Genomic DNA, 57,671 nt, shown 5'->3' with positions numbered 1-57,671 from the left:
ATGCATCCATACCGAGTGCTTTCAAACGTTTTTCCATGTTAGATTGCTCTGACCAAAGCTCGTTCATTTCAGCGGTCACGCTAGGATCTGGGTCAATCAGCAATGGAATGTCGCTGTAGATGATGCCTGTTAGATCTTCGTATGTCGCGCCGCCACTGTTGCTACGCGAACTAGAGAAGATTTGTGGTGCTTTCGCATCAGGGTTAATCGCTACTTCGATAAACGGCTTGATCAAAGTCAGCTCAGTGCTTCTAGCTACGATATAAACCGCATCAACATCACGACGGCTACGTGGCTGTGTTTCAAGCTTAATTCGCATTAATGATTGCATCTGGGCGATACGCTGCTTGCTCTCTTGCAGGCCAAATACTTCATTGATGTCTTTTTGAAGTTGGCGCTTGTCACCAAAGTAACTTGCTGCGACTTTGTTAGAGCTGTACTTTCGCCATTCTTTGTTGAAAGCCTCAGTTACACGCTCTCCAAAGCTGCCTTTTGGTGCAAGAATAAGAGGGAAGTTGTAGCCTTCGCTGAACAAGTGTTTTGCAGCTTGTGCGGCTTCTTGTTCCGGTGATAATGCCAAGTAGCAAATATTGCTATCTGGTTGCACATCCTCGGGGATATTTAGCGCAAGGGCTGGAATGGTAGGGCCATTTGCTGAGCCATCCATGGTTGTGTGCAACAACTCCACGTTCTCTTTTTCTAGAGGGCCAACAACAAAATCGATGTTTTTATTGATCAAGCGTTGTTTAATTTGGTCAGCGTTATACGCATTGGTGTCAATCACCGTAAGTGTTGCACTAGGATCTCGATTACGATCATTCATCATCGCAAACACAAAACCATCACGAATTAATTGCGCTTGTGGCGAGAACTTACCCGTCAGCGGCAGCAATAAAGCAGTATTGTTTGGCTTCACGATATCAAGAGAGAGAATGTTTTGAATCTCTTCTGGTGTATAGATAGCAGCAGGGTGCGAAGGGTTTTCGCTTAACCAGCGCTCTAGCGTATTTTTAAGTTGGGACAGGTTGCCCGATAGCGTTTTTGCATAAACAGCTAGCTGAAGCCAGCCGTCTAGAACATCCTCATTCGGCTCTGTTTCTAATGAGGTGAGTTCATATTCTGAGTAGCTGCCAAAGTTCATCCAAATACGGCTAGAGATTTCCCTCTGCTCTGCTGACGAGGCGTATTGACCAAATGCAACCAGCTGGCGGTTTGCTTCAAACGCTTGGTTAAGGCCTTGATAAGCGTCGGCACGCATCAAGTAATAGTCTTTCCATTGCTCGTTTGGCAATTTCCACCAAGGTTTAAAGTTTAACAATTGCAGCAACTGCGAGTAATTACCTTGCTTTTGCTGTATGGTCGCACGCGCCAGTTGCCACTCCGCTTGCTGAACTTCGGTCAACTGTTGTCGAGCCAGACGTTTGATCAACAGTTCTGCTTGATCAAACTGGTTCGCTTGAATAGCGGCTTTGGTTGCCATGATCAACCAGTCATTTCGTAAACTGCCTTCCGTGCTATCAGCTTGGATCATATAGTTCTGAACAGACTGAGTAGGCTCAAGTGTTACATCAACGCCATCAGGCTGTCTTGGACCTGAAGAACAGGCGGCGAGCGTAATTGCTAGTGCAACAGGAGTAAGTATGCGTGGTACACTGAGTCTCTTATGGTTAATCATTGCCGTGAGTTCTCTATAATTTTGTACAAAATTGTCTCTATATTAATCGTTGAAGTGATGGTAAACAAATGACAGATAAAAATAAGTTGCCGAATGAGGGGCCAACTCTCTATATCGTACCGACTCCAATCGGAAATTTAGCGGATATCACCCAACGTGCTATCGAAATTCTGTCGACGGTGGACATCATTGCTGCTGAGGATACTCGACATACGGGTAAATTACTGTCTCACTTCAATATTCAAACCAAAACTTTTGCTCTGCATGATCATAATGAGCAGCAAAAAGCACAGGTTTTGGTAGAAAAGCTGCTTTCCGGTCAGTCTATCGCGTTAGTTTCTGACGCTGGTACGCCACTTATCAGCGACCCAGGATACCATTTGGTGACAAAATGTCGTCAAGCGGGCGTTAGAGTTGTGCCGCTTCCTGGTGCTTGCGCGGTCATTACGGCGTTAAGTGCATCAGGCTTGCCATCCGATCGCTTTAGCTTCGAAGGCTTTTTACCACCGAAAAGCAAAGGCCGTAAGGATAAATTCCTAGAGATTGCTTCGGTAGAGCGTACGTGTATTTTTTACGAGTCACCGCACCGTATTTTGGATTCTCTACAAGACATGTTAGACGTTCTTGGCCCAGATAGAGAAGTCGTGTTGGCGAGAGAACTAACGAAAACCTTTGAAACCATTCAAGGTATGCCATTAGGTGAGTTAATTGAGTGGGTGAAAGGTGACGATAACCAACAGCGTGGCGAAATGGTATTGTTGGTACATGGTCATCGCGAAACCGCGGACGACTCATTGCCAGATGATGCTTTACGCACGTTAGGGATTTTGACCAAAGAGCTGCCTTTGAAAAAAGCAGCTGCTTTGGTGGCAGAAATACATAACTTGAAGAAGAATGCGTTATATAAATGGGGCTTAGAAAACTTAGACTAAGTGCTGCTAGCGATATAAATGGTCAATGAGGGCTGATGTTTAGGCATCGGCCTTTTTATTATCTATTTTTGGCGCTTTGACTAAAAAGTCATCACTTAGTGCATTCATTTCATCATATCTGTGATCTCACTAGACTCTGAGTAGATAACTCTATACAATCCGGCCTCGGAGTTGACTGGGTAGTCGCTGCTTTACTGATGTCCTTCGGGAGACTGACGTTGAAGTCCTTTGGGAGACTGACGTTGACGTCCTTCGGGAGACTGGTAAAGGGGAGGAAAGTCCGGGCTCCATAGAGCAGGGTGCCAGGTAACGCCTGGGAGGCGCAAGCCTACGACAAGTGCAGCAGAGAGAAGACCGCCGATGGCCCTAGGGCACAGGTAAGGGTGAAAGGGTGCGGTAAGAGCGCACCGGACGACTAGCAATAGTTCGTTGCAGGGTAAACTCCACCCGGAGCAAGACCAAATAGGCCTCCACATTGCGTTGCTCGCGTAAGGAGGCGGGTAGGTTGCTTGAGCCAGTGAGCGATTGCTGGCCTAGACGAATGGCTACCGCCGCGCAAGCGGAACAGAACCCGGCTTATGTGTCGACTCCAACTATTCGAGACCCATCACTACTTTTTGTAGTGATGGGTTTTTTGCATTTTATTGACGCAAACCCTGTCATTACCAATAAACTTGGCGTTAAATCACGTCTGACTTTAGACTTGAGGTGGCGATGATGTGGGAAATCAGTACACTATGGTAGGTTGATCTTTTGCTATAAATATTCAGCATGAGAGAGCAACATATCTTAAAATCGCTTCAAGATCATTCAACGAGAAAGCTATGACCGAAACCTTCCAACATATTTCCGTGTTATTAAATGAATCCATTGATGGCCTAGCTATCAAACCAGACGGTATCTATATCGATGGAACATTTGGCCGTGGCGGTCACAGCCGGACTATTCTATCTAAACTCGGAGAAAACGGCCGACTGTACAGCATCGATCGTGACCCTCAAGCGATAGCTGAAGCAGGCAAAATCAATGATCCTCGCTTCACCATCATTCATGGTCCATTTTCTGGTATTGCTGAGTATGCTGAAGAGTATGACTTGGTTGGCAAAGTTGATGGCGTTCTGCTGGATTTAGGTGTTTCTTCTCCGCAGTTAGACGACGCAGAGCGTGGCTTTAGCTTTATGAAAGACGGCCCGCTAGATATGCGTATGGACCCAACATCAGGTATTCCCGTATCTCAATGGCTAATGGAAGCTGACTTAGATGATATTACTTGGGTGATTCGTGAGTTTGGTGAAGACAAACACGCGCGCCGTATTGCCAAAGCGATTGTTGCCTACCGTGAAGACGAAGAAAATGAACCGCTGGTACGTACTGGCCAGCTCGCGAAGCTGATCTCAGATGCTGCCCCCAAAAGCTTTAAAGAGAAAAAACACCCTGCGACTCGTGCGTTCCAGGCATTTCGTATTTACATCAACAGTGAGTTAGAAGAAATTGATACGGCACTAAAAGGCGCGGCAAGTATTCTGGCTCCTGAAGGTCGTTTATCTGTCATTAGTTTCCACTCTCTGGAAGACCGTATGGTCAAACGTTTTATCCGTAAAGAGAGCAAAGGACCTGAAGTGCCACACGGCATTCCAATGACTGAAGAGCAAATTCGTGCTCTTGGTAGTGCGAATATGAAAGCGGTGAGCAAAGCGATTAAGCCAAGCAAACAAGAAATTGAAATGAACCCTCGTTCGCGCAGCTCTGTGCTAAGAATTGCAGAAAAGCTTTAATTATTATGACGAAACCCACTCCTAACCTTGCTAAGTTGATTGCAACGGATCTTATCACCGTTGGTCGCTGGCCATTACTGTTGTTGCTATTGATCGTGGCATCGGCAATGGGAGTGGTATTTGCTACCCACCATGCGCGTCAAGCGATCACCGAAAAAGATCACACTTTGGTTGAACGAGAGCGTTTAGATAGCGAATGGCGCAACCTGATGTTGGAAGAAACGGCCCTCGCGGAACACAGTCGTGTTCAAGACCTTGCCAAAAAAGAACTTGAAATGAAACGACCTGATGGCGATAAAGAAGTGGTTGTCACGCTCAAATGATTAGAAAGAAAACCAACACGAAACCAAGCAACAAGCGTAAACCTGTCGCGAAAGAAAAAAACGCTTCGGGGGATACGAAAACCGAGAAAAAAGCAGTGAAAGTGGCGGTTGAAGAATCCTTTCTGATTCGTTGGCGCTTCCATCTATTACTGTTTTTTGTCTTTTGTGCATTTGCACTTTTGGTGGCGCGCGTAGCCTATATTCAAATCATTGAACCGGATAACCTGATTAAACAAGGTGACCTACGCTCGGTTCGTGTGAAATCCATTCCTTCTGCACGCGGTATTATTTCGGACCGAAATGGTGAGCCGCTCGCTGTCAGTGTGCCTGTTGAGGCCGTTTGGGCGGATCCCGCGACGATATTTAAAGAAAATGCCTTAAGCCAGACCAAGAGTTGGTATGCATTAGCGGATGTTCTTGGTGTTGACCGACAAGGGTTGATAGACAAGATCAAGCACAATGAAAAGCGCCGCTTTATTTACTTGCAGCGCCAAGTGAGTCCAGCCATGGCGAACTATATTCGTGAGCTAAAGCTGCCTGGTGTGGGTCTTAAGTCAGAATCTCGTCGTTACTATCCTGCCGGTGAGGTTAGTGCTCACTTAGTTGGGGTGACGGGGATTGATGGGCATGGTCTAGAGGGTGTTGAGCGTAGCTACGATGAGTGGCTTACTGGCGCCGCAGGTAAGAAAACCATTCGTAAAGACCGTTATGGCCGCGTCGTAGAAAACATTGCGTGGCAAGACAAGCAAGAAGGTAAGTCACTCCAGTTGACAATCGACCAGCGCCTACAGGCGATTGCTTATCGTGCGATTAAACAAGCCGTTGCGGACCATCGCGCCACGTCAGGCTCCGTTGTTATGTTGGACGTGAAAACCGGCGCCGTATTGGCCATGGTGAATGCGCCTTCCTACAACCCAAACAATCGTAGCGACTGGCAAAGCTATAAAATGCGTAACCGAGTGATCACGGACTCGATGGAGCCAGGCTCCACCATTAAGCCTTTCGTTATTTTAGCCGCCTTAGAAAATGGGGTAGCCGATAAAGATACCATCGTAGATACCGGTAATGGTGTACTTCGTTTAGGTGGTAGCCGAGTAAGAGATGTATCCCGCGTGGGTAAAGCGAGCTTGACCACGATCCTCAAAAAATCGAGTAACATCGGTGTGACGAAGCTGGCAATGCAAATGCCAGTAGAGGCGCTGCTCGGTCTGTACAGCTCTGTGGGCTTTGGTGAGCTTTCTGGTCTGAACCTCGTTGGGGAAGTGACTGGTATCTTCCCGACACGAACACGATGGTCTCCTATTGAACGTGCCACGATTGCGTTTGGTTATGGTCTATCGATAACGCCAATCCAGTTAGCGCATGCCTATGCGACGCTTGGAAATCTCGGCAAATACGAGCCAATCCATATTATCGAAAGCAATGATCATGACATGTCGCGCCAAGTAGTGAGTGCAAAGTACGCACGCCAGGTCTTGGACATGCTGGAAACCGTAACCCAAAAAGGAGGCTCAGCTCGTCGAGCGGCAGTTCCTGGTTATCGAGTGGGAGCCAAAACAGGTACCTCACGTAAAGCGTCTGCAGGTGGATACAGCGATGAGTACATCACTTATACGGCAGGGCTTGCTCCGGTTAGCGATCCGCGAATTGCATTGGTTGTGATCGTAAACGAGCCTCAAGGTGATGATTACTATGGTGGTTCGGTAGCGTCTCCTGTCTTCTCTGAAATCATGAAAGGCGCGCTACAAATACTCAATGTTGCACCAGACGAAAACAAATTCCAGCAGTAAGCTGAGTGGCTTACTGAGCAAACAAAATTAAGAAAACCTGAGCCAAAGCTCGGAGAACAAATATGACTAAAGCCATCAGTATGGACGTGCTGCTTTCCCCTTGGGTGGATTGCCCCAGCTTATCGTCCGTTCTTGTTTCTGAATTGGAGCTCGACAGCCGAAGAGTTCAGCCTGGAACCACGTTTGTTGCGGTGATTGGCCATGTTGTGGATGGGCGTAATTTCATTGCTTCTGCCATTGAGCAAGGCGCCAATGCGGTTCTAGCGCAAGCCTGTGAGGTAAAAGCACACGGCACGGTGGAAATCATCGATGACGTTCCCGTTATTTACCTCGATACGTTGGATCAACGTTTATCTGCAATCGCTGGAAAGCTCTATGCTTACCCAGATATGGATTTGATTGGTGTCACCGGCACCAACGGCAAAACCACCATTACTCAGCTAATTGCACAATGGCTAGAGCTACTTGGCCACAAAGCGGCAGTGATGGGCACGACGGGAAATGGTTTTCTCGACAATTTACAGCAAGCCGCGAATACAACAGGGAATGCTGTAGAAATTCAGAAAACGCTCTCCTCTCTCGCAAATCAACACGCCACATACACCGCGCTAGAAGTCTCTTCTCATGGCTTAACGCAAGGCCGTGTCAAGGCGTTGTCGTTTGCGGCGGGTGTGTTTACTAATCTAAGTCGTGATCACCTAGATTATCATGGCACGATGGAAGAGTACGCCAATGCAAAGCTGGAGTTGTTTACGCAACATCAATGTGAACGTGCCATTATCAATGTCGATGATGAGGTCGGTCATGCATGGGCGACGCAGTTAAGCAATGCGATTGCGGTGTCACTCAAACCGAACACTGAGTTTGAAAGCGCAATTTGGGCGACAGATGTCCGTTACGCGGAGTCGGGGATTACTATCCAATTCGATGGTAAATTTGGCTCAGGTCAATTGCACGCGCCACTGATTGGTGAGTTTAACGCAACCAACTTAATGCTCGCTTTTGCGACCTTATTAAGCTTGGGTAAGGATAAACAAGCGTTACTCGAAACCGCAGGTCAGTTACAACCTGTACTCGGCCGAATGGAGTTATTCCAGACAGAGGACCGTGCCAAAGTCGTGGTCGATTATGCCCATACTCCTGATGCACTAGAAAAAGCGCTGCAAGCTTTACGAGTTCACTGTGAGGGGCAGCTGTGGGCTATTTTTGGTTGCGGAGGCGATCGCGATGCAGGTAAGCGCCCAATGATGGCGGAAATTGCAGAGCGTCTAGGCGACAGAGTGGTGTTGACTGACGATAACCCACGCAGTGAAGATCCGGTTCAAATTGTAAAAGACATGTTATCCGGGCTGTCAAAACCTGCCGAAGCGATTGTGCAGCATGATCGTTTCAAAGCACTGTCTTATGCGGTTGAGAATGCTTCGCCAAAAGACATCATCTTGTTAGCGGGTAAGGGCCACGAAGATTATCAAATTCGGAATGGCGAAACGATTCATTACTCCGACCGTGAGTCTGCTATGCAGCTTTTAGGATTGTCCTTATGATCAAAGTAACGTTATCTCAAATTGCCAACATCACTCGCGGTGAGCTATTCGGCGATGATCTACTTATCGACGCGGTTTCTACTGATACACGAGCGATTGACAACGGTGCTTTATTTGTTGCGCTGGTGGGTGAGCGCTTTGATGCGCATAACTTTTGCCAACAAGCGGTGGATGCAGGCGCAGGTGCTTTACTCGTACAAAAACATCTAGATGTGAATGTGCCACAAGTCGTGGTGTCGGACACCAAAATGGCACTGGGTGAGTTAGCCTCTTGGGTGCATCAAACTTGCCAAACACCTACCGTTGCCATCACAGGCAGTTGTGGTAAAACGACCGTCAAAGAAATGGTCGCGAGCATTCTGCAATTGAAAGGCAAAGTGCTGTTTACTGCAGGTAACTTCAATAATGATATTGGTGTTCCGTTGACGTTATTGCGCTCACAGCAGGATGACGACTATGCCGTGATTGAGCTTGGTGCTAATCATATCGGTGAAATTGCTTACACAACGCAGTTAGTAAAACCAGATATCGCGTTAGTGAATAATGTAGCCGCTGCGCACCTTGAAGGCTTTGGTTCTATTGATGGCGTGAAACAAGCCAAAGGTGAAATTTACCAAGGTCTTGCTGCAGGTAGTATTGCGATTGTCAATTTAGACAGCAGTGGCGAAACAAAGTGGGAAAGCGTGCTGGCGGATAAGGAAGTTATCACCTTCTCACAAAGTAATTCTGCGGCTGATTACTATGCATCAAATATCGTGATGAATGCCGCGGGAGAGGCCAGCTTTAACCTACATATCGCAGCAAGCTCACAAGAAATTGAACTGTCTCTGGGTATTATAGGTCAACACAACGTGGCGAATGCAATCGCAGCTTCTATTATTGCGTTACAAATGGGCGCCACATTAGAAGAGGTTCGCGCTGGCCTTAAACATTTAAACAAAGTGAAAGGTCGCGTCGAGGTTGAAGCGCTGAGCGAAAAAATCAAATTGATTGATGACAGCTACAACGCAAGCGTGCCAGCCATGAAAGCGGCGGTTGACTTATTGGCTGCTTTCCCAGGTCAGCGCTGGCTGATTTTAGGTAATATGGCGGAATTGGGCGAGGAAAGTCTTGCACTTCATCGTCAAGTCGGGGAATATGCTGCCCCACAAAAATTTGAACATGTTCTCACATATGGTGCAGACGCCAAGGTGATCAGTGAGCTTTGCCAAGGCATTCATTTTGAGACGCACCAAGAGATGATTGAATACATCAAGCAGCATCTAGACCAAGCCGTTCCTGAAAACCATACGATTTTGGTGAAAGGAGCGAACGGTGCACGTATGTTTGAAGTCGCTGCTGCTTTGAAGGAGTATTATTAATGATTATTTGGCTTGCCGAGCTGCTACAGCCATACCTGTCTTTTTTCCGATTGTTTGAATACTTGTCTTTTCGAGCAATTCTAAGCGTATTAACCGCTCTGGGTCTGTCATTATGGATGGGACCAATCATGATCAAGCGTTTGCAAATGCTGCAAATTGGTCAGGTAGTACGTAACGAAGGTCCTGAATCTCACTTTAGTAAGCGTGGTACTCCAACTATGGGCGGTATCATGATCTTAGCGGCCATCTCAATCACAATCTTGCTTTGGACTGACTTATCCAACCCATATGTATGGGCGGTATTGACGGTCTTGCTTGGCTACGGTGCAGTCGGATTTGTTGATGATTATCGTAAAGTGGTGCGCAAAAATACCGATGGTTTGATCGCGCGTTGGAAGTACTTCTGGCAATCGTTGATCGCGTTTGTCGTGGCTTTTGCATTGTACGCTTACGGTAAAGACACTGCAGCCACTCAGCTCGTGGTGCCATTCTTTAAAGACATCATGCCGCAACTTGGTTTGATGTACATTATCCTGACTTACTTTGTGATTGTCGGTACGAGTAACGCGGTTAACCTGACCGATGGTCTAGACGGTTTGGCAATCATGCCAACGGTTCTTGTTGCTGCAGGCTTCGCGGTTATTGCATGGGCGACGGGTAACGTTAACTTCTCTGAATACCTTCATATTCCATACCTACCACATGCTTCTGAGTTGGTTGTCGTATGTACAGCAATCGTCGGTGCAGGCCTTGGTTTCTTGTGGTTTAACACGTACCCAGCACAAGTGTTCATGGGTGATGTCGGCTCACTAGCGCTTGGCGGCGCGTTAGGCACTATTGCTGTTCTCGTTCGTCAAGAGTTGGTGTTGGTGATCATGGGCGGTGTGTTTGTGATGGAAACGCTGTCGGTAATTCTACAGGTGGGTTCATACAAACTGCGTGGTCAGCGGATCTTCCGTATGGCACCTATTCACCACCACTACGAATTGAAAGGTTGGCCAGAACCTCGCGTAATCGTGCGTTTCTGGATTATTTCTATGGTTCTTGTTCTGATTGGTCTTGCGACATTGAAAGTGCGTTAATCGCACTTTCCAAGAACAAGATTTACAGTGTGATCAAATATGGAACGTTGGCAAAACATACATAGTGTTGTCGTCGTAGGGCTCGGTATTACCGGGCTCTCTGTCGTTAAACACCTAAGAAAAAATCAGCCACAGCTTGTGGTCAAAGTCATTGATACTCGCGTAAACCCTCCGGGTGCAGAGCGTTTGCCGGAAGATGTTCAACTGCATAGTGGTGGTTGGAATACAGACTGGCTTTCTGACGCTGATCTTATCGTGACCAACCCTGGTATTGCGCTAGCGACACCAGAGATCCAAGCCGTATTAGCAAAAGGCACGACAGTAGTTGGTGATATTGAGTTATTCGCCTGGGCGGTGCAGAAACCAGTGATTGCGATTACGGGCTCAAACGGTAAGAGCACAGTCACCGACCTCACAGGTGTGATGGTTAAGGCTGCAGGTTTGGATGTGGGCGTTGGTGGTAACATTGGTGTTCCTGCACTGGATTTGTTAGAACAAGACGCAGACCTGTATGTGCTTGAACTTTCGAGCTTCCAGTTAGAAACGACGTCAAGCTTAAAGCTCAAAGCCGCTGCGTTTCTGAATCTTTCTGAAGATCATATGGACCGTTATCAAGGCATGTCTGACTATCGACAAGCTAAGTTGCGTATTTTTGACCACGCTGCTCTTGCGGTAGTGAACCGTGATGATCAAGAAACCTTCCCAGATGCAGAGATGCCATTGGTGACATTTGGCAGCGACAATCAGGACTTTGGTCTCGAGGTGGATGGCAACCGTACTTGGCTGCTCGATCACGGTCAACGAGTCGTCGCAAGTGATGAGCTTAAGTTGGTTGGTAAACACAACTTATCCAATGCATTGGTCGTTTTAGCGCTCTTAAAGGCTGCGGGCGTTGATTATCACAACGCATTGAATGCACTTAAAAATTACACGGGACTGACACACCGATGCCAGGTGGTTGCGGATAATCAAGGCGTAAAATGGGTGAATGATTCTAAAGCAACTAATATTGCGAGCACTATGGCTGCGCTATCTGGTTTGGAGTCGACAGGTAAGCTCTACTTACTCGTTGGTGGTGTTGGCAAAGGTGCTGACTTCTCGCCATTAAAACCGATCTTCGCGACGCTTAACTTGCAACTGTGCTGCTTTGGCGCTGATGGCGATGACTTTATGCCACTGCATGAATCTGCAATACGTTTCGACACCATGGAAGATGTGATTCAACAAGTATCTTCGCAGTTAAAACCAGGTGATATGGTGATGCTGTCTCCTGCATGTGCTAGCTTTGATCAATTCGACAACTTTATGGCAAGAGGTGATGCTTTCGCTGCTCTTGCTCAGAAATATGCATAATTAAAGGTTACACACTTCGTGGGTTTAGGTAACGTTAAACGCAGTATTGGTAATTGGCTCAAGCATCCAGCCCCAGAGGCGATGTTTGATCGTCAGTTAGTGTGGATTGCACTGGGTTTGATGTTGACTGGTTTGGTCATGGTAACCTCTGCATCATTTCCAATCAGCTCTCGATTAACGGAACAGCCGTTCCACTTTATGTTTCGTCATGCGACGTTTCTCGTGCTGGCGTTAGGAACCTCCGCTGTTATTTTGCAAGTGCCTTTGCAAGAGTGGTTTAAGAAGAGCCATTACTTACTTTGGGCTTCTTTCGCACTGCTGATCATCGTGCTCTTGGCGGGTAAGTCGGTCAATGGTGCGTCTCGTTGGATACCTCTTGGGCTGTTTAACCTTCAGCCAGCAGAGGTCGCGAAGCTATCGCTGTTTATCTTCATGTCTGGTTACTTAGTTCGAAAACAAGACGAAGTACGACAAACCTTCTTTGGTGGCTTTATGAAGCCAATCATGGTGTTTGCTTTCTTCGCAGTATTACTGCTTGGTCAGCCAGACTTGGGTACGGTCGTCGTGATGCTAGTAACACTGTTTGGCATGCTGTTTATCGCAGGCGCAAAACTGACTCAGTTTCTCGCGTTGATGGTGGCAGGTATCGGCGCTGTGGTAGGTTTGATTTTAGTCGAACCATACCGTATGCGACGAGTAACCTCCTTCCTTGACCCGTGGGAAGACCCATTTGGCAGTGGCTATCAGTTGACTCAGTCTTTGATGGCGTTTGGTCGTGGTGAATGGTTCGGTCAAGGTCTCGGTAATTCAATTCAAAAACTGGAATATCTACCGGAAGCGCATACCGACTTTGTGTTTGCCGTACTTGCTGAAGAGCTCGGTTTTGTTGGCGTTGTGTTGGTCTTAATGTTGATTTTTAGCTTAGTGCTAAAAGCGGTTTACATCGGCAAGCGTGCATTTGAAGAAGGCGAAATGTTCGGCGGTTATCTGGCTTTCGGTATCGGTATTTGGTTTGCGTTCCAGACCTTGGTGAACGTTGGTGCTGCAGCTGGTATCGTACCAACCAAAGGTTTAACACTTCCGCTAATCAGTTATGGTGGTTCCAGTCTGATTATTATGTCCGTCGCAGTGTCCATATTGCTGCGTATCGATTACGAATGCCGCTTGAAACGCGAGCAACAACAATCAGAACAACAAACTAATGAAACAAAATAAACGTTTGATGGTGATGGCTGGTGGTACTGGCGGTCACGTATTCCCAGGGTTAGCTGTAGCAAAACAGCTGCAAGAGCAAGGCTGGGAGATCCGTTGGTTAGGCACGGCGGATCGAATGGAAGCGGATTTGGTGCCAAAACATGGCATTGAAATCGATTTTATCAAAGTGAAAGGGTTACGAGGTCAAGGCGTAAAGCGTCTGCTTGCAGCTCCATTTCAAATTATTAATGCCATCATGCAAGCTCGGGCGCACATGAAGCATTGGAAGCCCGATGCCGTGTTAGGTATGGGTGGTTATGTGAGTGGTCCCGGTGGTATTGCGGCTTGGTTGAGCGGTATTCCTGTTGTTCTGCACGAACAAAACGCGGTTGCGGGTTTGACAAACCAATGGCTATCAAAAATTGCTAAGAAAGTCTTTCAGGCCTTTCCTGGCGCGTTCCCTGCTGCTGAGGTAGTTGGTAACCCTGTGCGTGAAGACCTAACAAGATTAGAAGCACCTGCAGAGCGAATGCAAGATCGCCAAGGCCCAATTCGTATTTTGGTGATGGGCGGTAGCCAAGGTGCACGCATTCTTAACCAAACTGTGCCAGAAGTGATGGCAAAGCTGGGCGGTGATTACTGTATTCGTCATCAAGCTGGCAAAGGTTCCGCCGAAGAAGTGAACGCCGCATACCAAGCTAATGGTGTGGTAAATGCAGAAGTCACAGAGTTCATTGACGACGTAGCAGAGGCTTATGCATGGGCTGATCTTTTAGTTTGTCGTTCAGGGGCGTTAACCGTTTCTGAAGTATCAGCGGCAGGCGTAGGGGCTATCTTTGTTCCTTTTATGCATAAAGATCGCCAACAAGCACTGAATGCCGATCATCTAGTAGAATGCGGCGCAGCGAAAATGATTGAACAACCAGATTTAACCGTTGAGTCTTTGACTCAGCAGATCCAACAATTGGATCGCCAAGCTTTACTTACGATGGCTGAGCAAGCGCGTGGCGCTGCTAAATTGAATGCCGACCGAGTTGTCGCACAAGCCATTGTCGCTTTGACCGAAAAGCGTTAACGAATTATTGAGAATAGAATTGATGACAATCCAACATACACAAGACTTAGCTCAGATTCGCGCCATGGTGCCAGAGATGCGCCGCGTGAAATCCATCCACTTCATCGGTATTGGTGGTGCGGGCATGAGCGGCATTGCAGAAGTGCTGTTGAATGAAGGCTATCAAATCACGGGTTCTGACCTATCAGAAAACCCTGTGACAGAGCGTTTAGTATCAAAAGGTGCGACGGTATTTATCGGGCACCAAGCTAGCAATGTTGAAAAAGCCAGTGTGGTTGTGGTTTCAACCGCTATCAACGAAGAAAACCCAGAAGTGATAGCTGCACGGGAGTTACGTATCCCTATTGTACGTCGTGCTGAGATGCTCGCTGAGTTGATGCGCTTCCGTCATGGTATTGCCGTTGCGGGCACGCACGGTAAAACGACGACGACGGCACTCGTGACACAAATTTATTCTGAAGCAGGTCTTGATCCAACGTTTGTAAACGGCGGCTTGGTGAAAAGCGCAGGTACAAATGCTCGTTTAGGCTCGAGTCGTATTCTAATTGCTGAGGCGGATGAGAGCGACGCGTCATTCCTGCACCTGCAACCAATGGTAAGTATCGTCACCAATATTGAAGCCGATCATATGGATACTTATGGTGGTGACTTTGAAACGTTAAAGCAAACCTTCATTGATTTTCTACACAATCTACCGTTCTACGGCCAAGCTATTGTTTGTATTGATGATCCTGTGGTTCGAGAGTTAATCCCACGTATTAGTCGTCAAGTGATTACTTACGGTTTCTCCGAAGATGCTGACGTACGCATTGAAAACTATCGTCAAGAAGGTCAGCAAGGCAAATTTACGGTAGTACGTAAAGGGCGTGCCAACCTAGATATCACTCTGAACATTCCAGGTCGTCACAATGCACTTAATGCGTCGGCTGCGATTGCAGTGGCTACTGAAGATGACATTGAAGACGATGCAATTCTAAAAGCAATGGCCGGTACGCAAGGCACGGGACGACGTTTTGATCACCTTGGCGAGTTTGATACTGGTAATGGTCATGCCATGTTAGTGGATGATTACGGACACCACCCAACAGAAGTTGATGTGACCATTAATGCTGCGCGAAGCGGTTGGCAAGATAAACGTCTCGTTATGATTTTCCAACCACACCGTTATAGCCGTACTCGTGATCTGTACGATGACTTTGCGAATGTGCTAGAGCAAGTTGATGTATTAATCATGTTGGATGTATATGCCGCAGGTGAAAAGCCAATTGCAGGAGCTGATGGACGTTCATTGTGTCGCACAATTCGCAGCCGAGGTAAGGTAGATCCGATTTTTGTTCCAGAAATCGAGCAATTACCTTCAGTTTTAGCTAACGTTATACAAGACGGCGACCTAATCTTAACGCAAGGCGCGGGTGATGTTGGTAAAGTGGCGAAACAACTGGCAGGTCTTGAATTAAATATAAACAAGATGCTTGGTTAACACAGATTGTTGGCGCGAAGGACAGATAAAGACTCAGATCTCGATTTTGCGTCAATATCATTGTGATTTATTGCTATCAGTGTTTGATAGTTTACAAGAGCTCAGTATAATCCCAAGGTTAAAGTCAAGACTTTTACCTCTGCGTAATTATGTGGGTAAAAAGTACACGACAAAAGTCAGGAAACGAAGACGTTGTTGAATATTGCACTGAATGACGAGCGACCAAACACGGATAATAACCGTGGTCGCCAAGAGAAAATCTTGGGTGCGTTATTTTTCGTTGTGGTTGTGACCTTAATTAGTTCTGTTTTGTACTCGGCGATCAGTTGGATGTGGGATGACCAAAGGTTACCTCTCTCCAAAATAGTACTTCAGGGAAAACTGGAGTATGTCCAAGCTGACGATGTGCAGGCTGCATTTAGTCGAATAGATCACATCGGTACATTTATGTCTCAGGATATTGATGTATTACAGCAAAGTGTCGAAGCTCTGCCATGGGTGGCACATGCCGCAATCCGAAAGCAGTGGCCGGATACAGTAAAAGTTTTTTTGACAGAGCATCAACCTGAAGCCATTTGGAATGGCAACGAACTGTTAGATAAAAACGGGTTTGTTTTTGATGGCGATGTGGCTCTGTTACAAGAAGAAAAAGTGAAACTGTACGGACCCAAAGACAGCGGACCAGAAGTCTTACAGACTTACCGTGATTTGAGTCCTAAGTTTCAGCAATTGGGTTTAGCGATATCGTCTCTGGTATTAAACGAGCGACGAGCTTGGCAAATCATCCTTGATAACGGTATTCGATTAGAGCTCGGTAAAGAGTCTCTTCTTGAGCGTATAGAGCGATTTTTTAAGCTCTATAACAAGCTTGGCAGTGACACGCAAAGAATCAGTTATATCGATCTTAGGTACGATACAGGAGCCGCAGTTGGTTGGTTTCCTGAACAAGAGTTAGAAGAGAGTACAGATGACTAAGGCCGCTGATGACAACATTATTGTTGGTCTTGATATAGGCACTGCAACCGTATCGGCTCTAGTGGGTGAGGTTCTACCAGACGGTCAAATTAATATTATTGGCGCAGGTAGTAGCCCTTCACGTGGCATGGATAAAGGTGGCGTGAATGACTTGGAGTCGGTTGTAAAATCAGTACAACGTGCAATTGATCAAGCTGAATTGATGGCCGAGTGCCAAATCAGCCGAGTCTTCATTTCGTTGTCTGGTAAGCATATCGCAAGCCGAATTGAAAAAGGTATGGGCACGATTTCAGATGAAGAAGTGTCTCAAGAAGACATGGATCGCGCTATCCATACCGCAAAATCGATTAAAATCGGTGATGAACAGCGAATCCTTCATGTGATTCCGCAAGAGTTCACCATTGATTACCAAGAGGGAATCAAAAATCCGCTTGGTTTATCTGGGGTAAGAATGGAAGTAAGTGTCCACCTTATCTCATGCCATAATGACATGGCACGCAATATTATTAAGGCGGTAGAACGATGCGGCCTTAAAGTAGAGCAACTCGTATTTTCTGGGCTTGCTGCAAGTAATGCAGTAATCACCGAGGATGAAAGAGAGCTTGGAGTTTGTGTGGTGGATATTGGCGCCGGCACGATGGATGTGGCCATCTGGACTGGCGGTGCGTTACGTCACACAGAAGTATTTTCGTACGCAGGAAATGCTGTAACCAGCGATATTGCTTTTGCTTTTGGTACGCCAGTGAGCGATGCTGAAGAAATAAAAGTCAAATATGGCTGTGCTTTGAGTGAACTGGTCAGTAAGGATGACACGGTTAATGTACCAAGCGTAGGTGGGCGACCATCACGTAGTCTGCAACGTCAAACGTTGTCAGAAGTGATTGAGCCACGCTACTCTGAGCTTATGGGACTGGTTAACCAAACTATTGACTCTGTACAAGCGAAATTGCGCGAAGAGGGTATAAAGCACCATCTAGCTGCGGGAGTTGTACTCACCGGCGGTGCTGCGCAAATGGACGGAGTGATAGAATGTGCGGAACGCGTATTCCGCAATCAAGTAAGGGTCGGCAAACCGCTCGAAGTCAGCGGATTAACTGACTATGTAAAAGAGCCGTACCATTCTACGGCAGTTGGATTACTTCATTACGCAAGAGACATGCAGTCTAGCGACGATAGCGATTATAATGAACCTAAACGCTCATCTGTTACTGGCTTTTTCGATAAATTGCGTAACTGGATACAAAAAGAGTTTTAACCTGAGTTGCAGGATAAACGGAGACAACACATGTTTGAACCGATGATGGAAATGTCTGACGATGCAGTAATCAAGGTCGTTGGGGTTGGTGGCGGCGGTGGTAACGCCGTTGAACACATGGTGCGTGAATCCATCGAAGGTGTGGAATTCATCAGCGTCAACACTGATGCGCAAGCACTTCGTAAGACAAGCGTTGGCAATGTTATTCAGATCGGTGGCGATATCACCAAAGGTCTGGGTGCAGGTGCTAATCCACAGGTTGGCCGTGACGCAGCTCTCGAAGACAGAGATAGAATTAAAGATTCCCTAACTGGCGCCGATATGGTGTTTATCGCAGCTGGTATGGGTGGCGGTACAGGTACTGGTGCAGCACCTGTTATTGCTGAAGTAGCTAAAGAGCTTGGCATTCTAACTGTCGCGGTAGTGACAAAACCGTTCAGCTTTGAAGGCAAAAAGCGTTTGGCGTTCGCTGAGCAAGGTATCGATGAGCTGTCTAAGCACGTTGACTCTTTGATTACGATTCCAAACGAAAAGCTGCTTAAAGTACTTGGCCGTGGTGTCACGCTACTAGAAGCTTTTGCAAGTGCGAACGACGTTCTTAAGAACGCAGTTCAAGGCATTGCAGAGCTAATTACTCGCCCTGGCATGATCAACGTCGACTTTGCGGACGTAAGAACAGTAATGTCTGAAATGGGTCACGCGATGATGGGCAGCGGTATTGCTAAAGGCGAAGATCGTGCTGAAGAAGCGGCTGAAATGGCAATTTCTAGCCCACTTCTGGAAGACATCGATCTAGCGGGCGCTCGTGGTGTTCTTGTCAATATTACTGCAGGTCTGGATATGCGTCTTGACGAGTTTGAGACGGTTGGTAATACAGTGAAAGCATTTGCTTCTGACAATGCAACTGTTGTTATCGGTACTTCTCTAGACCCAGATATGACGGACGAAATCCGCGTAACAGTTGTAGCGACAGGTATTGGCAATGAGAAAAAACCAGATATCACGCTAGTTGCGGGTGGTAAAGCGAAAGTGGCTCCGACGCCGCAGGCTCAACCACAACAGCAAGCGGCGGCAACGCAAGCTGAAGAGAAACCGGCACAAACCTTGCAAAATAATCAAGTGCAAGAGAAGCCACAGGTAACTCCTCAGCCTACAAATACAGTTTCTTCTTCTCCAGCATCGTCGAGCCAAAGCTCTGCGGCTCCGAAGCAAGAGAAGGAAAGTGGTTATTTAGATATCCCGGCATTTTTGCGTCGTCAGGCTGATTAATCTTTAATCCATAAATTTGACATGGCTCAAAATTATGGTAGCATTCACGGTCGACGTTACAGACGGCCGTGTTTTGTAGCAAATTTTTGAGAGGCAAGCAGATGATCAGACAACGTACTCTGAAAGAAATAGTGAAAACAACTGGTGTGGGCCTCCACTCTGGTCGTAAAGTCACGCTTACTCTGCGCCCGGCTGCTGCAAATACAGGTATCATTTACCGTCGTACAGATGTAAACCCACCTGTAGATTTTCCAGCTGATCCAGCTTCTGTTCGTGACACCATGCTATGTACTGCTTTGGTAAACGACGAAGGTGTGCGTATTTCAACTGTAGAGCACTTGAATGCGGCACTTGCTGGTATGGGCATCGACAACATTGTTGTCGAAGTAGACGCACCTGAAATTCCAATTATGGATGGTAGTGCTAGCCCATTTGTATACTTGCTACAACAAGCAGGTATCGAAACGCAAAATGCGCCAAAACGTTTCATCCGTATTAAAAAGCCAGTTCGTTTTGAAGATGGCGATAAATGGGCAGAGTTTGTACCATTTAACGGCTTCCGCATGGACTTCGAAATTGAATTTAATCACCCTGCTATTGAGTCAGACGAACAGCGATTGCTGTTTGATTTCTCTTCAAAAGGCTTCGTTCGTGAAATTTCTCGTGCACGTACGTTTGGCTTTATGCGTGATATCGAATATCTACAATCTCAAAACCTAGTATTGGGTGGTAGTTTCGACAATGCTATCGTATTGGATGATTACCGTATTCTTAACGAAGAAGGTCTACGCTTTGAAAATGAGTTTGTGACTCACAAAGTGTTGGATGCGATTGGTGATCTTTACATGTGTGGTCACCCAATCATCGGTGAATTTCGCGCATTTAAATCGGGTCACGGTTTGAACAACCAACTTCTGCGAGCTGTTCTTGCTGATCAGGAAGCGTGGGAGTGGACTACATTCGAAGAAGAAGTCGGCTCACCAGTAGCATTCGCTGAACCAAATATGGTGCTTGCGTAAATACTCGGCATTAAAATTAATAAAAAACCAGGCTTATGCCTGGTTTTTTGCTATTTAGCTTTAATCTTGGGCTTATTAATAGCATTCGAGCTTTCAGCATATTGAAATAACGGTTACTTACGGTCTTTCTTTTCTGCCATATCGGCCAATCGCTTTAAACGCTCTTGAATTTTAGGCGGTGCCATGTCGGCAATCGTCATCAATGACTTTGCTGCAGATTCTGTTAATGGTGGACGTTTAGGTCTGTCGTCTTGTTCGAAACGATTTCTGTATAATGATGGATTGATCCTCACTTCAACGCTCATCAGTTTGGCAAAGCCTTGAGTACGAAGTTTATTTAGGATCATGAGGCGATCGTAATCGATCTTCATTTTGATCGCGGCACTAGAAACATCGATCAATAGGTGGCCGTTACGAACATTCGCCACCCGGCAATGATCGGCCGTCCCTGTGGGTAAGATCTCTTGCAAAGCTTGGTTAAGCTGTAAGATTTCTCCAGCATGTTCTTGAATCTGCTTGAACTGTGATTCAGCAATAACATCTTCAGTCGAGGTTGGACGGTGATCACGCATAGGTAAAATCTAATTTTGTTGAGATATCAGCTATTCTAGAGCAGCTTTCTATCAAGGTATAGTTTACATTAACGTCTTTCGCTTCAGTTTTACAATGTAGCAAGGTAAAAAGCAAAGTCAGCTTTGAATAAATTACACATATTGTGGTATGCAATATCGTCTAATCAGTCACCACTTTAAGTAAAAACTTCAGAGTGCTTCAAACAAATACGTCTATTTATGGTTGTATCGATGAAAAATCCTTACACTAAGCCACATTGTTTCGAAACTTAGCCTTGAAATATGGATGTTTGAACTCAATATCTTTGATAAATGATTTATCTCAGTATTCTTAGTTCCAAACTGGCAGAGACTGAAGGCATTATGAGTAGATCGGGAACGGTCTGATTAAAGAGAGATTCACGAAAAATGATAACTAAGCTACTGACAAAAGTGATTGGCAGTCGCAACGACCGAACACTGCGCCGCCTTAGAAAAATTGTAAAAGAAATTAATAACTACGAGCCAACATTCGAAGCTCTAAGTGATGAAGAGTTAAAAGCAAAGACGGTTGAGTTCCGTGAGCGCCTAGAGAAAGGTGAAACTCTTGATAAACTACTTCCTGAAGCTTTTGCTACGGTTCGTGAAGCATCTAAGCGTGTCTACGGCATGCGTCACTTCGACGTTCAGCTTATCGGTGGTATGGTTCTAAATGCGGGTCAAATTGCGGAGATGCGTACAGGTGAAGGTAAAACGCTGACTGCAACGCTTCCAGCTTACTTAAATGCTCTTGCTGGTAAAGGCGTTCACATCGTAACAGTGAACGATTATCTAGCTAAACGTGATGCTGAGACGAACCGCCCTCTATTTGAATTTTTAGGTATGACCGTTGGCGTAAACGTGCCAAACATGCCTCCTCAAGAGAAAAAAGAAGCGTACCAAGCTGACATTCTATACGGAACCAACAATGAATTTGGTTTTGACTACCTTCGTGACAATATGGCTTTCCGTAGCGAAGACCGTGTACAGCGTGATCGCTTCTTTGCTGTTGTCGATGAGGTGGACTCAATCCTAATTGATGAAGCTCGTACTCCTTTGATCATTTCTGGTCCTGCTGAAGATAGCTCTGAGCTATACACTCGAATCAACCTTTTGATCCCGCATCTGAAAAAGCAAGATAAAGAAGACTCTGAAGAATACCGTGGTGATGGTCACTACACTGTTGATGAAAAATCAAAGCAAGTATACCTAACAGAAACAGGTCAAGAATACGTTGAAGAACTGTTGGTGAAAAACGGTCTGATGGAGGAAGGTGATACACTTTACTCTCCGGCTAACATCAGCATGTTGCATCACGTGAATGCTGCTTTGCGTGCTCATGTGTTATTCGAGCGTAACGTTGATTACATTGTTACTGATGAAGGTGAAGTGGTCATCGTTGATGAACACACTGGTCGTACAATGCCAGGTCGTCGTTGGTCTGAAGGTCTTCATCAAGCAGTAGAAGCGAAAGAAGGCGTTAAGATCCAAAACGAAAACCAAACTTTGGCTTCTATTACCTTCCAGAACTACTTCCGTTTATACGAAAAACTGTCAGGTATGACAGGTACAGCGGATACTGAAGCGTTCGAATTCCAGTCTATCTATGGTTTGGAAACGGTGGTTATCCCAACCAACAAGCCGATGATTCGTAACGATATGCCAGATGTGGTTTACCGTACTGAAGCAGAGAAGTTTGCGGCAATCATTGAAGATATTAAAGAGCGTGTTGCCAAAGGGCAGCCAACGCTTGTTGGTACTGTGTCGATTGAAAAGTCAGAACTTCTTTCTAACGCATTGAAGAAGGCTAAGATCAAACACAACGTATTGAACGCGAAATTCCATGAGAAAGAAGCGGAAATTGTTGCTGAAGCGGGCATGCCTGGTGCGGTAACTATCGCGACCAACATGGCCGGTCGTGGTACGGACATTGTGCTTGGCGGTAGCTGGCAATCAAAAGTTGAAGCTTTAGAGAACCCAACTCAAGAGCAAATCGATGCGATTAAAGCAGAGTGGAAAGTGGTGCATGACCAAGTGCTAGAAGCTGGTGGTCTACATATCATCGGTACTGAGCGCCACGAATCTCGCCGTATTGATAACCAGCTACGTGGTCGTTCCGGTCGTCAAGGTGATGCGGGTTCATCGCGCTTCTACCTATCTATGGAAGACTCTTTGCTACGTATTTTCACTTCTGATCGTATGGCGAGCCTTATTCAAAGTGGTATGGAAGAAGGTGAAGCTATTGAATCGAAAATGCTTTCTCGCTCAATTGAAAAAGCACAGCGCAAAGTGGAAGGTCGGAACTTTGATATCCGTAAGCAGCTGCTTGAATACGATGATGTAGCGAACGATCAACGTAAGGTTGTCTACGAACTGCGTGACGAGTTAATGAACGTTGAAGACATCAGCGGCATGATCGAGCAAAACCGTGAAGATGTGCTAACAGCGGTTATTGATGAGTACATTCCACCACAGTCACTAGAAGATATGTGGGATGTTGAAGGTCTACAAGAGCGCTTGAAAGCGGACTTCGATCTTGATGCGCCAGTGAAGCAATGGCTTGAAGAAGACGACAAGCTTTACGAAGAAGCATTACGTGAAAAGATCATCAACCTAGCCGTTGAAGTGTACAAAGAGAAAGAGGAAGTGGTGGGTGCACAAGTGCTTCGCAACTTCGAAAAATCGGTCATGCTTCAGACTCTGGATACGCTTTGGAAAGAGCATTTGGCTGCGATGGATCACTTGCGTCAAGGTATCCATTTACGCGGTTACGCACAGAAGAACCCAAAACAAGAATACAAACGTGAGTCGTTTGAACTGTTTGAGGGTCTACTAGAAGCGCTGAAAACAGACGTTATTACTGTTCTATCTCGTGTTCGCGTTCAGCAACAAGAAGAAGTTGAACGTATGGAAGAACAGCGTCGTGCGCAAGCTGAAGAAGCCGCTCGTCGTGCACAAGCGCAACACGCTGCAGCACAAAATCCGCTTTCTGAAGGCGAAGAATCTGAAGAAGGTTCAAATCAACCAATGGTACGTGATGAACGTAAAGTCGGTCGCAATGAACCTTGCCCTTGTGGCAGTGGCAAGAAGTACAAACAGTGCCACGGCAAAATCGACTAATCTGTTAGTCGGATTATTTTTCAAAGAGTCGCTTAGGCGACTCTTTTTTTAAATAAATTCTTTGGCTATCAAATTCCATAAGTTTGATAGGTCAGAAAGTTTTTGAGATGTAGAAGCTCGTTGTCACAATAGTAAAGTACAACGGTCTTGAGAGTTAGGAATCCCCATGAAAAGAATTCACATAGTCGCGGCAATTATTTTTAACCAAGACAAATCAAAGATCTTTATTACAAAGCGTCCTGATGATAAGCACAAAGGCGGGTTTTGGGAGTTTCCGGGTGGCAAAGTCGAGCCGGGAGAAAGTATTGAGCTTGCTATTACAAGAGAACTCGAAGAAGAAGTGGGAATTGAAGTTATTGAGCAAGCCCCTTTTGAACACTTGGAATACGACTATCCAGACAAATCACTCAAGTTTGATTTTATTACAGTATCTCAATTCAGTAATGAGCCTTACGGTCGAGAAGGTCAAGAAGGATGCTGGGTTGAGATCAGCGAATTGGGCGACTACACCTTTCCTGAAGCGAACGTACCTATCTTGGAGCGTGTTGTAAAAGAGTTTGCTTAAGCTCGATGAACTTGCTTGTGGTAACCATAGTATGTTGTTAGTTTAAACAGATTAAGCAAAACGAGAGAGCGAGAGCAAACCTCGTTATCTAGAGAAGGAGAGAAAGCGCAATGGTTCGTATTGCAATCGCAGGAGCAGCTGGCCGAATGGGCCGTAATTTGGTTAAAGCTTCACACCTTAATCCTGAAGCGACAGTGAGCGCGGGATCAGAACGACCTGAGTCTTCACTTGTCGGCGTCGATATCGGTGAACTTTGTGGTGAAGGTAAATTCGATGTGCTCTTAACAGATGATCTTGCTAAAGACGTCGATAATTTTGATGTAATCATCGATTTCACCGCTCCAGTAAGCACATTAGCGAATCTCGAGTTGTGTAAGAAATACGGCAAGAGCATAGTGATTGGGACGACTGGCTTCAGCGATGCAGAGCGTGATCTTATTGATGAAGCAGCCAAGCAAGTGCCTGTTGTGATGGCACCAAATTATTCTGTAGGCGTAAACCTTGTCTTTAAGCTTCTTGAGAAAGCGGCCAAAGTGATGGGGGATTACTGTGATATCGAGATTGTTGAAGCACACCATCGCCATAAAGTTGATGCCCCCTCTGGTACCGCTATCGGAATGGGAGAAGCTATTGCTGGTGCGATGGGTAATAAGCTGAATGATGTAGCTGTCTATGCCCGAGAAGGCATTACTGGTGAACGAACAAAAGATGAGATCGGCTTTGCTACGATTCGCGCTGGCGATATCGTCGGTGAGCATACAGCTATGTTTGCTGATATCGGGGAACGAGTGGAAATAACGCACAAAGCGACTGATCGCATGACGTTTGCTAATGGGGCCGTAAAGGCTGCCGTTTGGTTGAGTGCTAAACCTGCGGGCTTTTATACCATGACAGATGTTTTGGGATTGAATGAACTCTAAATACATAATTATTCGCCGGCGCTAGCCGGCTTTTTTATATCTATAGAATTATTTGTAAATAAAATGATTCTGATAGAGAAGATTTTAGCACTTACTTTTGTTGTGTTTTTGTCTGTTTTGGTTTTGTTTTTAGGTGTAACCGTTAAAAGTGTTCCTGTTTTTGTCTTAGCGAACGTTTGCGTTAAAAACTCATAATTTTTTGTGATCCCTAAAAAGTTCAAATTTGTAAAATTCATTAAACCTCTATCCCTCCCTATGTAATAGCATTCAAAAGTTGTCTTTTTGAGCCTTACTGATTCGAAATGACCTTACTCGCTAGAAATTGATAATTTATTTTTGATTGTAGGTTGACAGGTTTCCAGTCCAACTTTAGAATACCGCCAATTTGTCTGAAATACCTATTTATGTAGATTTTATAGGTAAAGGAAGGCATGTTTGCAGTTTGATTTATTTTTTTTGCATTTTTATTCTGGAGGTTGTCTTGGGTAAATTAGCACTGTTAGTCCTAGAAGATGGGACAGTGTTCCACGGAGTGTCCATAGGGGCAGATGGTATTTCCGTTGGTGAAGTCGTTTTTAATACCTCGATGACGGGGTATCAAGAAATCCTCACTGATCCTTCCTATTCTCAGCAAATCGTCACCCTTACTTATCCTCACATTGGCAATACCGGAACCACTTCCGAAGATGAAGAATCCTCTTCCATTCATGCACAAGGCCTTGTGATTCGCGATCTTCCTCTTATCGCTTCTAACTTCCGTAATGAACAATCCCTCTCTGATTACCTTAAGTCTCAAAATATCGTTGGCATCGCTGATATTGATACGCGAAAGCTCACTCGTATCTTGCGTGAAAAAGGTGCTCAAAACGGTTGTATTTTTGCGGGTAATAACCTAGATGAAGCTTTGGCTCTAGCGAAAGCAAAAGAATTCCCAGGCTTAAAAGGAATGGACCTTGCAAAAGAAGTTACAACGAAAGAAGCGTATCAATGGAAACAAGGTTCGTGGACGCTTGAAGGTGGACTTCCAGAGGCGAAAGATGACAGCGAGCTGCCATACCACGTCGTTGCTTACGACTTCGGCGCAAAACGCAACATCCTACGAATGTTGGTTGACCGCGGTTGCCGCTTAACGGTTGTTCCTGCTGAAACGTCAGCGGAAGAAGTGCTTGCGATGAACCCGGACGGTGTTTTCCTATCAAATGGCCCTGGTGATCCAGAACCATGTACTTACGCGATTGAAGCGACAAAAGTATTCCTAGAAAAAGGCTTACCTATCTTCGGTATCTGTTTAGGTCACCAAATCCTTGCGTTAGCGTCAGGTGCACAAACCGTGAAAATGAAGTTTGGTCACCATGGTGCAAACCACCCAGTAAAAGATTTAGAGCGTAACGTTGTTATGATCACTTCGCAAAACCACGGCTTTGCGGCAGATGAAGCAACGTTACCGGAAAACTTACGTGCTACTCACGTATCGTTATTTGATGGCTCTTTGCAAGGTATTCACCGCACAGACAAGCCAGCATTTAGCTTCCAAGGTCACCCAGAAGCGAGCCCAGGTCCACATGACGCGGCACCGCTATTTGACCACTTTATCGAACTAATCAAAAAACACAGCGCTTAATTCGGAGTAGTAGATAATGCCAAAACGTACTGACATTCAAAGTATTCTAATTCTTGGTGCTGGTCCGATTGTTATCGGTCAGGCATGTGAGTTTGACTACTCTGGCGCACAAGCCTGTAAAGCACTTCGTGAAGAAGGCTACCGAGTTATTCTGGTTAACTCGAACCCAGCAACCATCATGACTGACCCAGAGATGGCTGATGCGACTTACATCGAGCCAATCCAATGGGAAGTGGTACGCAAGATCATTGAAAAAGAGCGTCCAGATGCAGTTTTGCCAACCATGGGTGGCCAGACTGCACTTAACTGTGCGTTAGATTTAGAGAAGCACGGCGTTCTCGCAGAGTTTGGCGTAGAGATGATTGGTGCAACGGCTGATGCAATCGACAAAGCGGAAGACCGTTCTCGTTTTGATAAAGCGATGAAGTCTATCGGCCTTGAGTGTCCTCGCGCAGATACAGCGAAGAGCATGGAAGAAGCTTACAAAGTTTTAGATATGGTTGGCTTCCCTTGTATCATCCGTCCATCGTTCACCATGGGCGGCACTGGTGGTGGTATCGCGTACAACAAAGAAGAGTTCGAAGAAATCTGTCGTCGCGGTCTGGACTTATCTCCGACCAACGAACTTCTTATCGATGAGTCACTAATCGGTTGGAAAGAGTACGAAATGGAAGTCGTTCGTGACAAAGCGGACAACTGTATCATCGTATGTTCAATCGAAAACTTTGATCCAATGGGCATCCACACGGGTGACTCAATCACAGTAGCACCAGCACAGACACTGACCGACAAAGAATACCAGCTAATGCGTAATGCATCGCTAGCCGTTCTACGTGAAATTGGTGTTGAAACAGGTGGTTCAAACGTACAGTTTGGTATCAACCCGAAAGATGGCCGTATGGTTATCATCGAGATGAACCCACGTGTATCTCGTTCTTCTGCGTTAGCGTCAAAAGCGACAGGTTTCCCAATCGCTAAGATTGCCGCGAAACTGGCTGTTGGCTTTACTCTGGATGAACTACAAAACGACATCACCGGCGGTGCAACACCAGCATCATTCGAACCAACTATCGACTACGTCGTAACTAAGATTCCTCGCTTTAACTTCGAGAAATTTGCTGGCGCAAACGACCGTCTGACTACTCAGATGAAATCGGTTGGTGAGGTAATGGCAATTGGTCGTAACCAACAAGAATCTCTTCACAAAGCACTTCGTGGTCTAGAAGTTGGCGCAACTGGTTTTGACGAGATGGTCGATTTAGAAGCACCAGATGCACTGACTAAGATTCGTCACGAACTTAAAGAAGCAGGCGCTGAGCGTATCTGGTACATCGCCGATGCATTCCGAGCTGGCATGTCAGTTGACGGCGTGTTCAACTTGACTCAAATTGACCGTTGGTTCCTGGTTCAAATCGAAGAAATCGTAAAACTCGAAGAGCAAGTCAAGGCGGGCGGCTACGCAGGTTTGACCAAAGAAGTGCTTCGCCAGATGAAACGTAAAGGCTTCTCTGATGCGCGCTTGTCTAAACTGCTAGGTGTCGCTGAAAGTGAAATTCGCCGTGCTCGTGAGCAGTTTGATATTCACCCGGTTTACAAACGTGTGGATACGTGTGCGGCTGAGTTTTCTTCTGACACGGCTTACATGTACTCATCTTACGATGAAGAGTGTGAAGCAAACCCAACAGACAAAGACAAGATCATGGTTCTTGGTGGCGGTCCAAACCGTATCGGCCAAGGTATTGAATTCGATTACTGTTGTGTACACGCATCACTTGCGCTGCGTGAAGACGGTTACGAAACCATTATGGTTAACTGTAACCCAGAAACGGTATCTACTGACTACGATACGTCTGATCGCCTGTACTTCGAACCAGTAACTCTGGAAGATGTACTGTCTATCGCTCGCGTTGAAAAACCAAAAGGTGTGATTGTTCAGTACGGTGGTCAAACGCCACTTAAACTGGCTCGTGCTCTAGAAGCGGCTGGTGTTCCAATCATTGGTACTAGCCCAGATGCTATCGACCGTGCGGAAGACCGTGAACGCTTCCAGGCAGCTGTTGACCGTCTAGGTCTACTTCAGCCAGAAAACGCGACAGTAACAACGATGGAACAGGCGGTTGAAAAATCGAAAGAAATTGGCTTCCCATTAGTTGTTCGTCCATCTTATGTACTCGGTGGTCGTGCGATGGAAATCGTATACGACGAGCAAGACCTGCGTCGCTACTTCAACGAAGCAGTAAGCGTATCGAACGAGTCTCCAGTTCTTCTAGACCGTTTCTTGGATGATGCAACCGAAGTTGATATTGATGCTATCTGTGACGGTGAACGCGTCGTTATCGGCGGTATCATGGAACACATCGAACAAGCGGGTGTTCACTCTGGTGACTCTGCATGTTCACTGCCTGCATACACGCTAAGTCAGGAAATTCAAGACAAGATGCGTGAGCAAGTTGAGAAGTTGGCGTTCGAACTCGGTGTACGCGGTTTGATGAACACGCAGTTTGCTGTGAAAGACAACGACGTTTACCTAATCGAAGTGAACCCTCGTGCTGCTCGTACGGTACCATTCGTATCGAAAGCGACAGGTGCACCTCTAGCGAAAATCGCTGCACGTGTAATGGCGGGTCAATCTCTAGAGTCACAAGGATTTACTAAAGAGATTATCCCTCCTTACTACTCAGTGAAAGAAGTGGTTCTGCCGTTCAACAAATTCCCTGGTGTTGACCCTCTATTGGGCCCAGAAATGCGCTCAACAGGTGAAGTAATGGGTGTTGGTGCAACGTTCGCAGAAGCTTACGCGAAAGCAGAGCTAGGTTGTGGTGCAGTTTACCCTGAAGGTGGTCGTGCGCTACTGTCTGTACGTGAAGGCGATAAAGAGCGTGTTGTTGACCTAGCTTCTAAGCTAGTGAAACTGGGTTACCAGTTGGATGCGACACACGGTACTGCTGTGATTCTGGGCGAAGCGGGTATCAACCCACGCTTGGTAAACAAAGTACACGAAGGTCGTCCACACATTCTTGACCGCATCAAGAACAACGAATACACCTACATCGTAAACACGGCAGCTGGTCGTCAAGCGATTGAAGATTCGAAAGTTCTACGCCGCGGTGCACTGGCAGAAAAAGTGAACTACACAACGACACTGAACGCAGCGTTCGCTACATGTATGTCTCACACTGCAGACGCAAAAGCGTCAGTAACTTCGGTTCAAGAGTTACACGCTAAAGTGAAAGCGAGTCTAGACGCGTAACAGATAAAAATCAGTAAGCTCGTTAGTCAGGGCTTACATGACAACCTCATTGCCCGCTCATTTGAGCGGGCTTTTTTATATCTAGGTTTTTCTAAAATGAAGAGTATTAAAATGTGCTAGGAACGATTGGTATGCTTCGCTTTTGAAGATCATCAAGCTAATTATGGCAAGCAATGTTCCTAAAGATGAAGAAATAGTACTACCACTTGCTACAACAAAGTTGATACTGCAGGTAAGAATGATAAAAGAGATAGTGATTAAGTTTATTTTTGCAGCAATACTTAATCCTTTGCTTATTGTCAGGATGTTTGGAATGCATACAACAACAACCGTAATAGCTCCCAATGTAAGAAGGTAAGTATCTAGAGCAATGTGTTGAGTGAAGGAAAACCAGTCATTCCAAATGCTTAAGCTAATAGCCAGACCAATAGTCAATGCCAAGTATAAACATATACTTAGTGAGATGTTTGCTATGCTAATTGATTTAGTATTCAACTTTCAATTCCTCATAGATTCCAATTGCAAGATTTCTTAACTCTCCCGAATAACCGCTTCCTACTATGCTAATTGAGCCTCCAATTGCATCTAGAAGCTGATGAGAAATGGATGCGGATATTGTTGCTTGTGAATACCTTTTAGGAATTTCTCCTGACAACATTAGCTGTTTACGAGCTTTATTCGAAATGCTCGGAAGGTTTTTACGGATGATTTCTTTAGTTAATCTTGTTCTTTCTTGTCTGTTTAAGCCTTTTAGAATCTCGGGAACGCCTTTCTTAGTGGTTTGCTTAAGAGATTGAACCATTTTTATCGTTTGATATCCGCTAGCGCCCGCTCCAGCTAAGGAGATATAATCTAAAGCTTTAGTTGTATTTTGATACCACTCATTACTGTCTATATCCGATAATTTATCTGGTGATTTAGATACCATACGGGTTCTTGCTACTCCAATAGCACATTGAGCTGTGGCAGCAACAGTAGCGGCGTGTGAGATATAGGACATAGTTACGCCCACAGGACCACTTACTGGTATTGTTAGCCCCGAACCAACTACTCCAATCCAGCCAATCGCTGCACCAATACAGCTAATGCTCGCTGATAGAAGCTCTTGATTGAATCTTGATTTTGATTCTTCCTGTTTTATTTTTTTTGCAAATTCTTGAGATGATTGTAATTTTATCGGTTCTCGTAGAATGATAAAGGTAGGATTGATATGGCATGTGGATTTAAAGTCTCTTAAGCGTACAACGGTGAATTTGTTATCAATATAAATTACACCCGCACCGCTAGTCTCTGGTTTAGCGTCAATAACGTTGAATAGCTGATTAACATTCACTATTTGTTCGATTTTTAAGCGTAATTGCTTTTCTTTTATTGATGGTCGAGTCAGTAAGGCTTCCATTATTTTCGTTTTTATCAGATTAAATATTTCCTATTAAGACAGCATTTTCTCTTTCTATCAAAATATTAAGAGGCTCTTGAGGTGAGGCTCTATATTTGGATGTAATTGATATTTTTAATGTATCATTTTCTAAATTTACTGACTGATGAAAATTAGGAATAGATTGATGTCTTGACTTTCCATTGGTGGTTTTGTGAATAAGTGCTACCGTTTTTCCTCTTTGATGCCTCTTTAAATAAAAAGGATGTGTAGTGGAAATCACGGTTGAGATTTTGTTGGCTCTATTTTTTGTTGCGACTGCCGCAGGCTTTATTGATGCGATGGCTGGTGGGGGAGGGCTCATTACGCTCCCTGCGCTTTTGGCAGCGGGGTTGAGTCCGACTCAAGCTCTAGCAACCAACAAGTTACAAAGTTCGTTTGGCAGTTTCTCTGCTAGCTGGTATTTCGTGCGTAACGGTATTGTCAGCCTAAAGGAAATGCGTTTCGCGATACTCTGTACTTTTATCGGTGCAGCGATCGGTGCCGAGGCTGTGCAGTTTATTGATGCTAGCGTACTCACCAGTTTGATCCCTGTTCTTTTGATAGCCATTTCCCTCTATTTTTTACTCGCGCCAAGTACGCGAAAAATCGATGGAGAACCAAAGTTATCTGAAGCGATGTTTGCGCTATGCATTGGTGGGGGGATCGGTTTCTATGATGGCTTTTTTGGCCCTGGGACTGGATCTATTTTTACTGTTTGTTTTGTTGCACTGGGTCACTTTTCTTTGGTCGAAGCCACTGCTAGAACAAAAATCCTCAATTTCACGTCAAACATAGCGGCACTACTCTTTTTTATCTTAGCCGGGTTGCCAGTGTGGAAGCTTGGCTTAACCATGGCTGTTGGCGGTTTTCTTGGTGCTCAGTTAGGGGCGAAGGTCGTGGTAAGTAAAGGGCAAAAATGGATTCGTCCTCTAGTTATTGTGATGTCGATGCTCATGGCAACGAAACTTCTTTGGCAACAACATCAGCAATGGATTTTGTCAGTGCTTTAACTCGTTTGCTGCGATATGTGCTGTGGCGCAAGCAGATATGTATTGGTCGAATTAACTGTCCTAGTTCTTCAAAGTCATAGCAGAATTTGGGTGTGATATTAAGTGTCTTCAGGATAGATTTAGGAATTAAAGCGGGAGCCATTCCGCCCAAAGCCAGTTGTGCTGCCGCAGTGTATGAATCCATTTCCATCAAAGGCTCAATTCCGTATTTTGACAAAATAGCTTGTTGGTAAGTGTTGGCAGGATTGGTTAAGTCATTGGTCAAAATGGCTTTGGGTAGTTGCGAAAGTGGGTATCTACTGACGATTGAAAAAGGTTCATCAGCGAGGTGAAGGCTCATTAATCCATGATGAGGCGGTAAATAACCAGCACAGAATCCCAGTGTCGCTTTACCTGATTTGACGTTCTCAATAATGCGTGGTGTATGATTGGTCGATATTCGTATGTACTGGTCATGGGCAAAGCGTTCTGCCATGATCACACTAAGGTATCCAGCGACTAAGGTTTCAGAGCAGTCTATCTTGATCAAAGAAGTATCTTCTATTTCTTGCTGATCATAGATCTGACCTCTTAACTCATTGAACGTTGGCTCGATCGTGTTGATGAGCGCAAGGCCATCGGAGGTCAGCTTTATGTGCCGACCACTTGGCTCAATCAATTTTTTTCCTAACTTCTTCTCTAGATTCGAAATGCGCTTACTCACCGCAGATTGACTAATATAGAGTTGGCTGCCCGTACGGCTCATGGTTTTTTCTTTACTGAGGACAAGTAACGTCTCAATACCTTCAAGCAACATAATAATTAATGAAAGTTAGGAATGGTTGAAATAATTTAGCGAATTGTACAAGAATTGGCGAATCAAATGAGTATAAATGAGAGGAGCCGACACTCAGTCGACTCCATGACCGAATCATGTAATTTGTTTTTAACGATTAATTGCGAAAGTTGGTAGGGATAGATGCCAACGAATAGCACCGAGACGTATAATGAGCGTTGAGATTACACCAGCGAGTAAAGCCGTTGAGTGGTCATAACCCATGTTTACCGCCATCGTATGGAAGATGCCGCCAATAATACATGCCGTAGCGTAGACTTCACTTCTTAATACCATAGGAACTTCGCGAGCCAGTACATCACGTATAATACCACCACCACAACCAGTAATGACTCCCATGATCACTGCGACCATCCCAGACGCGTTGTAAGCGAGGGCTTTCTCTACACCTATTCCTACAAATACTGCAAGGCCGATGGCATCACAAACGGGTAATACCCACCATGAGAGTCGCTTGGGTCTTCGAATAACAAGCATGGTTAGTAGACACGTAACAAATATCACCCATAAGTACGTAGTATCTGTTATCCAAAATACAGGAGTGGCACCTAGCGCCATGTCTCGGATTGTTCCGCCACCAATAGCAGTCACACTGCCGAGAACGATAACGCCGAATGGATCCATTTTTAAACGGCCCGCCAGTAACACGCCAGAGATAGCGAAAACTGCGGTACCGAACAAGTCGATCATATAAAGCAGCATGGAGTCCATGTTACTTAGTACCTTTATATAGTGTGAGAAAAAATGGGCGGAAATTGTACGGTATTTGCCACGAAATCGTTAGCGTTTTTGACGAACGCTTTTAAAGTGCTCACACACTTCTGTGATCGCATTTAGTGTGCGTGGGGTTGGGCGGTTAATCCAATCTGAGTTTAGAGACCAGATGTGTTTATTTCTAAGTGCGGGAAGCTCATTGCTCCACTCTGCCCACATACCATCATTACTCATTGCGTGACGAGAAGTAAAAATAACCTCTGGTTGGCGAGTGATGACCTGCTCGATGCTGACCTGAGGATAAGGCGCGCTGGATGCTGCGAAAATGTTTTCACCACCGCAAAAAGTAAAGACTTCACTTGGCCAGTTCTTCCCGGCGACAGTGATGATAGGCTTTTCACTCAACTGATAAAAGTAACGAACTTTCTCGTGCGTGTTGTACTTCTCTTTTAGTGTATTCAGTTGCGTTCTAAAATCTTCAGCGGCCTTTTGTCCTATTTGCGGGGTTTCGCTGTATTGGCTTAGCTGCTCGATATTATTGGCGATATCTTCCAGTGAGCCTGTAGTGGAATAATAGATAGGAATGCCGAACTGTTTAATTTTCTCCAGCTCTTTTGCCGGGTTTCCTGCCGGCCAAGCAATGACTAAATCCGGTTGAAGAGCAATAATGCGCTCTAATTTAATTCCTTGGTAATTAGAGACTCTTTCCAGCTGCTTTGCCTGCTCTGGATAATCACTCATTTCGCTGACAGCAACAAGCTTGTCTCCTAGCCCTGCCGCAAAGGCAATTTCAGTGGCATGCGGAGCTAAACTTACAATGCGTTGCGCTGGTGTTTGGGCGAAGGTCGCTGTCGAAACAAACAGCGTTAATGCGAAGCATAGTTTATTCATCATAATCCTTGATAAATCATTCCTAAAAGCAGACTTTGGATAGCTATCCAAACGAAGACTCGCCAAACGAGCAGCGTATGTATTTGTGAAAGGTGAATAGCCGATGGGGCGATTCGTCCACCGATTTTTGCGCGTTCCGCACGTATACCTTGATAGATAGCAGGGCCGCATAAAGAGAGTTGTAGTTTGTGTCCGATGGTACACAACACCCAGGCGGGCCCGGGTAGTGGCCAAGACTTCGCTTGTTGCTGTACACCAGAAAGCACATTGCTTACGTTCTTTCCTACAGCTAAAAGTATGGCAAAGAGACGAAGTGGAATAATATCCAGAGCGGCAACCAGCTGAACGGCAGGTTTACCAAAGGGCAAATATTGGCGTCGGCTAGGGGACCAAACTCGAGCTAACTCTGTGGTTAGTCGATACATTAACGCACCAATACCACCTGCTAGTGCGTACCAAAATAACACACCGATTACGTTGCGGCTGTATCCCATAATCACAGCTTCTGAGCTTGCTTTACCCATGCCGATGATCGAGAGGCTGTCAGTATCGCGATTAAGATATGGTCTCAGTAATTGTCGGCACTGGGCTTTGTCTTCTCTCGACATACTTGTGACGAGTTGTTTTGTTAAGGCTTCACTGTTGCGCCAGTCCAAAGCAATGATCAATAGCACTAGTTCGTATAAAGGCACTTGCCAAACGAATGGCTCCACGGCAATCAGCAAGATCAAGCAAGGCAATAGCATCAAGCCCAATGCAAGACTGCCGGAGGTCAGGCTCTGTGAGTAACTGTGATTATTGTTTACTTTGTTGGCGAGGTTCTCAGCTAACTTTCGCCATAAAGTGATGGGATGCGATGAACGGGGGATTGGTAAAAGAAGGTGAAAGAGCAGTGCGCCCCACATAATAAGGAGCGCACCGTTGGCATAAAATGACTGAAAAACTTCTTCCATGAATGAGTCGTTTACTTAATGAGTTCCAGCATTTTGAATACCATTTCGGAAGAGCTTTTTGCTGCTAGCGGTAGGAACTCATCAAAGCTCATTGGTGACTCTTTATCAGCGACATCTGAGATTGCACGCACAACAACAAACGGCGTGTTGAATTGGTGACAAGTTTGAGCGATAGCAGATGCTTCCATTTCTACCGCGATAACGGATGGGAAGTGCTTACGAATAAACTCTTGACGCTCAGCGGTGCAAACAAATGCATCACCAGTACAGATCAGGCCGCGAACTGCATGAGTGTTTTCCATTTGCGCTAGTGCCTTTTCTGCTAAATCCATTAGCTTTTCATCTGCTTTGAATGCAGCAGGCTGGCCAGCCATTTGGCCAATTTCATAACCAAAAGCTGTCACGTCTGCATCGTGATGACGAACTTCTGTTGAGATAACAACATCACCTAGATTTAGGCTTGAATCGAAGCCACCAGCAGAGCCTGTGTTAATCACAACATCTGGCTGGTATTCATCAAGAAGAATGGTAGTGCCTACTGCAGCTGCAACTTTACCAATACCTGATTGTAGTACGACTACTTCTACATCATTAATTCGACCAGAGAAAAACGTACAACCTGCTTTATTTACGGTTTTGCAGTTTGTGATTGCTTCTTTCAGGATGGTCACTTCTTGTTCCATCGCACCGATGATACCAACTTTCATAACACTCTCTTTCGGTAAATATTTTAGTTGGCCGAGAGTATAGCACTCCCCGTGAGCAGTTTTCTATTTGATGAGCTTAGCTTGAGTGAGCTTTTCTCGTAATTGTTCGGCGCGCTTTCTGTTTACGCCAAAGTCAGAATAGCCCACACGTGACTCTGAGCGAACAATCAGTTTGTCTCCTGCTACTTTTAATTCGAGGTCATCCACGAAGCGCATGATTTTAGATGTGCATTCTATCCGAAGGTAATCGCCCTCTTTTACCGCGGTTTTGGCGCCAGGAAGTTGAAGCGCAGCTTGCTCAATGGCATCTAACGTTGCGGATTCAGTGAGCAAAAAAGGTGCTAATTGAAACTTGTCTCTAGAGTCCTGAGTTGAAACGCAATTTGGTTTGTCACCACAAGGTGATTGAGAACGATCTGGCATACTGGTGACTCCTTGGCTGCAGGCTGTCAGGCTGAGTAAAGTGATGGAAAGGAGAGCGGCTTTTTTCATTGTATTTACTCTTATAATTTTGTTTCTAATTATATGGATACAAAAGAAAAAGGATCCAATAATAGGATCCTTTTTGTGATGTTAGCTGTGATTAGACTTCTAGGTAATCAAGAATGCCTTCTGCCGCTTTTCGCCCTTCATCAATGGCGGTTACGACGAGGTCTGAGCCACGGACCGCATCACCGCCAGCGAAGATTTTCGCATTGCTGGTTTGATACATGAACGCTTGCTCAATAGGTGCCTTGATACGTCCCCATTGGTCTAAATCGACACCATACGGTTCCAACCAATCCATTTTGTGTGGCTGGAAACCAAATGCCATGATCACGGCATCCGCAGGCAATACATGTTCACTGCCTTCCACTGGTTCTGGTCTGCGACGACCTGCATCATCGGGCTCACCTAAAGCGGTTTTTACCACTTTAACGCCCGATACGTTACCTGAGGCGTCGACCTCCACACCGAGTGGTTGCAGGTTAAACATAAACTTCACGCCTTCCTCTTTAGCGTTTTTTACTTCTCGACGTGAACCTGGCATGTTGGCTTCGTCACGACGATAAGCACAAATCACATTGGAGGCTCCTTGGCGAATAGAGGTTCGTACACAGTCCATTGCGGTATCGCCACCACCAAGCACGACCACTTTCTTTCCTGCCATGTCGATAAAAGGTTGGTTGTTCTCAAGCTCCATGACTTTGTAGGTATTCGAAATTAAAAATGGCAGCGCGTCATACACACCCGGCGCATCCTCATTTTCTAGTCCTGCACGCATGTATTTATAGGTGCCAACGCCTAAGAAAATGGCATCGTACTCATCGATTAGATCTTGCATTTGTACATCTTTACCGACTTCCACGTTCATACGGAACTCGACGCCCATTTCAGTGAACACACGGCGACGATTTTCCATTACCCCTTTTTCAAGCTTGAACGAAGGGATACCGAAAGTCAGTAGTCCGCCGATTTCTGGGTAGCGGTCAAACACGACTGGCTTAACGCCATTGCGCACTAGGATATCAGCGGCTGCCAAGCCTGCTGGGCCAGCTCCAATGATTGCGACCTTTTTATCGGTCCACTCCACCTTGGACATATCTGGCTTCCAGCCCATTTCAAAGGCTTTGTCGGTAATGTACTTTTCTATATTACCGATGGTGACGGCACCAAAGTCATCATTAAGCGTGCATGAACCTTCACATAGACGGTCTTGAGGACAAACGCGCCCACATACCTCCGGTAGGCTATTGGTTTGATGCGATAGTTCAACCGCTTCAAGAATACGTCCCTCATTTGCCAGTTTTAGCCATTGAGGGATGTAGTTGTGTACTGGGCACTTCCATTCACAGTATGGGTTACCGCAATCTAAGCAGCGATCCGCCTGCGCAGTCGCTTGTTGTTTGGTAAACGGTTCATAGATTTCAACGAACTCGATCTTACGAACTTTGATAGGCTTCTTCGCAGGATCTACGCGTTGAACATCGATAAATTGATAAACGTTCTGACTCATGATTCAAACATCCTCCATGATTACTGGGCTTGAACGCGCAGCTCAGCGGCACTGCGGCTCTGGTGACCAAGTAGCGTGCGAAGATCTGCCGCTTGTGGTTTCACCAAATAGAACTTTGGAATCCATTCATCAAAGTTCGCCAAAATATTTTCTGCGTGGCTCGACCCTGTTTCTTCAAGGTGTTCCGCAATCAGGCCGCGCAAATGCTCTTGGTGGATGTATAGATCGGACAATGAAATGGCTTCGACAGATTCAGTATTGACTCGACCTTCAAAGCTTTGGTTTTCATCCAGAACATAGGCAAAGCCTCCGGTCATACCTGCACCAAAGTTCACGCCTGTTGCACCTAGAATGGCAACAATACCGCCTGTCATGTACTCACAAGCGTTATCTCCCGCACCTTCAATGACGGCAATCGTACCTGAGTTACGTACCCCAAAACGCTCACCCGCTTTACCTGCCGCGAACAGTTTACCGCCCGTTGCGCCGTACAAACACGTGTTACCAATAATGGTGGCTTCATGACACTTGAACGCTGTACCTAAGTGAGGTTTAATGGCGATCTTGCCGCCTGCCATGCCTTTCCCTACGTAGTCATTCGCATCACCTGTGAGGTAAAGCTCTACGCCACCCGCATTCCAAACGCCAAACGACTGGCCGGCAGTGCCGTCAAGATAGATTTTGATAGGGGAAGCCGCCAATCCTTGGTTGCCATAGCGCTTCGCTATTTCGCCAGATAAGCGAGCACCCACAGAACGATCAGTGTTGATGACATTGTAGAAGAAACTTGCTGATTGGCTGTTTTCTACCGCATGCATGGCATCATCAATGATCTTTTGATTGAGCTCAGCTTTATCAAACGGTTTGTTTGGCTCTGTCCAAAACAGCGGATGACCTTCAGGCGAGACGGGAGCTTCTAGAATGTTGGATAGATCCAATTTGGTTTGCTTCGCGGTAAAGCCTTCTACTGCTTCAAGTAAATCGGTACGACCAATCAAGTCCGTCAGTTTTTCAACTCCTAGCTCAGAAAGCAGCTCGCGCACTTCTTCTGCCAGTCCGGTGAAGTAGTTCATCACCATTTCAGGTAAGCCTTTGAAGTACTCTTTACGCAGCGTTTCGTCTTGAGTCGCAACCCCTGTTGCACAGTTATTGAGGTGACAAATTCGCAGGAACTTACAACCCATAGCAACCATTGGCGCGGTACCAAATCCGAAGCTTTCCGCACCAAGAATCGCGGCCTTAACCACGTCTAGACCAGTCTTTAGACCACCGTCTACCTGTAGGCGGATCTTATGACGCAGACCATTAGCAACCAGTGCTTGTTGCGTCTCTGCTAGACCTAATTCCCATGGACTACCTGCGTATTTTACCGAAGTTAATGGGCTTGCTGCAGTACCACCGTCGTAACCCGAGATGGTAATAAGATCAGCGTAAGCCTTTGCTACGCCCGTTGCGATGGTGCCGACACCTGGCTCGGAGACGAGTTTTACCGAAACCAGCGCATTCGGGTTGACTTGTTTAAGGTCGAAGATCAGCTGGGCCAAATCTTCAATAGAATAAATATCGTGGTGTGGAGGAGGAGAGATTAACGTCACCCCTTGCACGGAGTAACGTAGCTTGGCGATTTCTGCGGTGACTTTGTGTCCCGGTAGCTGACCACCTTCACCCGGTTTAGCTCCTTGCGCTACCTTGATTTGTAGTACATCCGCATTAGTAAGGTAATGAGGCGTGACACCAAATCGGCCTGAAGCAATTTGCTTGATGCGCGAGTTACGTTCAGTGCCGAAACGGCGAGGATCTTCACCACCTTCACCGGAGTTTGAATAGCCACCAAGACGGTTCATCGCAGTCGCGAGTGCTTCATGCGCTTCAGGGCTAAGTGCGCCAATGGACATGGCCGCAGAGTCGAAGCGTTTGAACAGTTCAGTGCGTGGTTCTATTTGCTCTAGTGGCAGCGGTGAGTCTGATTTTTTCAGCGACATTAAGTCACGCAGCATGGCAACAGGGCGTTGGTTTACCTGCTTAGCAAAGCTCTGATAGTCGTTACTTTCGCCAGATTTAACGGCCTGTTGCAGCGTGCCGACAACATCCGGGTTGTAAGCATGATACTCACCTCCATGGACATACTTTAACAAGCCGCCATGATCAATCGATTTACGTTTCGCCCATGCTTTGCGAGATAAGTTTGTAAGATCTTGCTGGAAGTCGTCAAAATTTGCGCCTTCAATACGAGTTGTGACGCCTTTAAAACACAGATCGACCACATCTTGGCTCAAGCCAACTGCTTCAAACAGTTGTGAGCAGCGGTAAGAGGCGATGGTTGAGATCCCCATTTTCGACATGATCTTGTACAGGCCTTTGTTGATGCCGTATTGGTAATTTTGCATCACATCGCGATAGTCTTTTTCTAGCGCTTTATCATCAATCAGTTTGCCTAGTGCTTCATAAGCAAGGTATGGGTAAATTGCAGTGGCGCCAAAGCCAAGCAAGACAGCAAATTGGTGTGGGTCACGTGCAGTTGCGGTTTCGACTACAATGTTGGCATCGCAACGTAAGTTCGCATCAATCAAACGAGTTTGAACGGCGCCGACTGCCATTGCCGCTGGAATTGGTAACTTGCCTTTGACCAAAGCGCGATCTGAAAGTACCACTAAAACCGTGCCTTCACGTACGACTTGCTCTGCTTGCTCACAGAGATCATTAATGGCTTGTTTAAGATCTTTCTCTTGTGGGTCGTAGTTGATATCTAGAATGGTATTACGGTAGTGATCGTCACCAAGCTCGAGCAGTTGCTGCATGTCTGAATAAAGCAGTACAGGCGAATCAAATGTTACGCGATGCGCGTGGCCATCGGTTTCACAGAAGACATTCATTTCCTTACCGATACTGGTTGCCAGTGACATCACGTGTTTTTCACGCAGTGGATCGATCGGTGGATTGGTGACCTGAGCGAACTTCTGGCGGAAGTAGTCAGTTACCAAGCGCTCTTTTGAGGAGAGCACTGCCATTGGAGTATCGTCACCCATAGAACCAACGGCTTCTTGGCCCATTTCTCCGAGTACACGCAGAACTTGGTCGACTTCTTCGTTCGTCATCGCGAATTGCTTTTGATAAGTCTTAAGTAAGTCTTCATCAAAGCTGCGCTCGCCTACTTGATCCTCAGGTAGCTGAGAAAATGGTGTGAGTTTGCGAACGTTGTTTTCCATCCATTCGCGATAAGGGTGACGAGATTTCAGATCATTATCGATCTCGCTAGACTGCCAAAGCTTACCTTTACGAGTGTCGATGACGAGCAATTCACCCGGACCTACACGCCCTTTTTCGGCAACTTCATCTGGGGCGTAATTCCAAATCCCTACCTCAGATGCCAGAGTGATCAACTTGTCTTTGGTAATTACATAACGTGCAGGACGCAGACCATTTCGGTCTAGATTACAAGCAGCATAACGACCATCGGACAGTACGATACCTGCTGGGCCATCCCATGGTTCCATGTGCTTGGAGTTGAAATCGTAAAACGCCCGCAGATCCGGATCCATATCTGGATGGTTTTGCCATGCAGGCGGCACAAGCATACGCATGGCGCGGAAGATATCCATGCCACCAGCTAAGAAGAGATCCAGCATATTATCCAAGCTAGAGGAGTCTGAACCTGTCTCGTTCACAAATGGTGCTGCAGTTTGAAGATCGGGCAGCAGTGGTGACGAGAACTTGTAAGCGCGCGCGCGCGCCCATTGGCGGTTACCTTCAATGGTGTTGATCTCACCGTTATGAGCAAGATAGCGGAACGGCTGAGCCAATGGCCAACGCGGTTGAGTATTGGTAGAAAAACGCTGGTGGAACAGACAGATAGCGGATTCCATGCGTAGATCAGCAAGATCTAGGTAGAAGCGAGGCAAGTCCGCAGGCATGCACAGGCCTTTGTACACCAAAACTTGAGTCGACAAGCTACAGATGTAGAAATCAGGATCTTCGGTGATTTGTTTCTCGATGCGACGGCGTGCGATGTAGAGACGGCGTTCAATGTCACGCTCTCGCCAACCAGCCGGTGCAGAGATAAAGACTTGCTGAATATTTGGAAGCGAGTTAGCCGCAATTGGACCGAGCACTTCTGAATTGGTTGGAACTTCACGCCAACCGGCCACTGTTAGCGTCTCTTGCGCAAGTTCTCTGTTGACGATGTCTTTAGCGAGTTGAGCTTTGACCGGATCTTGGTTGAAGAAAATCATCCCTACGGCGTATTGCTTGCCAAGGTTGAAACCATTTTCTTCGGCAATAAGACGTAAATAGGAATCGGGCTTTTGTAATAGAAGACCACAACCATCACCGGTTTTACCATCGGCGGCAATACCACCACGGTGGGTCATTCGGTCAAGTGCAGAAATTGCTGTACGAACCAGCTTGTGGCTTTGTTCGCCTTCCATATGCGCGATCAAGCCAAATCCACAGTTGTCTTTCTCAAGACTTGGATCATAAAGAGCCATTGCAATTCTCCCTTTGCTTATCCGTCATCCCGACAGATATATCAACACTGCTTACGTTGATAGTGATGACTGAATATGCGTCATCTTTTATGGTTTTATGTATATTTATTCAATAAAATCTGTGAAATATTTAACATTTTTTGAGTGTTTTATTTTCATCAACTTCACAAGCTATAGCTTATTGTAAAAAAGGTCAAGTTATTAGTGGATAATCACGTGAATATGCGATTTACCATTTAATAAGCTAAAATAGTTTAATGATTTCAAATAGATAGAAAATTGATTGTTACAAAAAAGTAACATTTGATTCTGTGGGAAATAAAAAAGACCAGCATAAAATGCTGGTCAAAATAGAAAGATTGGAAGGAATTGTTTTCTTTCTTTGCTAATAGCCATCGATATCGCTGATGGCTATTTATGGCATTGAAAGAGGGAAGCGTGAATACTTCCGTTAAGCAGAAAGCATCAGTGAATCTGCTTTTGCTTCTAGGTTTGTGCCATCCATTAGGTAGTCATCGATAGCACGAGCACATTCGCGACCTTCGTTGATACAACGAACCACCAAAGATTGGCCTGTTCGCATATCACCAGCAGCAAATACGCCTTCTTGGTTAGTAGCAAAACCTTGAGTTGCTACGTTACCGCGATCATCTAGCGCGATATCCAGTTGAGCAAGCACGCCTGTAGGTTCTGGGTGTAAGAAGCCCATTGCTAGGAATGCCATATCACATGGGATCACTCGCTCGCTGCCTTCTACTTCTTTGAAACTTGGGCGCTCGCCTGGTTTTGCATCTTGCCAAACGATATCAGCAAGACGAAGGCCTGTGACTTCACCTTTGTCATTTCCGATGAACTCTTTGGTCAGGATGTTCCAGTGACGATCGACACCTTCTTCATGAGAGGTCGAAGTACGTAGGATCATTGGGTATTGAGGCCAAGGCATATTGGCTGGGCGCTTCTCTGGTGGAATCGGCATGATTTCCACTTGAGTTACGCTTGCTGCGCCGTGACGGTTTGACGTACCTACACAGTCTGAACCGGTATCACCACCACCAATGACAACCACATGTTTACCTTTTGCGTGAATCTCTTCCGTTTTCAGGTCCATGTTATTTGCACGTCGGTTGTTTTGACCTAGGAATTCCATTGCGAAGTGAACGCCTTTGAGCTCACGACCCGGAACTGGCAAATCACGTGGAACCGTTGAGCCACCCGTCAGTAGAACCACATCGAACTCTTGACGCAGTTGCTGAGCATTTACATCAACACCGACGTGTTGGTTTACTTTAAACTCAACGCCAGCTTCTGCCATTAGATTGATCTTACGATCAATGACTTCCATGCTCAGTTTAAAATCTGGAATACCGAAACGCAGCAGACCACCAACCTTCTCGTCTCGCTCGAATACTGTCACAGTATGACCAGCGCTGTTTAGCTGCTCAGCAGCCGCAAGACCCGCTGGTCCAGATCCAATGATCGCTATCGTTTTACCAGTGCGAGAACGTGGCGTTTTTGGCTTGGCGTACCCTTCACGATACGCCGTTTCTACGATGGTTTTCTCGATGTTACAGATGGTGATTGGGTCTTGGTTGATGCCAAGTACACAAGCACTTTCACATGGAGCAGGGCAAACACGACCAGTAAACTCTGGGAAGTTATTGGTTGAGCTTAGAATGTTCCATGCTTCTTCCCAGCTATCACGATAAACCGCATCGTTAAACTCTGGGATGATGTTACCGATAGGGCAGCCGTTATGACAAAACGGCACACCACAATCCATACAACGAGACGCTTGAGTATTGATCTTGTCACCAAACTCCTCGTTCAGAACGAACTCTTTGTTGTTCTTGATGCGTTCAGCTGGGTCGATCTTCTGTGGTAGTTCACGACCATGCTCTAAAAATCCAGTAGGCTTACCCATTATACGGCCTCCACTTGAGTTTCGTTTCCTTGAGACTGTGCTTCAGCTTTACGCTTTTGAAGCACCGCTTTATAGTCACGCGGCATTACCTTAACCATAGAGGCTAGGCTTGCTTCAAAGTTGTCTAGGAAAGACTGAGCGACTTCACTTCCTGTGAATTGAACATGCTTAGTTAGCATGTCGAGTAATAGATCTCTGTCTTCTTGCTCGATTGGATCTAGGTCTACTAACTCTGGGTTCAGTTTCGACTCAAAGTCGCCTGATTTATCCCATACGTAAGCCACGCCGCCACTCATACCTGCGGCAAAGTTACGACCTGTTGAACCAAGGATAATTGCTGCACCGCCCGTCATGTATTCACAACCGTGGTCACCGACGCCTTCTACTACTACTTTCGCGCCTGAGTTACGAACACAGAAACGTTCGCCAGCCATACCGCGAATGAAAGACTCACCCGAAGTGGCACCGTAGAAACACACGTTACCAACCACGATGTTATCTTCTGCGACAATGCTTGATTTCGCATCTGGGTAAAGTACTAACGTACCGCCAGATAAGCCTTTACCCCAGTAGTCGTTCGCGTCGCCTTCCACTTCGAACTTCACGCCCTTAGCGAGGAATGCACCGAATGACTGACCCGCAGAGCCTTTGAACTTCACGTTCATTGGCTGAGGTAGACCCGCATCTTTATACACTTTCGAGATTTCGTTCGACAGCATGGTACCTGCAGAGCGGTCCGTGTTGACGATAGGGAATTCCGCATTCACCTCTTCGCCTTTCTCGAGTGCAGGAATCGCTGCTTGAATCAGCTTACGGTCTAGCACTTCTTCTAGGTTATGGTTCTGCTGAGCTTGGTTGAAAACACCATCAGCTTCACGTGGTTGCTCAACGTGGAGAACAGGAGACAGATCTAGGTTCTTGTATTTCCAGTGAGAAACGTCTTGGCGAATCTTCAGCTTCTGACCTTGACCGACCATCTCATCGATAGTGCGGAAGCCAAGTTCAGCCATGATTTCACGTAGACCTTGTGCCATGTATTGGAAGAAGGTTACGACGTCTTCTACGCGACCATCAAAGCGCTCGCGAAGCGTCTTGTTCTGAGTTGCGATACCAACAGGACAGGTGTTCTTATGACACTTACGCATCATGATACAACCTTCAACCACCAATGCTGCGGTTGCTACACCCCATTCTTCTGCACCAAGTAGTGTTGCGACTGCAAGATCACGAGGTGTCTTCATCTGGCCATCCGCTTGAACCACGATACGGTTACGTAGACCGTTCTTCAGTAGCGTTTGGTGCGTTTCTGCCAAGCCAAGTTCCCAAGGAAGACCAGTATGACGGATTGAAGACATTGGTGATGCACCAGTTCCGCCGTCGAAACCTGCGATAAGTACAACGTCCGCTTTCGCTTTAGCAACACCAGAAGCGATCGTACCTACGCCAGCTTCCGATACCAGCTTCACGTTTACACGACCCGCGCGGTTCGCGTTCTTCAAATCGTAGATAAGCTGAGCCAAATCTTCGATTGAGTAGATATCGTGGTGTGGTGGCGGCGAGATAAGACCGACGCCCGGAGTTGAGTGGCGTGTAGCACCGATCCAGTCATCTACTTTATCGCCTGGTAGCTGACCACCTTCACCTGGTTTCGCACCTTGAGCCATCTTGATTTGTAGCTCATCAGCGTTGGTTAGGTAGTAAGAGGTTACGCCGAAACGACCCGAAGCTACCTGCTTGATTGCAGAGCGTTCCCAATCGCCGTTCTCTTTGCGCTCGAAACGCATTGGGTCTTCACCACCTTCACCAGAGTTCGATTTCGCGCCAAGACGGTTCATCGCAACAGCTAGTGTGGAGTGTGCTTCGTAAGAAATAGAACCGAATGACATAGCACCCGTCGCGAAGCGTTTCACGATGCTTTCAATTGGCTCGACTTCGTCGATAGAGATAGAGCCGGCTGGGTTCTTAATAAACTCAAGCTGGCTACGCAGAGTTACCGCGTTGTCACCTTGTTTATCGACTGCTGTCGCGTACTGCTTGAACTGATCGTAGTTCTTGTTGCGCGTAGACTCTTGTAGTAGAGAAATGGTTTCAGGGTTGAAGAGGTGCTTCTCGCCACGCTGTTTCCATTGGTAAACACCACCCACATCCAGCATTTGAATTGGGATTTCGCGTTGTGGATAACCGATGCGGTGACGAACGAGCACTTCTTTAGCAATATCGTCAAGGGTGAGACCTTGGATACGAGAAACTGTACCTGTGAAGTACTTGTCTACCACTGACTTATGAATACCTAAGGCTTCGAAGATTTGCGCACCGTGGTACGACTGCAGGGTTGAGATACCCATCTTCGAGAAGATCTTCAGAAGACCGCCATTGATCGCTTTACGGTAGTTGTTGAACAGATCACGAGGGTTCGCTTCTGGATCCAGCTTCTTCGTGCGTTGTAGTTCAATGATAGTTTCGATAACTAGGTAAGGGTTAACCGCATTTGCACCATAGCCAATAAGGGTTGCAAAGTGGTGCGTTTCACGCGCGTCACCGGTTTCAACCACGATGTCACACTTCGCACGTAGGCCTTTACGGATCAGGTGGTGATGTACTGCGCCAACTGCCAGCATGGCTGGGATAGCGGCGTGGTTTGAGTTCACTGCACGGTCAGTTAGCAGGATGATTGAGTAACCATCAATAACCGCATCTTCTGCGTATTGGCAGATACGTTTTAGTGCGCGCTCAAGCTTGCCTTGGTCTTCACTGGCTTGGAATACGATATCCAGTGTCTTCGCCTGAAGATGCTCGTTGTCAATAGCACGCAGTTTCTCAAGCTCAGAGTTCGCCAGAACAGGCGATTCCAATTCGACTTTCTGACAGTGAAGTGGTGTTTCAGTCAGAAGGTTTTGGTCTTTACCCAAGTAAGTGTTCAGCGACATAACCATACGCTCACGGATCGGATCGATCGGTGGGTTAGTTACCTGTGCGAACAGTTGCTTGAAGTAGTTTGAAAGATGTTGAGACTGATGAGATAGAACCGCAAGAGGCCAGTCTGCACCCATGGCTGATAATGGCTCTTTCGCATCATTCGCCATTGGAACGATGATTTCGTTCACTTCTTCAGTACTTACGCCAAACGCTTGTTGGCGGTGTAGAAGATGTTCTGGCTTAGGTTGGCTGAATTGGTTGCTCGCATCTGGCAGCTTCTTCAAGCTCAGTAGGTTTTCTTCTACCCACTTTTCGTAAGGCTGCGCTGTTGCGATGGTGTCTTTCACTTCTTCATCAGAGATGATGCGACCTTGCTCTAAGTCTGCAACGAAGATGCGACCTGGTTGTAGACGACCGCGGAACTCAACGTTCTCTGGCTCAATATCCACAACACCAGATTCTGATGCCATTACTAGGAAGTTATCTTTGGTCACTGTGTAGCGAGAAGGGCGCAGACCGTTACGGTCGAGTGTCGCACCAACTTGAACACCATCAGTAAAACATACTGAAGCCGGACCATCCCATGGTTCCATGATGTTCGCGTGGTACTGATAGAACGCGCGACGCTTAGGATCCATGTTTTTGTTTTCTTGCCATGCTTCCGGGATCATCATCATCAATGCGTGCGGCAGGCTACGACCAGAAAGAACTAGGAGCTCAAGTGCCATATCAAAGTTAGATGAATCCGAACTGCCTTCCTGACAAATAGGAAGCAGCATGTCGATTTCAGCTTGGGTAAATAGATCGGATTCAATGATCGCCTCACGGGCTTTCATCCAGTTCAAGTTACCTCGAACTGTATTGATTTCACCGTTGTGGGCAATGTAACGGAAAGGTTGTGCAAGACGCCATTTCGGGAAGGTGTTGGTAGAGAAGCGAGAGTGTACCAGTGCCAGTGCGGTCACCATGGTCGGGTTTTGCAGATCAAGGAAGTACTGAGGGACTTGCTCGGTCGTTAACTGACCTTTGTACACCAATGTCTTGTAAGACATTGAGTTAATGTAGAAGTCATCACCAATGTTCGAAACGCTTTCTAGGCAAACACGTACAGTGTAGTTACGAAGTACGTACAGTTTGCGCTCTAGCTCTTCAGGTGTGATACCTGGACCACCAGAGATAAACACATGCTCAAACTTAGGTTCTGTGCTTAGCGGGTCGGCACCGATCATTGAGTTATCGGTTGGCAATACGCGGTAGCCAATAACTTCAAGGTCTAGACGCTGAGCGTTGCGTTCTAGAATGTCACGGCATTGCTCGCGTTTGTATTCGTCTTTCGGGAAAAGTACGACACCCACACCATACTTTTCAAATGAAGGCAGTTTAATGCCGAGCTTAACGGCCTCTTCTAATAGGAATTCATGAGGTTTTTGTAGCAAGATACCCGCACCATCACCGCTGCATGGGTCACAACCTTGACCACCACGGTGCTCCATGCGAGCTAGCATATCCAATGCTTGAGTCACTACTTCATGAGATTTACGGTTTTTAAGGTGAGCAACAAAACCGATACCACACGCGTCATGCTCCAATTCAGGAGTATATAGACCCTGTGGATTTTGCTCTCTATCTACCATAGATACATCCTTCCAGTTCAATGTCGACGCAAAAGCACCAGGCAGGCAAATGCCACCTAGACCATTGATTACGTCTTGTCCTTTATATTTATTATCGCCACCGATCTAGGTTGACCGATCTTGATTCCTTTCCGTATCTCGCAGGAAAAGTTTTGCGAGAAAAACAATCCTTGGTGGTATCCCTTTATTTATTGCCACTATTTAGTGATTTATATAGGTAGGAGTGGGATAACACCGACAAATCCCGCAGTGTACTTTGTAATAAAAGTCACAAAAATAACGGGGTTGTGTAAGTATCCTACAATTTTGTCACTTCAGAATGCAATGAAAAAGTCGACGTTGTGACCCAATTTTTTCGTTTAATTATGCATTTTTAGTTTAACATTTACGCAACATGAACGTTTTTTATCTGTATTTATGCAGGTTTATTGATTTTGAGCCGTATGATGTTTGTTTGAATTGACTAGTATTGTGTGTTTTTTCTTGCAGGGATGTAATTTATTTACACAGATCGTAGTGAGATTGATTACGGTTCATTGTTGGTGAGAATTTATGCAGTTACATGAGTTGGTCAATACAATCGGCCAAGATCTTCAGCGTCGATACGGTGAAAAAGTCCATAAACTAACGTTGCACGGTGGATTTAGTTGCCCTAACCGAGATGGCACTATTGGTCGGGGAGGATGTACTTTTTGTAATGTGGCTTCGTTTGCGGATGAAGAAGTACAGATAAAGAGTATTCACGATCAGTTGAAAGATCGTGCGGGCGAAATTCATCGAGCGAAGAAGTATCTCGCTTATTTTCAGGCTTACACCAGTACTTATGCGGAAGTGCAAGTGCTGAAAAATATGTATGAAGAAGCACTAAAAGCGGCTGATATTGTGGGATTGTGTGTCGGGACTCGTCCAGATTGCGTGCCTGATGCCGTATTAGATTTGCTGTCTGATTATGTACAGCAAGGTTATGAAATTTGGCTAGAGTTAGGGCTTCAAACCGCTAATAACGACACCCTTAAGCGCATCAATCGCGGTCATGATTTCGAATGTTATGCCGAGATCACCAAGCGTGCGCGTGCGCTAGGTATTAAAGTCTGTACTCATTTAATTGTTGGATTACCGAAAGAAAGCCGCGACGATAACATTGAGACGCTACAAAAAGTGTTAGCCGTGGGCACGGATGGCATTAAGTTACATGGCTTGCATATTGTGGAAGGCAGCACGATGGCGAAAGCGTGGCGTGCAGGACGATTAGAGGCGCCAGAGCTAGAAGAGTATGTCGCTATTGCCAGCGAGATGATTCGTATGACGCCACCGGACGTGATTTACCATCGCGTTTCATCAGCAGCTCGTAGACCTACCTTATTATCGCCACTGTGGTGTGAAAACCGCTGGCTGGCGATGACTGAAATTGGTCGCTCCCTCAGTGAACATGGTGCTCAAGGAAGCCTAACGGGAAACGCTTTTATCTATACTAAACCGGAATTAATAGCAGATCGCTCAATAAATAACTGATATATTTTAACCAGTTTTCTTTAAAGGTTTAAACGATGGATCAGTTACTCAATTGGCTTTGGGATGGTCAAGGCGGTTATGGCTATGTCGTCTTGTTATTAATTGCTAGCGTGTGCGCGTTAGCACTGATCTATTTGCACTTTCAAACATCACTTAAGCAACTCGTAACGGATTCACCCTATCCAGTCATAGTGCTGGATACTGGCCATGCTCTGATCTTGTTATCTAACCAAGCTGCGATGCAGTTATTAGGTATTCGCTCTCTAGGCACGGGATATTTGTATCCCGCTTTATTCGATATTCGTGAGCTTGAGTCGTTTCTCGACAGTGTCTCTAGTCGTCATTTTAGCCAGCAGGTATTTGATTGGCGCTTATCTGAAAGCGAATCTATCAAGGTGGAGTTGTCAGGAAGAAAGAGTTTGCTGCGCAATCACCGTGTTTGGATCATCTACGCGCAGCCATATCAAGCCACTCATCAAGAGCAGCAACAAGAGCTTGCGCAATTAACGATTGCCCGTTCGGCACTAGACTCACTCTCTGAGTTAATTTGTACCCAAGATCGCCAAGGGAATTTATTAACGACGAACCGAGCATTTGATCAATTTTGGGAAGGGCGAAGGGAAGAAGCCTGCGCATCAAAGGTTTCCATGGGTGAGGCTAGCAGAAAGAGTGAGCGCAAGTGGACGACGGATCCACAAGGTCGCAGTTGCTTATTGGAAGTGAATCAAAATTCCCTTGTGTCACCGAGTGGTGAGCTGATCGGTACATTATCCATTAGTCATGATGTGACCGAGTGGCACAAAATGCAGCAGAACCTGAGAGATGAAATGGAGCGCCGTAAAGATACAGAAGTTGCGTTGGCGCAAAGGGATACCATCTTACAGACTATTCTTGACGCTAGCCCTGACTCTATCGGTATCTTCAATGAGAATATGGTCTATCAAGCGTGTAATAAACCGTTCGTTAATGCATTAGGTATTTCAGACGTGTCTGATTTGATTGGTAAGCGCCTTCAAGATGTCATTCCTGAAGAGATGTACGCTCGCTTAGCTGCTAGTGATTTAGATGCATTGCGTCAGTCAGAGCCTGTCCGATATATAGATAAAGTCGTTAGCAGTGATGGCAAAAGTACGTGGTTTGATGTGGTGAAATCGCCTTTTAAGGATAAAGCTTCAGGAACGAATGGTGTGCTGATCATGGCGCGTGATATTTCTGAACGTTACCTTGCCGAACAAAAGTTGGAGAGAGCCAATTTAGAGTTAGAAAAGTTGAGCTTTATGGACAGCTTAACTCAGGTATCGAACCGACGCCGCTTCGATGAACAACTGCAGGTACTATGGTACCACCATGCCCGCGAAAAGCTGCCGCTCACTATCATGTTGTGTGACATCGACTTTTTCAAAGATTACAACGACTGTTACGGCCATCAGCAAGGTGATGAAGCATTGGTCAGTGTTGCTACCGTATTCACAAAAGTCATCAATCGCTCTTCGGATTGTGTTGCGCGTTATGGTGGTGAGGAGTTTGGTTTTATCCTGCCGAATACCACAACGGAAGGCGCGAGCAATGTAGCACAGCGTATTCATGAACAAATTCGACAACTCGATATGGAGCACGACAGCTCAGAAGCATCGGAACGTCTCACGGTCAGTATCGGTCTTGTCTCTTATATTCCTCAACATGGTGATGAACCGGAAATGGGTATTGCCATGGCTGACAGTGCGCTATACCAAGCCAAAGCGGATGGACGTAATCGCACCTGTATTCACCCAAGTTCTTGCTAACGCTTTGTGACCGCTTGCTCTAAGTTGATAGCTGATTGTTTAAATCGCCGTATTAAACACGTTAAACTTACCGAAGCCTGTGCGTTCGTTGGTTAACTTATCTTTTTATCTTGTTTAGCAAGCGCAGTTCGCACTACGTATTTTTCACTAATCACACAGACCTAAATTGCGTTAGGCCGAATATGTCTGCTCGTTTTTTATCATTGAAGGGCAACATCTAGCCAGCACCATGGAGTAGTTAATGAAACCCATGAAAAATCTCGCCCAGTATTATGTCGACTTGCTAGTCAAACTGGGGATTGTTCGTTTCTCGATTTTGCTGGCCCTTGCGCTGGTGGCATTAGCCGTTGTGGTGCAGGTGGGGATTACTTTAGCTCTCAAGGGGCGAGTCGACGATATCGACATTGTCCGTTCGGTGTTTTTTGGTCTCTTGATTACACCTTGGGCGGTTTATTTTCTTTCTGTTGTTGTTGATCAGCTAGAAGAGTCTCGCCAGCGTTTAACCAAGTTGGTGTCCAAACTGAAAGACATGCGCTCGCGAGACCAAGAACTGAATTATCAACTGCAACAAAACATCGAAAAGCTCAACCAAGAAATTGAAGAGCGCATTAAAGCAGAAGAAGCTCGAGAAGAGGCGATGCAAGATCTCGAAAACGAGGTGTTCCAACGAGAGCGTACTCAGTTAGAGCTTGCGGAACGCACTGCACTACTGCGTTCATTTATTGATGCCTCGCCAGACTTAATTTACTACCGCAATGCCGATGGTGTGTTCTCCGGTTGTAACCGGGCAATGGAAGAGCTAACGGGCAAGAAAGAGCACCAGTTAGTCGGATTAAGCCCTTGGGATGTGTATAGCAAAGAAATCGCTGAGCACATCGTTGATACTGACCAAAAGGTCTTCGCCGATAATCAAGCCATCACTTACGAGCAGTGGCTAGAGTATCCTGATGGACGCAAACATTACTTTGAACTGCGTAAAGTGCCGTTTTACAGCAAAGATGGTCGTCACCTTGGCTTGGTAGGTTTTGGCCGTGATATCACTGAACGTAAACGTCATGAAGAGTCGTTAGAGAAAGCAAGCCGTGATAAAACTACTTTCATCTCAACCATCAGTCATGAACTGCGAACGCCACTAAATGGCATTGTGGGCTTAAGTCGCATGCTTCTCGATAGTCCGTTGACAGAAGAGCAGCGCAAACACATGCAGACCATCAATGTGAGTGCGATTACGCTAGGTAACATCTTCAACGATATTATCGATATGGATAAGTTTGATCGCCGCAAGCTAGAACTATTACCTGCGCCACTTAACTTCGAAGACTTCGTCGCTGAGATTGAAAGCATCTCTGCTTTGATGGCGGAGCAAAAAGGGCTGCGTTTTGACTTAGAACGTTTGAGTGATTTACCAAAAGCAATTGAAGTGGATGCGACCCGTTTGCGTCAGGTAATTTGGAACTTGGTCAGCAACGCAATGAAGTTTACCAAAGAAGGTGGCGTTGTGATGACGGTGAGCGCGGATGTAGAAGACGATTTTGCCACCATTATTATGGAAGTGGAAGACACAGGTATTGGTATACCGGAAGATGAGCTCGATAAAATCTTCGCCATGTATTACCAAGTGAAATCAGGTAAAGACAACCTACATGCTGTCGGGACTGGTATAGGCCTGGCGGTGTCAAAACAGCTGATCAATATGATGGATGGTGACATTACTGTCGCTAGTGAAGAGGGTTTTGGTAGTACTTTTACCGTATCGATTCACGTTCCTATTGTGGAACTCGAAGAACCTGTCATTGATGCAAAACGCGATAATGTGCATCTCAACATCTTTATGGTCGAAGACATTGAGCTTAACGTCACCGTGGCCAAATCGTTGCTTGAGAGCTTAGGGCACTCCGTTACCGTGGCGATGACGGGACAAGAAGCGCTCGTGAACTTTGTGCCAGAAAAATATGACTTGGCGTTGTTGGATATTCAGCTGCCTGATATGACGGGCTTTGATGTCGCAAATTATTATCGCGAGCATTATAACAATCTGCCTCCATTGGTCGCCCTAACAGCTAATGTGATGAAAGATCGTCGTGAATATTTAGATAACGGTATGGATGATGCCATCAGCAAACCGCTTGCTGTGAATGCCATTCAGTCTGTAATTGATAAGTTCTTCGCGCATCAGGTAGAGCCGCAAGAGCAACCTGAGAGCGTTCCAGAAACAGTGGAAGAGCCGACTCCTTCTCCTGTGATTGAGACACACTTGCTCGATATGGATATGTTAGAGTCTTACGTCGACATTGTTGGTGCCAAGCCGGTCTACGACAGCATAAAAATGTTTGAAGACATGATGCCAGACTATATTGATGTCTTAGACTCAAACATGACGGCAAAAGATCAAGATGGGATTGTTTCTGAAGCGCATAAAATTAAAGGTGCTGCAGGTTCGATTGGCCTCAAACGTATCCAAAGTGTGGCGCAGAAAGCGCAATCTCCCGATATGCCAGCATGGTGGGAAAACATTTCAGACTGGGTTGAAGAGATCAAAAATGAATACCAAAACGATATTCAAGTCCTCAAAAGTTGGTTGGAACAAAGGAAATAACATGAAAAAAATCGCACCGTTGGCGTTGGTTATAGCATTGATGGCTGGCTGCAGTTCCGTTCCAAGTGTGAACTGGCAACAAAACAGTCAGATTACGATTAACCAGGTGAATGTCGAGCTCAAAAGTAACTTATGGGTGAACCTGATGCCGACCGTTGGGGAAGTGCAAGAGCAAAGCATTCAAGGATCACTTTACCTTGAAGGAGACCAGTTACTCCCAGCCAACCTGACTGCCGAAGCGCTTATCATCAAGCAAGGGGAAAAAGAGTGGTGGGTGGATGAAGACTCTTTAGAAACTCGAACTCATAGTGAGAGCCAATGGGAAGTAGCCTTCACGTCTCAGGTAGACGCAGACACAGAAAAATCGGTTGATATCGCGGTACTTTTAGACGACGCAGGTAAACAGCGCTGGTTAGTGGAAAAATACGTGAAGATTAACAAGGTTTATTAGACTCAGTGATTGTCCGCTAATTGCTAAACCCAAAATAAAAGGGCTTGCTCAATGAGCAAGCCCTTTGCGTATTAGCGATTCAATTAGTCTTCTAGATCGCCACAGAAGCGGTAACCTTCGCCGTGGATAGTCGCGATGATTTCAGGAGTGCCTGAAACAGACTCAAAGTGTTTACGAATACGACGAATCGTTACGTCTACAGTACGGTCATGCGGCTTAAGTTCACGGCCAGTCATCTTCTTGAGAAGATCGGCACGAGTTTGAATCTTACCTGGGTTTTCACAGAAGTGAAGTAGAGCTCGGAACTCAGAGCGAGGGAGCTTGTAGCTATCACCAGCAGGGCTTACTAGAGAGCGGCTGTTGATGTCCAGTACCCAACCATTGAATTCATACTTTTCTACTGAGCGTTTCTCTTCTTGCACCGCGTTAGAGCTCATTGAGCGGCTAAGTAGGTTGCGAGCACGAATAGTCAGTTCACGTGGGTTGAATGGTTTAGTGATGTAGTCATCTGCACCAATCTCAAGACCTAGGATCTTGTCCACTTCATTGTCACGGCCTGTCAGGAACATTAAAGCAATGTTCGCTTGTTCGCGTAGTTCACGCGCTAACAGAAGGCCATTCTTGCCTGGAAGATTAATGTCCATAATAACCAAGTTGACTGAGTTGTCAGACAACACTTGGTGCATCTCTTCACCGTCACTGGCTTCAAAAACAGCGTATCCCTCTGCTTCAAAAATACTCTTAAGAGTGTTACGAGTTACTTGCTCATCTTCAACGATAAGAATCTGCGGGGTTTGCATTGGCGGTACCTAAATTTGTGACAAAATTGTGCTAATAGAATAAATTCTAGGCAAAAATATAACATACAGGTAATGTGATTTTGATAATAAATCAAGTTGATCAAAAAAACACTTCTTTCAGTTATCCGCCCTCCATGGAATTTTGCCAACTCACCAGTATCCAATGGCGACGTTTATTCTAAAGGGCTTGTTTACCTTTCATTTCCTACTTTCTGTGGGGCCTGAAACGTAAACACCCTAAGATATGGAGCGGATTTTATATTGTTAACAGCATGCTAACAATGCTCAAATGTTAATTCCATTCAGTTTGTTGATTTATATCAATTGATGAAATGTAACTGTTATTAATCGTTTAAGACTTATGATAGAAAAAAGTAATACGAACATAGACGCATCGTTATGGAATGCTTATTCAGAATCTTTTTTCAGATTCGAGGCCGAGTGGTGCGTTTCAAACTACGCTGTGATAACCGCTTGGAACCCATACAGTAATTTGCGGTCCAAAGAAGAGAACTGCATAAGCAATCAAGCATTAGAAACACTGCTACAGCACGTTAATTACGCGCCTATCACAGTAGGTGACAGCTCTTTTACATGGTATGAGGAAAGCTTTGCCGTCGAGTTATCACCAGAGGCGGCGGTCGCATTTGCGAATGACTTTCAACAAAACGCGATTTACTACGTCATTGATGATCAACTTTACCTTATTGCGTGCTCACAGCCGAAAGTGTTGCATAAGTTAGGCTCCCTTAAGCCTCGACTCGTATAGGAAAGGATACTACTCACCGAAGCACTGCTTGGGTGAGAAAATTCACGGAGGAAATATGAGAGACATTACACCCGATATTTGTGACCAATTTGAAGACCAAGTTACCCTGC

Annotated in this window: 43 protein-coding genes and 1 other RNA gene (2 of these 44 cut by a window edge); 28 read left to right on the top strand and 16 right to left on the bottom strand. The window is 45.9% G+C overall.

Translation table 11 applies throughout. The features are described from left to right. Nucleotides 1–1,675, bottom strand: partial view of a penicillin-binding protein activator gene (locus tag VEA_RS14880; RefSeq protein ID WP_006743240.1) — the 5' portion only. 137 nt of this gene lie to the left of the window's left edge; only the first 1,675 of its 1,812 coding nucleotides appear in the window; its start codon is at nucleotides 1,673–1,675; its stop codon lies off the left edge, out of view. A 68-nt stretch (nucleotides 1,676–1,743) separates the two neighbouring features. Between VEA_RS14880 and rsmI the strand changes: the two genes are divergently transcribed. From rsmI to lpxC, 16 genes are all read left to right on the top strand, one after another. Then, entirely contained in the window at nucleotides 1,744–2,607 is an 864-nt protein-coding gene (gene rsmI, locus VEA_RS14875; RefSeq protein WP_006743239.1) for a 16S rRNA (cytidine(1402)-2'-O)-methyltransferase, read from the top strand. Between the two features lie 167 nt (nucleotides 2,608–2,774). Continuing rightward, nucleotides 2,775–3,202, top strand: an RNA gene (gene rnpB / locus VEA_RS22990) — RNase P RNA component class A. A 229-nt stretch (nucleotides 3,203–3,431) separates the two neighbouring features. Continuing rightward, on the top strand, nucleotides 3,432–4,382 hold the full coding sequence (rsmH, locus tag VEA_RS14865) for a 16S rRNA (cytosine(1402)-N(4))-methyltransferase RsmH (protein WP_006743238.1): 951 nt from the start codon (nucleotides 3,432–3,434) through the stop codon (nucleotides 4,380–4,382). A 5-nt stretch (nucleotides 4,383–4,387) separates the two neighbouring features. Next, nucleotides 4,388–4,705, top strand: a complete 318-nt coding sequence (gene ftsL / locus VEA_RS14860) for a cell division protein FtsL (protein WP_012842154.1) — start codon at nucleotides 4,388–4,390, stop codon at nucleotides 4,703–4,705. Beyond that, on the top strand, nucleotides 4,702–6,495 hold the full coding sequence (locus VEA_RS14855; protein ID WP_006743237.1) for a penicillin-binding transpeptidase domain-containing protein: 1,794 nt from the start codon (nucleotides 4,702–4,704) through the stop codon (nucleotides 6,493–6,495). The genes ftsL and VEA_RS14855 overlap by 4 nt, the downstream gene beginning before the upstream one ends. A gap of 62 nt (nucleotides 6,496–6,557) precedes the next feature. Further along, on the top strand, nucleotides 6,558–8,039 hold the full coding sequence (gene murE, locus VEA_RS14850; RefSeq protein WP_006743236.1) for a UDP-N-acetylmuramoyl-L-alanyl-D-glutamate--2,6-diaminopimelate ligase: 1,482 nt from the start codon (nucleotides 6,558–6,560) through the stop codon (nucleotides 8,037–8,039). Next, entirely contained in the window at nucleotides 8,036–9,400 is a 1,365-nt protein-coding gene (locus VEA_RS14845; protein ID WP_006743235.1) for a UDP-N-acetylmuramoyl-tripeptide--D-alanyl-D-alanine ligase, read from the top strand. The genes murE and VEA_RS14845 overlap by 4 nt, the downstream gene beginning before the upstream one ends. Further along, on the top strand, nucleotides 9,400–10,482 hold the full coding sequence (mraY, locus tag VEA_RS14840; protein WP_005372931.1) for a phospho-N-acetylmuramoyl-pentapeptide-transferase: 1,083 nt from the start codon (nucleotides 9,400–9,402) through the stop codon (nucleotides 10,480–10,482). Before VEA_RS14845 ends, mraY begins: the two co-directional genes overlap by 1 nt. A gap of 39 nt (nucleotides 10,483–10,521) precedes the next feature. Next, nucleotides 10,522–11,835 (top strand): UDP-N-acetylmuramoyl-L-alanine--D-glutamate ligase, encoded by a 1,314-nt coding sequence (gene murD / locus VEA_RS14835; RefSeq protein ID WP_006743234.1) that lies wholly within the window; start codon nucleotides 10,522–10,524, stop codon nucleotides 11,833–11,835. Between the two features lie 18 nt (nucleotides 11,836–11,853). Then, complete coding sequence (gene ftsW, locus VEA_RS14830; protein WP_005396444.1) at nucleotides 11,854–13,050, top strand: cell division protein FtsW; 1,197 nt, start codon at nucleotides 11,854–11,856, stop codon at nucleotides 13,048–13,050. Further along, on the top strand, nucleotides 13,037–14,104 hold the full coding sequence (gene murG, locus VEA_RS14825) for an undecaprenyldiphospho-muramoylpentapeptide beta-N-acetylglucosaminyltransferase (RefSeq protein ID WP_012842153.1): 1,068 nt from the start codon (nucleotides 13,037–13,039) through the stop codon (nucleotides 14,102–14,104). Before ftsW ends, murG begins: the two co-directional genes overlap by 14 nt. A gap of 22 nt (nucleotides 14,105–14,126) precedes the next feature. Beyond that, nucleotides 14,127–15,584: a UDP-N-acetylmuramate--L-alanine ligase gene (gene murC / locus VEA_RS14820; RefSeq protein ID WP_012842152.1), complete on the top strand. Its 1,458-nt coding sequence runs from the start codon at nucleotides 14,127–14,129 to the stop codon at nucleotides 15,582–15,584. A 192-nt stretch (nucleotides 15,585–15,776) separates the two neighbouring features. Continuing rightward, on the top strand, nucleotides 15,777–16,559 hold the full coding sequence (locus VEA_RS14815; RefSeq protein WP_012842151.1) for a cell division protein FtsQ/DivIB: 783 nt from the start codon (nucleotides 15,777–15,779) through the stop codon (nucleotides 16,557–16,559). Then, nucleotides 16,552–17,814, top strand: a complete 1,263-nt coding sequence (gene ftsA, locus VEA_RS14810; RefSeq protein ID WP_012842150.1) for a cell division protein FtsA — start codon at nucleotides 16,552–16,554, stop codon at nucleotides 17,812–17,814. Before VEA_RS14815 ends, ftsA begins: the two co-directional genes overlap by 8 nt. 30 nt (nucleotides 17,815–17,844) lie before the next feature. Then, complete coding sequence (ftsZ, locus tag VEA_RS14805) at nucleotides 17,845–19,083, top strand: cell division protein FtsZ (protein WP_012842149.1); 1,239 nt, start codon at nucleotides 17,845–17,847, stop codon at nucleotides 19,081–19,083. Nucleotides 19,084–19,184: 101 nt separating this feature from the next. Then, a complete protein-coding gene (gene lpxC / locus VEA_RS14800; RefSeq protein ID WP_005381871.1) occupies nucleotides 19,185–20,102 on the top strand; it encodes a UDP-3-O-acyl-N-acetylglucosamine deacetylase in 918 nt (305 codons plus the stop codon). A gap of 113 nt (nucleotides 20,103–20,215) precedes the next feature. Here lpxC and VEA_RS14795 read toward each other — a convergent pair whose 3' ends face one another. Beyond that, nucleotides 20,216–20,674, bottom strand: coding sequence for a DUF721 domain-containing protein (locus VEA_RS14795; protein ID WP_012842148.1), 459 nt, complete (start codon nucleotides 20,672–20,674; stop codon nucleotides 20,216–20,218). Nucleotides 20,675–21,082: 408 nt separating this feature from the next. Between VEA_RS14795 and secA the strand changes: the two genes are divergently transcribed. From secA to dapB, 3 genes are all read left to right on the top strand, one after another. Continuing rightward, complete coding sequence (gene secA, locus VEA_RS14790) at nucleotides 21,083–23,812, top strand: preprotein translocase subunit SecA (RefSeq protein ID WP_005396435.1); 2,730 nt, start codon at nucleotides 21,083–21,085, stop codon at nucleotides 23,810–23,812. A gap of 166 nt (nucleotides 23,813–23,978) precedes the next feature. Further along, a complete protein-coding gene (mutT, locus tag VEA_RS14785) occupies nucleotides 23,979–24,377 on the top strand; it encodes an 8-oxo-dGTP diphosphatase MutT (RefSeq protein ID WP_005396433.1) in 399 nt (132 codons plus the stop codon). 110 nt (nucleotides 24,378–24,487) lie between these two features. Beyond that, entirely contained in the window at nucleotides 24,488–25,297 is an 810-nt protein-coding gene (dapB, locus tag VEA_RS14780) for a 4-hydroxy-tetrahydrodipicolinate reductase (protein WP_006742699.1), read from the top strand. Nucleotides 25,298–25,305: 8 nt separating this feature from the next. Here dapB and VEA_RS24330 read toward each other — a convergent pair whose 3' ends face one another. Further along, nucleotides 25,306–25,533, bottom strand: a complete 228-nt coding sequence (locus VEA_RS24330) for a hypothetical protein (RefSeq protein WP_041852997.1) — start codon at nucleotides 25,531–25,533, stop codon at nucleotides 25,306–25,308. 245 nt (nucleotides 25,534–25,778) lie between these two features. Between VEA_RS24330 and carA the strand changes: the two genes are divergently transcribed. Both carA and carB read left to right on the top strand, forming a co-directional pair. Then, nucleotides 25,779–26,918 (top strand): glutamine-hydrolyzing carbamoyl-phosphate synthase small subunit, encoded by a 1,140-nt coding sequence (carA, locus tag VEA_RS14770; RefSeq protein ID WP_012842146.1) that lies wholly within the window; start codon nucleotides 25,779–25,781, stop codon nucleotides 26,916–26,918. Nucleotides 26,919–26,934: 16 nt separating this feature from the next. Continuing rightward, on the top strand, nucleotides 26,935–30,168 hold the full coding sequence (gene carB, locus VEA_RS14765) for a carbamoyl-phosphate synthase large subunit (protein ID WP_005381854.1): 3,234 nt from the start codon (nucleotides 26,935–26,937) through the stop codon (nucleotides 30,166–30,168). Between the two features lie 81 nt (nucleotides 30,169–30,249). Here carB and VEA_RS24325 read toward each other — a convergent pair whose 3' ends face one another. Both VEA_RS24325 and ssp4 read right to left on the bottom strand, forming a co-directional pair. Then, nucleotides 30,250–30,663 carry a hypothetical protein gene (locus VEA_RS24325; protein ID WP_154647402.1) on the bottom strand — a complete coding sequence of 138 codons (414 nt, stop codon included), beginning with the start codon at nucleotides 30,661–30,663 and terminating at the stop codon, nucleotides 30,250–30,252. Then, a complete protein-coding gene (ssp4, locus tag VEA_RS14755) occupies nucleotides 30,653–31,567 on the bottom strand; it encodes an Ssp4 family T6SS effector (protein ID WP_006742697.1) in 915 nt (304 codons plus the stop codon). Before ssp4 ends, VEA_RS24325 begins: the two co-directional genes overlap by 11 nt. 251 nt (nucleotides 31,568–31,818) lie before the next feature. Here ssp4 and VEA_RS14750 point away from each other — a divergent pair, with 251 nt between their 5' ends. Continuing rightward, nucleotides 31,819–32,598 carry a TSUP family transporter gene (locus VEA_RS14750; RefSeq protein ID WP_005396424.1) on the top strand — a complete coding sequence of 260 codons (780 nt, stop codon included), beginning with the start codon at nucleotides 31,819–31,821 and terminating at the stop codon, nucleotides 32,596–32,598. Here VEA_RS14750 and VEA_RS14745 read toward each other — a convergent pair. The 10 genes from VEA_RS14745 to gltB (VEA_RS14700) form a co-directional block, all read right to left on the bottom strand. Continuing rightward, entirely contained in the window at nucleotides 32,540–33,394 is an 855-nt protein-coding gene (locus tag VEA_RS14745) for a LysR family transcriptional regulator (RefSeq protein WP_006742696.1), read from the bottom strand. The genes VEA_RS14750 and VEA_RS14745 overlap by 59 nt on opposite strands. Nucleotides 33,395–33,523: 129 nt before the next feature. Further along, nucleotides 33,524–34,144, bottom strand: a complete 621-nt coding sequence (locus VEA_RS14740; protein WP_005387377.1) for a TRIC cation channel family protein — start codon at nucleotides 34,142–34,144, stop codon at nucleotides 33,524–33,526. A gap of 69 nt (nucleotides 34,145–34,213) precedes the next feature. Continuing rightward, nucleotides 34,214–35,038 carry a vitamin B12 ABC transporter substrate-binding protein BtuF gene (btuF, locus tag VEA_RS14735; RefSeq protein ID WP_012842144.1) on the bottom strand — a complete coding sequence of 275 codons (825 nt, stop codon included), beginning with the start codon at nucleotides 35,036–35,038 and terminating at the stop codon, nucleotides 34,214–34,216. Continuing rightward, nucleotides 35,038–35,991: a cobalamin biosynthesis family protein gene (locus VEA_RS14730; RefSeq protein WP_006742694.1), complete on the bottom strand. Its 954-nt coding sequence runs from the start codon at nucleotides 35,989–35,991 to the stop codon at nucleotides 35,038–35,040. Before VEA_RS14730 ends, btuF begins: the two co-directional genes overlap by 1 nt. A gap of 11 nt (nucleotides 35,992–36,002) precedes the next feature. Beyond that, a complete protein-coding gene (gene mtnN, locus VEA_RS14725; protein ID WP_006742693.1) occupies nucleotides 36,003–36,698 on the bottom strand; it encodes a 5'-methylthioadenosine/S-adenosylhomocysteine nucleosidase in 696 nt (231 codons plus the stop codon). Nucleotides 36,699–36,761: 63 nt separating this feature from the next. Next, the gene (locus tag VEA_RS14720) at nucleotides 36,762–37,190 is read right to left on the bottom strand and encodes a DUF1499 domain-containing protein (protein ID WP_041852996.1); all 429 of its coding nucleotides are present in this window, start codon (nucleotides 37,188–37,190) and stop codon (nucleotides 36,762–36,764) included. 91 nt (nucleotides 37,191–37,281) lie between these two features. Then, the gene (locus VEA_RS14715) at nucleotides 37,282–38,694 is read right to left on the bottom strand and encodes an FAD-dependent oxidoreductase (protein ID WP_006742692.1); all 1,413 of its coding nucleotides are present in this window, start codon (nucleotides 38,692–38,694) and stop codon (nucleotides 37,282–37,284) included. Nucleotides 38,695–38,714: 20 nt separating this feature from the next. Continuing rightward, complete coding sequence (gene gltB, locus VEA_RS14710; RefSeq protein WP_006742691.1) at nucleotides 38,715–43,178, bottom strand: glutamate synthase large subunit; 4,464 nt, start codon at nucleotides 43,176–43,178, stop codon at nucleotides 38,715–38,717. Between the two features lie 451 nt (nucleotides 43,179–43,629). Further along, nucleotides 43,630–45,099 carry a glutamate synthase subunit beta gene (locus VEA_RS14705; protein WP_006742690.1) on the bottom strand — a complete coding sequence of 490 codons (1,470 nt, stop codon included), beginning with the start codon at nucleotides 45,097–45,099 and terminating at the stop codon, nucleotides 43,630–43,632. Next, nucleotides 45,099–49,649 carry a glutamate synthase large subunit gene (gltB, locus tag VEA_RS14700; protein ID WP_012842143.1) on the bottom strand — a complete coding sequence of 1,517 codons (4,551 nt, stop codon included), beginning with the start codon at nucleotides 49,647–49,649 and terminating at the stop codon, nucleotides 45,099–45,101. The genes VEA_RS14705 and gltB (VEA_RS14700) overlap by 1 nt, the downstream gene beginning before the upstream one ends. Before the next feature lie 552 nt (nucleotides 49,650–50,201). On the opposite strand from gltB (VEA_RS14700), the gene mnmL reads away from it, so the two are divergent. The 4 genes from mnmL to VEA_RS14680 all read left to right on the top strand — a co-directional run bounded on the left by mnmL (nucleotide 50,202) and on the right by VEA_RS14680 (nucleotide 55,992). Next, nucleotides 50,202–51,161: a tRNA modification radical SAM protein MnmL/YtqA gene (gene mnmL / locus VEA_RS14695; protein ID WP_006742689.1), complete on the top strand. Its 960-nt coding sequence runs from the start codon at nucleotides 50,202–50,204 to the stop codon at nucleotides 51,159–51,161. A gap of 35 nt (nucleotides 51,162–51,196) precedes the next feature. Next, on the top strand, nucleotides 51,197–52,945 hold the full coding sequence (locus VEA_RS14690) for a sensor domain-containing diguanylate cyclase (RefSeq protein WP_006742688.1): 1,749 nt from the start codon (nucleotides 51,197–51,199) through the stop codon (nucleotides 52,943–52,945). A 241-nt stretch (nucleotides 52,946–53,186) separates the two neighbouring features. Further along, a complete protein-coding gene (gene arcB, locus VEA_RS14685) occupies nucleotides 53,187–55,541 on the top strand; it encodes an aerobic respiration two-component sensor histidine kinase ArcB (RefSeq protein ID WP_012842142.1) in 2,355 nt (784 codons plus the stop codon). 1 nt (nucleotide 55,542) lies between these two features. After that, entirely contained in the window at nucleotides 55,543–55,992 is a 450-nt protein-coding gene (locus VEA_RS14680; protein WP_006742686.1) for a putative periplasmic lipoprotein, read from the top strand. A gap of 83 nt (nucleotides 55,993–56,075) precedes the next feature. On the opposite strand, the gene arcA is transcribed toward VEA_RS14680, so the two are convergent. Beyond that, the gene (arcA, locus tag VEA_RS14675) at nucleotides 56,076–56,792 is read right to left on the bottom strand and encodes a two-component system response regulator ArcA (RefSeq protein ID WP_005381824.1); all 717 of its coding nucleotides are present in this window, start codon (nucleotides 56,790–56,792) and stop codon (nucleotides 56,076–56,078) included. 361 nt (nucleotides 56,793–57,153) lie between these two features. Here arcA and VEA_RS14670 point away from each other — a divergent pair, with 361 nt between their 5' ends. Both VEA_RS14670 and VEA_RS14665 read left to right on the top strand, forming a co-directional pair. Further along, nucleotides 57,154–57,561: a DUF3293 domain-containing protein gene (locus VEA_RS14670; protein ID WP_041852995.1), complete on the top strand. Its 408-nt coding sequence runs from the start codon at nucleotides 57,154–57,156 to the stop codon at nucleotides 57,559–57,561. A gap of 55 nt (nucleotides 57,562–57,616) precedes the next feature. Further along, a protein-coding gene (locus VEA_RS14665) for a putative 4-hydroxy-4-methyl-2-oxoglutarate aldolase (protein WP_005396309.1) crosses the window boundary here: on the top strand, nucleotides 57,617–57,671 show its 5' portion. The gene runs 428 nt beyond the window's last position; only the first 55 of its 483 coding nucleotides appear in the window; the start codon lies at nucleotides 57,617–57,619; its stop codon lies beyond the right edge, outside the window.

The organism is Vibrio antiquarius (assembly GCF_000024825.1).
GTDB lineage: Bacteria > Pseudomonadota > Gammaproteobacteria > Enterobacterales > Vibrionaceae > Vibrio > Vibrio diabolicus.
The sequence above is the reverse complement of the archived record's forward strand: the minus strand, read 5'-3'. Positions and strand labels throughout refer to the sequence as shown.

Excerpts from the sequence above, each read along its gene's own strand:
- rsmI (WP_006743239.1), top strand. The coding sequence starts at position 1,744 with ATGACAGATAAAAATAAGTTGCCGAATGAGGGGCCAACTCTCTATATC.
- rsmH (WP_006743238.1), top strand. The coding sequence starts at position 3,432 with ATGACCGAAACCTTCCAACATATTTCCGTGTTATTAAATGAATCCATT.
- ftsL (WP_012842154.1), top strand. The coding sequence starts at position 4,388 with ATGACGAAACCCACTCCTAACCTTGCTAAGTTGATTGCAACGGATCTT.
- VEA_RS14855 (WP_006743237.1), top strand. The coding sequence starts at position 4,702 with ATGATTAGAAAGAAAACCAACACGAAACCAAGCAACAAGCGTAAACCT.
- murE (WP_006743236.1), top strand. The coding sequence starts at position 6,558 with ATGACTAAAGCCATCAGTATGGACGTGCTGCTTTCCCCTTGGGTGGAT.
- VEA_RS14845 (WP_006743235.1), top strand. The coding sequence starts at position 8,036 with ATGATCAAAGTAACGTTATCTCAAATTGCCAACATCACTCGCGGTGAG.
- mraY (WP_005372931.1), top strand. The coding sequence starts at position 9,400 with ATGATTATTTGGCTTGCCGAGCTGCTACAGCCATACCTGTCTTTTTTC.
- murD (WP_006743234.1), top strand. The coding sequence starts at position 10,522 with ATGGAACGTTGGCAAAACATACATAGTGTTGTCGTCGTAGGGCTCGGT.
- murG (WP_012842153.1), top strand. The coding sequence starts at position 13,037 with ATGAAACAAAATAAACGTTTGATGGTGATGGCTGGTGGTACTGGCGGT.
- murC (WP_012842152.1), top strand. The coding sequence starts at position 14,127 with ATGACAATCCAACATACACAAGACTTAGCTCAGATTCGCGCCATGGTG.
- ftsA (WP_012842150.1), top strand. The coding sequence starts at position 16,552 with ATGACTAAGGCCGCTGATGACAACATTATTGTTGGTCTTGATATAGGC.
- ftsZ (WP_012842149.1), top strand. The coding sequence starts at position 17,845 with ATGTTTGAACCGATGATGGAAATGTCTGACGATGCAGTAATCAAGGTC.
- lpxC (WP_005381871.1), top strand. The coding sequence starts at position 19,185 with ATGATCAGACAACGTACTCTGAAAGAAATAGTGAAAACAACTGGTGTG.
- VEA_RS14795 (WP_012842148.1), bottom strand. The coding sequence starts at position 20,674 with ATGCGTGATCACCGTCCAACCTCGACTGAAGATGTTATTGCTGAATCA.
- secA (WP_005396435.1), top strand. The coding sequence starts at position 21,083 with ATGATAACTAAGCTACTGACAAAAGTGATTGGCAGTCGCAACGACCGA.
- mutT (WP_005396433.1), top strand. The coding sequence starts at position 23,979 with ATGAAAAGAATTCACATAGTCGCGGCAATTATTTTTAACCAAGACAAA.
- dapB (WP_006742699.1), top strand. The coding sequence starts at position 24,488 with ATGGTTCGTATTGCAATCGCAGGAGCAGCTGGCCGAATGGGCCGTAAT.
- VEA_RS24330 (WP_041852997.1), bottom strand. The coding sequence starts at position 25,533 with ATGAATTTTACAAATTTGAACTTTTTAGGGATCACAAAAAATTATGAG.
- carB (WP_005381854.1), top strand. The coding sequence starts at position 26,935 with ATGCCAAAACGTACTGACATTCAAAGTATTCTAATTCTTGGTGCTGGT.
- ssp4 (WP_006742697.1), bottom strand. The coding sequence starts at position 31,567 with ATGGAAGCCTTACTGACTCGACCATCAATAAAAGAAAAGCAATTACGC.
- VEA_RS14745 (WP_006742696.1), bottom strand. The coding sequence starts at position 33,394 with ATGTTGCTTGAAGGTATTGAGACGTTACTTGTCCTCAGTAAAGAAAAA.
- VEA_RS14740 (WP_005387377.1), bottom strand. The coding sequence starts at position 34,144 with ATGGACTCCATGCTGCTTTATATGATCGACTTGTTCGGTACCGCAGTT.
- btuF (WP_012842144.1), bottom strand. The coding sequence starts at position 35,038 with ATGAATAAACTATGCTTCGCATTAACGCTGTTTGTTTCGACAGCGACC.
- VEA_RS14730 (WP_006742694.1), bottom strand. The coding sequence starts at position 35,991 with ATGGAAGAAGTTTTTCAGTCATTTTATGCCAACGGTGCGCTCCTTATT.
- mtnN (WP_006742693.1), bottom strand. The coding sequence starts at position 36,698 with ATGAAAGTTGGTATCATCGGTGCGATGGAACAAGAAGTGACCATCCTG.
- VEA_RS14720 (WP_041852996.1), bottom strand. The coding sequence starts at position 37,190 with ATGAAAAAAGCCGCTCTCCTTTCCATCACTTTACTCAGCCTGACAGCC.
- VEA_RS14715 (WP_006742692.1), bottom strand. The coding sequence starts at position 38,694 with ATGAGTCAGAACGTTTATCAATTTATCGATGTTCAACGCGTAGATCCT.
- gltB (WP_006742691.1), bottom strand. The coding sequence starts at position 43,178 with ATGGCTCTTTATGATCCAAGTCTTGAGAAAGACAACTGTGGATTTGGC.
- VEA_RS14705 (WP_006742690.1), bottom strand. The coding sequence starts at position 45,099 with ATGGGTAAGCCTACTGGATTTTTAGAGCATGGTCGTGAACTACCACAG.
- gltB (WP_012842143.1), bottom strand. The coding sequence starts at position 49,649 with ATGGTAGATAGAGAGCAAAATCCACAGGGTCTATATACTCCTGAATTG.
- mnmL (WP_006742689.1), top strand. The coding sequence starts at position 50,202 with ATGCAGTTACATGAGTTGGTCAATACAATCGGCCAAGATCTTCAGCGT.
- VEA_RS14690 (WP_006742688.1), top strand. The coding sequence starts at position 51,197 with ATGGATCAGTTACTCAATTGGCTTTGGGATGGTCAAGGCGGTTATGGC.
- arcB (WP_012842142.1), top strand. The coding sequence starts at position 53,187 with ATGAAACCCATGAAAAATCTCGCCCAGTATTATGTCGACTTGCTAGTC.
- VEA_RS14680 (WP_006742686.1), top strand. The coding sequence starts at position 55,543 with ATGAAAAAAATCGCACCGTTGGCGTTGGTTATAGCATTGATGGCTGGC.
- arcA (WP_005381824.1), bottom strand. The coding sequence starts at position 56,792 with ATGCAAACCCCGCAGATTCTTATCGTTGAAGATGAGCAAGTAACTCGT.
- VEA_RS14670 (WP_041852995.1), top strand. The coding sequence starts at position 57,154 with ATGATAGAAAAAAGTAATACGAACATAGACGCATCGTTATGGAATGCT.